Here is a 54,945-nt window from a genome sequence, read left to right on the forward strand (position 1 = left end):
CAGTTCTATCTGGCGGAAGACTACCACCAGAAGTACGAACTCCGCTCGACGCCAGTCGTCGCCGACGAACTCGAGGACACCTACGGCGACGCGTTCGTCGATTCGACGGTCGCCGCCCGGCTCAACGGCTTCGTTGCCGGCCACGGCGAAGACGACGAACGTGAGGCGCTGTTTGCCGAACTGGATATTTCACCCGCTGCGCTCTCGGAGGTCCGTCGCCGGCTCTGAACGCGGTGCCGGCGGTCCACAGTCGCCACGAGGCTCGGCCGTCCGCGCTCGCCACGGATCTCAGCCGCCCGCGCTCCCCAACGATTCGCCCACGGCTATAAGACGCTGGCAGTGCCAGATTCAACTATGACTATCTATACCGGTCGCGGCGACCAGGGCCAGACAGATCTCCGGAACATGGAGCGGGTCTCGAAGGACAGCCGTCGTATCGAGGCCTACGGGACCGTCGACGAGGTGAACGCGCTGGTCGGCGTCGTCAGGCCGACCGGTCACGACGACATCGACGAGAAGCTCCGGGTCATCCAGAACCACCTCCACATCGTCCAGGCCGACTTCGCCAACCCCAGCCCAGAGGAGGACGACCCGCGGATACAGGAATCCCACGTCGAGACGCTCGAAGACCTCATCGACGAGGCCGATTCGGAGCTGGACCCGCTCGAATCGTTCATCCTCCCCTCCGGATCCGAACCTGGGGCGAAACTCCACCACGCCCGTGCGGTCTGTCGGCGCGCCGAGCGCCGCTGTGTCTCCTTCGCCGCCGAGGAGGCCGGTGTCAACGAGACGGCTATCATCTACCTAAACCGGCTCTCGGACGCCCTGTTCACGCTCGCCCGCCTCGTCAACAAGCGCGAGGGAATCCGCGAGGAAAACCCCGATTACTGACGCTTCGGGGCTTTTTCTCGGCAGGAGACATCTGAAACTCGACGCCACGCTAGCGGCGGCGGTTCGCAATAGCAAAGTGACCGGCCCGGAAGGGTGAGGTATGAAAGCGACCGCGAAGGCACATCCGATTCAGGGGCTGGTCAAGTACCACGGGATGCGCGACGAGGAACTGCGACTGCCGTACCACGACAGCATCTCCGTCTGTACCGCACCGAGCCACTCGAAGACGACGGCCGCCTTCGACCCGGACCGCGAGGAAGACGTGTACGTCATCGACGGCGAGGAGGTCACCGGCCGAGGGGCCGAGCGTATCGACGCCGTCGTGGACCACGTACGCGATCTGGCCGGCATCGATCACGGCGTCCGCTTCGAATCGGCGAACAACTTCCCGACGAACATCGGCTTTGGCTCCTCTTCGTCAGGCTTTGCCGCTGCGGCGATGGCACTGGTCGAGGCAGCAGGTCTTGACATGACACGACCCGAAATCTCGACCGTTGCACGCCGCGGGTCCTCCTCGGCCGCACGTGCGGTGACGGGTGCGTTCTCCCACCTTCGGACCGGCATGAACGACAAGGACTGCCGGAGCGAGCGCATCGAGACGGACCTCGAAGACGACCTGCGCATCGTTACCGGGATGGTCCCATCATATAAGGAAACCGAGGAAGCGCACAAGGAGGCCGCGGAGAGCCACATGTTCGAGTCGCGGATGGCCCACATCCACGGACAGATCTCGGATATGCGCGACGCGCTGTACGACGGCGATTTCGACGCCGCCTTCGACCTCGCCGAGAAGGACTCCCTGTCGCTGGCCGCTGCGACGATGACTGGTCCTGCCGGCTGGGTGTACTGGCAACCGCGGACCCTCGAAATATTCAACGCTGTCCGGGAACTCCGCAACGCCGAAGACGTGCCGGTGTACTTCTCCGTCGACACCGGCGCGAGCGTCTACATCAATACGACCGAGGAGTACGTCGGCCGCGTCGAGGAAACGGTCGCTGACTGCGGCGTCGACACCCGCGTCTGGGATGTCGGTGGCCCCGCACAGATTCTCGGCGAGGACAAGGCGCTGTTCTGAGCCCACTGCCGAAACGCTCCGGACACATCAGGGCTGTTGCCCCCACTCCGGGTGGAAGTTGTTTTGTGCTATCACAAACAACGGTCAGCTGTGACGTCTGCACATCGGCTCATAGCCTTCCACTTCGCTATCGGTTTCGGCATGCTTCTCTTGCTGCATGATGAAGTAATGACAACGCTCGGAACGGCGTCTCTGGTGAACTGGGCGGTCATCGCTATCGCAGGACTGGCAGCGATAGGAATCCTGTATCTCTCCGAACGCCAGCGCTTCCCTGAGCCAGTGTACAGTGCGTGGTCTGCGCTGCCCGAGAGGGAGATAACCATTTTGGGGCTTTTCGGTGTTGTCATGCTTGGAGCTGTCGGGCTAGGTCTGTTGTATAGTTCGACCATTCCGTGGTTCTACGACGTAGGCGTTGGGGCATACGTCAGCCTCATCGGCTATCGAATCGTGTACGGGCTCGTGTTCCCGGTGCCCGAAGCGGCACTCGGCCGCATATAGGGCCCAGTCGCGAACACAGATAGTGTTCACAGAACCATTCAAACCGATTTACTGCGGTACAACTCGGGGTAGAAACTTTGGGGAGGGGATAGCTACAGAAAGTAGTGTAAGATACAGCAGGTATGTCCAACAGTCTGCCACCCGTAATTTCACGCTTGACAGAGCGAGTTAGGAAACAGAGACAGCGTGGGCCTATCGCGGATTATCGGAGGACTCAGCAGCGTCCCCTTCTTGTTCGAACACAAGGCAATAGCTGTGGTCGTACCCGTAGCCGTATGTGCCTTCACCGTGGTCGCGTGAGGAGTTGTCGGCCTGCCACGTTACAACAACCTCTCCTTCGAACCGGAACTGGTCAGCCACCTCGCTCGCCACGTCCCACGCGAGCGTCGTCACCGCTCCTTCGAACTTCATGTTCGAGACGTCGACGAGAACGTGGCCGCCCTTTTTCAGCAGACCGTCGACGTGGTCGAACACGCACCTAAGATCTGCAAGATACCGCTCGTAGTCCCGTCCCGTCTCGGTATAGTTCGTCAACGGGTCTGCATCCATCTCCTCGACCATGTACGGTGGCGAGGTGAAACAGCAGTCGACGGGCGGCACGTCGTCATAGCTCGTGGCGTCCAGCGCGTCGCCGTGGATGACTCGCTCGTGATGGTCAACTTGCTCACGAGCGAACGACGCGACCTCGGCGTCGTACTCGATGCCGTATGCCTCCCGTCCCAGACGTTCTGCGACCCGAAGGGTCGTCCCGAATCCGGCGAACGGGTCGAGGACAGTGTCGCCAGCGTCGGTCCACTCTGACAGAAAGTGCTCGACATAGGCGGCGGGCGTACGTGGGTCGCCGTCGAACCTGTCAGGGAGGTCAAATTCGTACTCGTGGAGGAGGTGGAGGAACGTCTGCATGGCGAGAGCGAGAGCGGGCGAAATTAAAAAGCCGGTCTTTGAACGCTCAACGCACTTTCGGCCTGTACTTGTGCGCGAGTCTTGACAAGACTCGGATAGACGGAGCTTGTGGTGGTTTCTATAACGGTCACACAGAGTTAACTCAGTCTCGCACCAAGAGTCAGATACAATGCGCGTCGCCGTTCTCGGAGCCGGATATGCCGGACTCACGCTCGCCAGAAAGCTCGAACAGACTCTCCCCAACAGCGTCTCGCTGGTCGTCGTCGACGAACAGACAGAGCACCTCGTCCAACACGAACTCCACCGGGTCGTCCGGCGGCCGTCACTGGCCAACGAGATCACTGTCGACCTCCATGAGGTACTCGACTGTGAGATTCGACAGGCGAGGGTCACGGATGTCGACCCGGATGCCGGCGTGGCGACGCTGGACGGAGCGGAGACGCTGTCCTACGACGTGGGCGCGGTGTGTCTTGGTGCGCAGACGGCGTTCTACGACCTCCCGGGCGTGCGCGATCACGCGACGCCGCTGAAGCGCCTCGACGACGCCCGCGAGATCCGCGAGCGCTTTCTCGAACTCGGCGATGGCGACCGTGTGATCGTTGGCGGCGCTGGCCTGTCAGGTGTGCAGGTGGCCGGCGAACTGGCCGAGATGCGCGAGGACAGCGATATCGAGGTCCTCCTGCTCGAACAGGAAGACGCCGTCGCGCCGGCGTTTCCGGCGTCGTTCCAGTCGGCCGTCCACGACGCGCTGGTCGACGCCGGCGTGACCGTCAGGACCGGAACCGGCGTGGCTGAGGCCAATGCCGACGCGGTTACGCTCGGAGACGGCACGGACCTGTCGATGGACCAGTTCGTCTGGACCGGCGGTATCGAGGGGTCGCCGGCGCTCGACGCCGACCGGCCGGTCGTCCGGGCAGACCTCCGACTCGGCGAGTCGACGTTCGCCGTCGGCGACGCCGCTCGGGTCGTCGACAGCGACGGCGAGGCCGTGCCATCGAGCGCAGCGGCGGCCATCCGCGAGGCCCGTGTCGCCGCGGACAACATCGGGACACTCGTTGAGCAGTCACAGGGTAGCCACGGCGAGTTCCAGCCCCGACTGACCCAGTATCAGTTCAACGTGCCAGGCTGGCTCGTCTCGGTCGGCGACGACGCCGTGGCGAAGGTCGGCCCCTCTGTCCTCACCGGGCGCGCCGCGCTGGCGCTCAAGACGACTGTCGGTGCGGGCTATCTGGGAACGGTGGGAGCCGTCCAGAACGCGGTCGATCTCGTCAGTGAGGAGCTGGACCTCAACGATGTTGAAGCTGAACACGAGTGAACACTCAGTAGACAACCCGTTGACCCCTCCAGCGGTGTCTGGTTCCCGTGACTCTGCTGAATCCAGTGCGCGTATCGACCGCTGGTCTGTCGCCGAAAGATATGGAGTGTAAATCCATCGGGATACAGGTAGCAATTCGTGTCAGCTCTTGTTGTTCGGGTCGAAGGCATAATAGACGACAGCCATCGCGACTCCCATCGCGACGGGTCCGAAGCTCCCGCTACCGGGCAACAGAAGCCGAACGGCAAACACGCCAACAGCGGAGACGAAACCGATAAGAAGAGCGTACGGGAGGCGGGACAGCCCACGGACTCGGTCATCTGCCCGTCGGTACAGACTTCGTAGGGCATCCATATATGTGCGTATCGCAGGTGGGGATATGTCTCTTGTCCTCGGGCGTCCCAACGGCCCCGTCATACCGCTGCGAGTGCGACCGGAACGGTAGCGCCCAGCGGCTACAGCTACAGATGGAACTGAGGGTGGTTCTGAATGGGTGCAACAGAGCGGCAAAACAGTAGGCGCGTCAGTCTTCGCCGTCCGCAGTCGCGTTCCCGAGCACGTCGTCGGGTTCGATCCAGATGACGAACTCGTCTTCGCCGTCGCGGTCGACAACACCGTTGATGTAATCGCCGTCGACGGGGGCGGTGTTCACTTCGGATTCGGCGACAGGCACGACCTGACGGACCTCATCGACGATCCATCCCATCGCGCCCTGTTCTTCGAACACACCTGCGTCGAAGACGACGATGAGGTTCTCTGACCCGTCGCTGTCGATGTCCATCATCTCCTTGGGGTTGAGGATCGTCGTAATCTGCCCCCGGAGGTCGACGACGCCCTCGACGTAGTCATCGGTGTTGGGGACGCGAGTGACCGTTTCGCGTTTGACGATCTCTTCGACGTAGTCGATGTCGAGACAGTAGTACTCGTCGCCGAGCGCGAATTCGAGGACCCGGACCAGTTCCTCTGTCTGGGTCGCCTCGTCGTCGATAGCCGCAGCGCGAGCGCCACCCTCGGTCGTGGCGGTGTTGTCCGACGCCATCGCCTCTTCGATGAGTTCCTGGTCCGGCAATTCGACGCCGGTCGGGCCCTGCATCGGGTTGGCCGACGCCGAAAGGTCGTCCGTCGGCTGGTCGACGGCACCAGTGTTGGTGTCGTCGGCCGTTACCTGTGCGGAGGCCTCGGCCGCTCGCTGTGCGGCGGCCATCGCATCAGTATCGCTCTGGCCAGTGGCTGTGCCGCTGGAGTCGGTGGCGCTGCCGGTGTCATTGTCGGCCTGTCCATCGGCTGCAGACGCTTCGTCAGTCGTGTCGTCGCTGGCCGCGATCGCCGATTCCGCGTCGGCGGTCTCGCCTGCCGTCTCCTCGGTTTCGCCCTCGTCGTCGGGCCGCTCACCGGACCCATCCGCGGAGGCGTTGTCTGTCTCCTCGGTGTCGTCGGTAGTTTCTGCTTTGTTCCCCTCGCGCATCTGCCGGATGCGCTCCGCCCTGTCCATACGTTCGTCGTCACTCATGCTGGTACCTCTGTGTCGGTAAAGCCGAACTGCTCGTCGAGTTCAGCGGCGATGTCTTCGAAGACAGCCGCCATGTCACACGATTCCTCGGTCGCGAAGATAGACTGGCCGGCGCTGAACGCGCGCTGCAGCGCCACCCGTTTACGGACCTCCCAGACGGGACTGTCCGGGAACGCCATGTTGAACCATTCGAGCATCGTCTCGTCCTCGGACGTCGTTTCGACCCGATTGGCGACGACGCCGAGCGTGTTGATCGACGCGTCGGTCTGGCGCTCCATCGCGGCCATCTGGTCCATCAACAGCTCGATGGCCCGTTCGGAGGTGGCCTCAGTCAGTGCGGGAATGAGGACGTTCTGTGCGGCGTACATGCCGGTGTCGGTCAGCTTCCCGTAGAACGGCGGGCAGTCGATGATAACGTAGTCGTAGTCGGCGTCGAGCGTCGACAGTGCCCGGTCGAGCGTGTCGAGCGCGTGTGACCCCGTAACCATCTCCGGCGTGATGTTGATAGCGAACGAGGCTAGCGCGGCCTGGTCGATATCCCCACCCTGTGTGTTGACCCGGGCGATGAGGTCGGCGATGGTCAGTTCGTGCTCGGCCTGAAGCATGTCGATGCTGGAGGGGATCACGTCCATCTCCTCGCCCTCGCAGATAAGCTCACCCAGCGCCGATGGATCGCCGGTCAGTGCGTCGAATAGCGTCGGCGGGTCGGCGTCGTACGCCTCGACGAGGCCGACGCCTTCCGTGGCGTTGCCCTGCGGGTCGAGGTCGATAAAGAGGACGTCCCGGCCGCGGTCGTTCAGTGCACCGGCTACGTTGATAGCAACTGTCGTCTTTCCGGTCCCGCCTTTTGCGTTGGTCACACAGAAGCGGGCTGGACCGGTTTTTGATTGCCGGTTCATCATCTAAGTATCCACAGGTCGACTCCGAGTCACTATAAAAATGTGGTCCCGATTATCAACGTCGCAACTGGGGGACGGAGCACGGACGAGACTGAAACACCCGCGAGCGTATGCATGACGGCCGTCTGACGGTGTGCAAGATTTATGATTGTGTAGATTGAAGGGTCAATATCATGACCATCAACCCGCGCGATTACGACCTCGACGAGTTACGGAAGATGGCTCGTCAGCGGGGCAACGGGATGAGCGACGAGGACGTCCCGGACCCGACGGACCTGGACATGGGGCTTGACGACGCCGATGAAGAGGTGCTTGCGGGGAGTTCGTTCCGCTCCGGGCTGTACCGTGAACTGCTGCCGTTCCTCGGTGGTGACGCCCACGAGAAGCCCTATCTCGAAGCACTGCCCGAGACCTACGCCGCGGAGTTCGTGGTCTTCGAATGGCTCGAGTTCCTCCTGATGCACTCCGGGTATAAAGGGGCCGACGAAGCGCTCGATTACTATCGCTCGATCGACTGGCTAACAGAGGACGTACAGGACGACCTCTCGGATTACCTGCTTGGCATCGACGAGTCGGCGACCAACGACGACAACGAACTGAGCGTCGACGACCACATGCTGAGCCTCGTCTACATCGCGAAGCTCACTGCGATGACGTAACCTTCGTTTTCAGCACCAATTCTGTCCGTCGAATCCCCGATACTGAGGGGGACGCAGTATCAGTCACCTGAGGGGACAGCTATCAGTCCTGAATACTAGGGAGAGGATATATATCGGGCGGTCGACAAGGACGACCGTATATGAGTGACGAGGATGCGGACGACGACACCGGGTCCGAATCGGACGCCGGTGTGTCGTCGGACGGCGCTGCCGCTGTTCCGGTCGGGGTCAAGCTCGGGAGCACCCGGACCGTCATTGCCCTGCCGGGCGAACACGGCACGGAGAACCGTATTATCAAGACACTAACGTGCATGGCGACGTACGAGGACGCCCTGACCGGCGAGGAAAAGGTCCTCTACGGCGAGGAAGCGGCCCGTGAGTATCCAGACCGCGTCGAGTACATGCTTCGGTCGGGGCTTCCCGAGGACGCCGACCGGGCCGAGATGACCAAGACGTTCTTCGAGGCCATCATCGAGGAGCACGACATCCCGGCAAACAGCGGCGTCGTGTACGCCATCCCGACCATCGACAATCCGACCGGGCTGGAGAACCTCCAGAACGTCATCGAGAACTCCTCTATCGGGCTGGACCTCGTCGAGAGCTACCCGGAGTCGCTGTGTGGCTCTATTCCGGCCTTCGGCGACGACCTCGAAGCCATCGACGAGATATTCGTCTCCGTCAACATGGGGTCGACGAACCTCGAAGCCTCCGCGTACCGACGGGGCGAGCAACTCTCTCCGTTCACGACGGGCGCGGTGACCGGAAACGAAGTCGACCGGATGATCGCCAACTACGTTGAGGAAGAAACGCAGGGCCGTGTCAACATCGACAACCAGACCGCCCGCGAATACAAGGAAGAACACGCCGACTTCGTCGACTTCGAGCCGTTCACGGACATCATCCAGCAGCCCGGCGGCGGCTCACACGAGTTCACCATCGAGCGCTCAGTGATGGACGCGGTCAACGAGTACCTCGACGACGCCGTCGACGAACTGGCCAACACGTTCCTGCCGGAACTGGCGAACGATTACATGAAAGTGTACCAGCTCGCGCTGGACCGGCCGATCGCCATCACCGGTGGCATGGCCTGCATCCCCGGTATCGTCGACGAGTTCGAAGAACGCCTCAGCGCGGAGCTGAACCGCGACATCGATGTCATCGCTGCTGAGGAACCGGACATCGCACCGACCATCGGCGCACAGCGGATCGCAGCGCGCCTCGTCGAGACCAGCTAGGGATTCCGCCAGCAGTCCAGCCACCGCTCGATTCTGGGCTCGGACTGTGCCATTTTATGACCGCGATCGGTCGAGAGCAGTTCGAATACGTCGGTGTCGATTCCGAGGCTGGTCGCGTCCGTTGCGAGGTCACCACCCTGTCGCTTCTGAGATGAACCCCCGCCGAGACTGGTACGTGGCATATGCTCGGCTACGGCAGCCTGATACCTAAAGCCAAGTCAGACACCCGTCTGCCGGCTGACGGACGGCGTGACGAGACGCGTGGAGTATCGACGGCCACGGCCCTGACGGCGACGCGACAATGCAATTCACGTTGGGTTTATATTAATTTACTACGCCAGTATCAGAATACATAAGTCAAACTCAAACCTTCAGACGCATTCTGGCCCGATAATGGGGAAAATTATCAGGTTAGATAATCTGAAGACAGAACCACCCGATGTTCTCACTAGTACCGGTTCGGGCGGGCTCTTCTCGACCGGATATCTCCACGACGAGCCGGCACTGGCAGCCGTCGACGACGACGAAACCCCACGGTTTGCTCTCACCAGCCGCAAGCACGGCGTCGAAATCGGCACCTCAGAGTCAAGTGAGACTGTGCGGCCGGGCAGCAACTACCGAATGGTCGGCGTCGTGACTGACAAGCGGGTCCTGTTGCTGGTGGGCGACGACGACGGCGACAGGCGGTTCGCCATCCCGCACGTCGATATCGACCAGGTCGCGGGCGACCACTCCCTGGGCCATGGCCAGATCACGTTCCGGCGGTGCGGTGAGACGGAGTGGCGGATTCACTGCGGCAAGCAGGGAATCGTCGACCTGACCGCGTATCTCTCACACGCGTCACAGGCGTGGGTCCGCGTCGAGAACATCTTAGACGAGGTCAAGCGGATGCTGGTGACGGCGACAGAGCAGCGCGATCAGGGAGACTACGAGCAAGCACTGGCGACGGTGCTGGAAGCCGGGGACCGTCTCGACGTGGCCGGGGAGACGGCTACCGAGTTCGGGCCGCCTGGCGATACAAACGCGCTCGAAGACCGGGTTACGACGGTACAGGAGCGGCATATTGCGACGCTTACGGAAGTCCGTCGCAGCCGCGCCCGCAGAGCAGTCGACACCGGTGAGCAACACTGGCGGGAGAACGATTTCGAGGCGGCGTACGACGCCTACGAGGCCGCAAGAGCGGAGTACAACGAGATCTTTTCGCTCCCCACAGAGGACATCCCCGAACTCACCGACATCCGTGCCGAGCAGGACCGACTCGACACTGTTATTGAGGACCTCAAGCAGTCACCGCTGCACACTGCGGCTGCAGCCGACAACGAGGCTGTCGCGGCGGAAGACTCCGCTGTCGCCGCCGACCACTGGGCCGAGGCGCTCGAAGCCTACCGAGACGTTCTCGAACTCGACTGGGGGGCGGACGAACGGCGGTTCGCTGGCGACCCCAAGCGGGTCCGGGACCGATTGGGGACCGTCGCAGAGAACCTCGTCACCGCGCGGCGGACAGTCGCGACGGACGCGATGGAGGCAGGGGACTGGTACGCCGACGCCAGCCAGCCCGACGCCGCGTTAGCGGAGTACAAGACGGCAAAGGCAGCGTTCGAAACTGCCCTGGTAGACGCCAGAGACTGTTATCCGGACGCCACCGACCACCTCGAAGCGGAACTCGATGCCGTGGAACAGCGGCTCTCACGGGCGAAAGCCAGACTCGATGAGGGACCCGTCGACGTGGACGACCGCTTCGACGGGACCGAGACAGCGCCGGACGTGGACATCACGACCGCCGACGAACGCTCGCCGTCTGCGACTGACACGACCGACCGCTCGGATACCGAGACCGGTAGCACTGACCCGAAAATCGACCCGACTGGACACGGCGGGTCGTAGTCCCCGCAAGCCACGCATTCTCGGCTCACTGTCTGTGCTCGTCCACGCTCTGGAGACCTGTGTAGTGATGTGCTATCGCCACAGAACGAAGGCTTCTGCGGGGCCCCATGCGACGAGATAGCATAATTCAGGCGTGTTAGACCTTCTCCCGGCCGAGCCGACTATGGTCAGGAGAAAATTTATATCCTTCAATAGAATATATACAATTATAATGGATTGCACCAACTGTGGCACACGGATGTCATACAACGACCAGACGACAAAGCTCACCGAGTTCGTCTGTCCCAGCTGTCACGAAACCGTCATCGACTGGAAGGCCGAGGCCCGCAACGCTCGCGTCCACTGACCGGTCCCGCTCGCTTTTTCATCGATAGTCCGCTGTCAGCCACCGCTACGGCTATTGATTTTGTCCTCGTTGTCTCTCCATCGTCGTAACAGGGTGGGGCTACACTGTAGGCAGCCACTGATTGCCGGACGGTCTGCTGGCTACAGCCACGACGATAACCACAAGAGCGTGCATATTCGTTCAGAAACGATTGCCGAATATTTTTATATTTCAGGAGGGGATAACGGGTCATGGCAGATTCGCCACGCATCGGCTGTCTCTACGCCGACACCTGTACGGACGAGCAGGCGTCGGCCTACGACTGGTGCCAGGAGGCGGTTGACGGTGCGGAGCGGTGCGCACTTTCGTCGGTCGAGCCCACCGAATACGACGTCCTCTGGTGGCATCGTGACGAACTGTTTGACGAGCGAACCCTTACCGACGCGCCGGCCCTGGCCGCATACGTCCGTGACGGCGGCTCGCTCCTGCTGACACTGAGCGCGCTCTCGGCCGTCGAACCGCTCGGGTTCGAGGAGGTCGCACCCGACGCCACCGGCTGGGAAGAGATCCCCGAGCCGACTGGCCATCTCTGGCAAGTCCTGTACGATGACCACCCGATCCACGCGGACTACGACACCCTTCGCGTTCATACCCGCGGTGCCGGTGTCACGATTCCCTACGCGAGATACGAGTCCATCGCACCACAGTCGGGAGACGTGCTCGCGAGCACGGTCCGGGGCGACACCGATGTCGTCAAGCAGATGTCGATTCTCTCCTGGGAGCCCGGCAACGGGCAGGTGCTGGGTATCGGGTCCTCGGTGGCGTTCGCCCAGCCGACCCACGACGTGTGTCGGGGCAACCGCGAGACGCTCATCGAGAACGCCTTGGCGTTCCTGGCGACAGACGAACGGCACCCGCTGACCGGCCGCCCGAAGGACGTCGACACGTTCGGGCAGTTGCGTGAGCGGCTTACCGATGACCCGAGTCGCCCGTCCTACCACGTGACGCCGCCGGCGAACTGGCTCAACGACCCGAACGGCCTCATCCACTGGAACGGGCGCTATCACCTGTTCTACCAGTACAATCCGGCCGGGCCGTTTCACAACACGATCCACTGGGGCCACGCCGTCAGCGACGACCTCGTCCACTGGGAGGACCGCCCCGTCGCGCTCACCCCCTCGCCCGACGGGCCGGACCGGGACGGCTGCTGGTCCGGCTGTGCGGTCGACAACGACGGCGTCCCGACCGTGCTGTACACGGGCGGTCGTGACAAGCGCCAGCTTCCCTGTATCGCCACCGCCGCGGACGACGACCTCACGGCCTGGGACAAGGACCCGGACAACCCTATCATCGAGGAGTTGCCGGCCGAACCGGAGGTGCTCCGCACCGAGGACTGGGAAGGGGAGTTCCGGGATCACTGCGTCTGGCGCGAAGACGGGACCTGGTACCAGCTCATCGGGGCCGGGATCGAGGGCGGCGGCGGCGCGGCGCTGCTGTACGAATCCGCCGACCTCCGGAACTGGGAGTATCAGGGCCCGATCCTTACCGGCGACCGGGACACCGCCGGGACCGTCTGGGAGTGCCCGGAGCTGCTTGATTTCGGTGACCGACAGCTCCTGCACATCTCGAACTACGAGGACGTGGTGTACTTTTTGGGCACCTATTCGGACGGGGAGTTCGAGGTCGACCGTCGTGGCAAACTCGACCACGGCGACTTCTACGCCCCGCAGTCGATGTGGACCGACGACGGCCGCATCCTGACCTGGGGATGGCTTCCTGAGGCCCGCGACGTGAGCGGCCAGTGGGACGCCGGCTGGTCCGGTGCGATGTCACTCCCCCGGGAGCTATCGCTGGCCGACGACGGCGGCCTGTGTCAGCGGCCGGCCCCCGAACTCACTGAATTACGTGGCGACAACACGAGCTACGACGTGGTGCGCCTCGACGCGGGCGACACCGAGCAGTTGCCGGTCGAGAGCCGGTCGTTTGAACTCCGTGCCGCGGTTCGGCTGGAGGACGCCGAAGCCGTCGAGCTGTCCGTCCTCGAATCGCCGGACGGCGAGAAGCGGACGCCGATTCGGTACTCCTACGAGAGCGAGATTGCCGTCGACCGGTCGGCGTCGAGCACCGATCCGCAGGCGACCGGCGATACCCAGTCGATGCGGGTCCAGCCGTACGACGCGCCGCTGTCGCTGCGTGTCTTCGTCGACGGGAGCGTCGTCGAGGTGTTCGCCAACGAGCGCCACTGCCTGACCAGCCGCGTGTATCCGACTCGCGAGGACGCGACCGGCATCTCGCTGTCGGCCGAGGGCGGTCGCGCGACAGTTGCGTCGCTGGATGTCTGGGAACTGGATTCAGTCTGGTAGACGGTCCGGCCGGATACGTGGAAAAAGGCCGCTTTGAAGTCACTACTCCCCACTCAGTCTCGGCTCAGCCGTCGTAGCCAGCGCCGCCTGCATCGTCGCTTTTGCCGCGCCGAATCAGCTCTCGGTCCGTCAGTGGGAGTTTCTCGCCGTCCAGCGGGATGTGCCAGTGCCCGAGCGTCCCGATGATTCGCGTCCGACTCCTCTCAACGTCGAGTCGGAGCGTTGGGCCGAGTGAGCCGCCGAACCGGCGCATCTGCTCGGACTCGGACAGGTGGGCGATTTCGTCCAGCGTCTCGCCGTCGAAATCGTAGTAGTTGAAGAAGCTCTGGACCAGCACCTCACTGTCGTGAGGGAAGGCCATCCACGAGTAGGACTGGAACGGCGCGTTCTCGGGGTTTGTGGCGACGAGGCCGGACTCGTTCAACGGGACGTAGTCACCGTGGAGGTTCTCCGCGACAAAGCCGTACAGCGCGTCGAAGCCCTCAAGCCCCGGCGCAAACGTGTGGAGGTGGCTGGAAATAAAGAGGTAGTAAAGCCCGTCCCGATACACGATGTGGGGCCGTTCGAGTTCCTGATTGACGCCGACGGCGTCCAGCAGCGGGTCTTCGAGTTCCCACGCAAGCGGCTCGCCCGTCGGCGAGCGAGCGATGCCCACGCTCCCGTTAAACTCCTGTAGTGCGGCGTCGCCACCGCAGGCGTCGCTCCCTTCCGGAACCGGCGCGTTCGCCTCGAACAGGAGCCACGTCTCGCCCGTTTCTGGGTCCTCGAAGAACCACGGGTCCCGGAAGGTGTATATCATCCCGCGGGACTGGTCCTCCCGCTCGTAGCGGTCGCCGTCGGGCTGGAGCAGTTCGTGGTGGGTCCACGGACCCGAGAGCTCGAACCCATTGTCCGTGTCGATGCTGCCGCCGCCCGCACCCACGATTCGCTGGGTGCAAGTCAGGTCTTCGGCTCCCTCCTCACCGGCCGCGGTATAGAACAGATAGACGCTGCCGTCGTCGTCGTACAGAGCCGACCCAGCCCACTGGCGCTGGCCCAGTGCGTCCTCGAACACCGGGCCGGCGTTGTGCCAGTTCCGCCCGTCATCGGAGTAGAAACAGCGGATGGTCGCCACGTCGTGGCGCTTGCCGGGCAGCAGATCCGACGGGGCGGTCAGCGAGAAACAGACCCGATAGCCGTCGACCGTCGCCAGCGTGCCGTCGCGGTTACGGAGAAACCAGGTGTCCCAGATGTGGACCTCGGGGATCTGATCGGTTTCCGGCGGATAGACGATAGGGGCAACGGTGTCGTCGGTCCGCTCGATCCGGCTCGCTTGCTCGCGTGTCCACCCGGCGCGTCCCCTCGTTCCGGGACGACTCTCGCCGAGCGCTCCGTTTGTCATATCTCACGTTGGGCCGACTACGGGTATAAATGTTGTCGGCTGGGTACCACGGGTGTTGTATGAAAAATTTACAATACGTATGTCCTTGCGACGTGGCTGGCTGAGAAAACTGATGGCTGGTCGTCAAGGGAGGCAGAACAGCACGTTACTCGCCCGAGTCCTCGCTTCGGCTGACACCCTCCGGACCGGTGATATCGAGCGGCCGGACCCACTCGTACCAGATGAAGACGACACCGAGGCCGTACCCCAGCGCCCAGACAGCGCTTCCGACCCAGGGATAGCCGAGCGTGCTGAATCCCCAGTTTGCGAGGCCCGGGAGGATGATCGCGGCGACGACCGTCAGCGTCAACGTCAATGCGTCCTGATTGTTCACGGTTGTGCCCTCCCGGTCGCTATGCCGTTCATACGGTAAACTAGGCTCGGACACTCCTGAGTCTGTCGGAACACCGAACCGTGACCGGGACGGAACTGACGCCGTAGCCGTCCCATTTTTATCATCGTATGCCCTACCTCGAATGTCGGGAATGTCTCAGAACCACACAGACCGGTCGTCTTCGGAAGACATCGAGTGGTGCTACGATGCCGTCCATCGTGTGTCGCGGACGTTTAGTCTCACAATTTCGGAACTCAACGAACCGATGGCCCGGGACATCTGTCTGGGCTACCTTCTATGTCGTGTGGCTGACACGATCGAGGACGCCGGTCATCTCCCTCCAGCGGTGCAGACCGAACTCCTGCAGACGTACAGCCGCTCGCTCGAACCGTCGAGCGGGACGACCGTGTCGACGTTCCACGATGCCGTCGAAGAGTGGATCCCTACGACGACGAACGCCGACTGGGAAGTCGTCGAGAACGCGGGCCGTATCGTCGACGTGTTTCACACGCTCGACGACCACTCCACGCGGACCATCCGCGGGCCGGTCCGGGAGCTCGTCGACGGGATGGCGATGTTCGTCGACCGCTACGCCGATGCCGGCGGGCTTCGGATCAAGACGCTCGACGAACTCGAAGAGTACTGCTGGTACGCCGCCGGGACCGTCGGGACGCTGGTGACCGGGCTGGTCTCCCACGAAGCCACCGACGAGCAGATCGCCCAGATGGAGGAAAACGCCCGCTCCTTTGCCCTGCTGCTCCAGCTCGTCAACGTCGCCAAGGACGCCGCGACGGACATGGAAGAGGAAAACAACGTCTATCTTCCGCTTGAACTGCTCCACGAGCAGGGCCTCGACCACAGCGACGTGAGCGACACGGACAACGTCGACTCGCTGGTCCCCGTCATCGAGCAGGTGACCGAGCGAGCGGAGGGCTACCTCGACGACGCGCAGGCGTGGCTCGAAGCCATGCCCGAAACCCGTGGGAACACCCTCTCAGCGTGGGCCATTCCGTTCCTGCTCGCGGTCGGAACGATCCGTGAGCTCCGCGAACGACCTGCCGACGTTATCGAGCAGGGCAACGTCAAAATCTCCCGTGAGGAAGTTCACTCCGTGACACAGCAGTTCGGCGGCGACGGCGACCCATCAATCGGGGAGTTGCGGGCCAAGATCCGCCAGCAGCCGCTCCACCAGTACTGACGACCACCAGAGACATTCCTATTTTTCCCATCCGCCCGGTCGGTTCTCCGGCCGCAGTGCTGTCACCTTTGGTATCCTGAGAAGAACAACTCTCTCAGACAGGACAGCACCGGGCCAGAGGTGTACTGCTCATCCCCTCTGGGACAGAACACTCATGTTCGCCCTGTGTGAACGCCGCCTATGGCCACAGCGGCGTCGGGGCTCTCCGAGCCACAGGTACTCGCCCGGACGAAAGACCGGCTCTTCGCGGACCGCGAGGACGCCTACGTCGTCGCGGACACGCAGTTCGCACAGCAGCGCTGGCTGGACGAAACGCCCATCCAGGCGTCCGTGCAGACGACACTCGCACCGTTCAACCACGTCCAGGTCGGAACTGGCTATCCCGACCTCGTCGGCGTACAGACGCTCTCGACGGACCTGTTGTCCGTCGACCGACTCGGTGACCGGCCGCCGCTCATCGCTGTCGAGGCGAAGGGCTACACGGGCAACGGTGGCGTCGACGCGGAACGCGGGGTCGTGCAGGCCCACGACCGACTCAACGAAGCGAACGTCGCCTTCCTGACCGCACCCCGGAGCGGCATCTCCACCGCCGCGCGGACGATGGCCCGCGAGCTAAACGTCGGCGTGCTGGGCGTCGACTCCGACGGCGCAGTCACGGTTCTGGAACGGCCCCGCGTGGTCGGCCACGGGTCGATGGACGCCGCCTCGGCGATCCGGTTCCAGGCAAGCGCACAGGGCGTCGCCGACCAGAACTTCGGGCTCAACCATCCGAAGAACTACATCGCGGTGCCACTGGCTGTCCACCACGACGGCGACGCACGGGACCTGCTTGCTTCCCATGTCGTCGGGGCCGTCGACGGTGCTATCGCCGGCGCGGCGTTCCTAAACCTGATCGACACCGGCCGGGGCTCGCTCACGCTGACACCACTGGGCCGGGAAGTTGTCCGGTTCGCGCTCCGGACAGTCGGCGACATCGACGCTGCACTCCGCCGGTTCGAGGACTGGCAGCGGTCCCGAAAGCGATTCATCGACGTCGCGCCCCAGTGGGGCCAGCTCGTCCGCCGTGTCGTCTCCGACTATCCGGCCACGGAACTCCTCGTTGACGGGCTCTACACCTGTCACCGGGACGGGTACGAGTCGCCGTCGCTCGTCGAGTTCGTCGAGTATCTCCATGCGCTGCACCCAGAGTTCACCGTCGAACTGTTCCTCCGTGGCAACGAGGCCGTCCGCCAGCGAGTGCTGACCGGGGACGGGGAACTCCGCCGCTCGGAACTGACCGACGGCAGCGTCTACCACTCGCCTACCGTGTTCCAGCTAAAGGCGATCTACTACCACGCCGGCATCGTGACTGATCGGGGCGCTGAACCCTCGAATCTCGACCCCGAAACGGACGAGTGGGCGCTGTGTGACCCGCTCGCGTAGCGACAGGCGTCAAGCCGCTCTACCGACACATAACCCTGAAACGTGGGTAGCCTCTACAGTGATACAATGTCCCAGACCCTGGAGCTCCCCAATGGCGATGTCGTTTCGCCGGACGACGTGTTCTGCTACAACGACTACCCCTATCGGCTCGTCTGGCTGGAAGACGACACTCACGAGTTCGCGCTCTCACCGCTGTACTGGGGCGACAGCGGCATGGACATCTCGTTCCGCGACCGGGAGGCGCTGGTCGACCAGTGGGAGGTCGATTCGCAGGGCCGAATGACGGCTGAGGAGTGGGCGAACTGGCTCGACGACGCGACGGCGGACCACCGCTACAGCGACGACGAGGTCACGTCGCTCGCGGCCGAGCTACCGACGGAGTGGGACCCTGAAGGCGAGGATTCTGACTCCAGTGGCGGCGGTCTTCGGGACCGCCTTGGGCTGTAAGCGCTGTCGCCGGAGTCTGAAAGGTATTAATCCGTTCGTCCTGCAACCCCTGTCATGGAACCACTCTGGCTCGCCGCCGGCGGGGCCGCCCTCGCCGTGGGCCTCGCGCTGGCGTTTGCGATTACCCGCCGTTCATCCAGCAGTGCATCGAAGCGTGCTCACGAAGCCGCACAGGAGCGAGAACCGCCAGTCGAACTCGGTGAGACCTACGAGTTCGGCATCACCGAATTCAGCGATCACCACTCCGGCGACCGCGTCGCCGTCGGGAAAGTCGAAGGGTTCGTCCTGTTTACCGAGGACGTGCCGTCGTCGGTGTCGGCCGGTGACGTGATTCGGGCGAAGGTGCTGTCGTTCAACCGGGATCACACCTCCGCTGACGCTCGGTTCGTCGAACGCGCGTGAGCGGTGACAGCGTTGCGGCGAGGCACGTTCCGGTCGACGACAACTCCACAGTCCCGACAGAGGGAGAAACCGATATGTGCCTACCACGATAAAACAGGCCATGAGCGAATCGGACGGGCAGAGCACGCCACAGGACACCCGAGAGGTCATTATGGAGGCCACCTTTCGGGCGCTGAGCAAGCACGGCTACAAGGACTTGCGAGTCCGGGACATCGGCGATGAGATGGATATGTCCCGGCAAGTGATTCACTATCATTTCGACGGCAAGTACGACCTGATCTCGTCGTTTCTGGAGTACATCATTGACCAGTACGAGGGTAGCGTCGAGGTTGACGACGAAACCGACCCCCGCACAGAACTCGATGTTCGCATCGACCGGTGCCTGTTCGGCCCGGAGTTCGACGACTTTTCGCACTGGGACCGGATGAAGGTGTACCACGAACTGTACGCCTATGCGCAAAACGACGAGGAACACCGGGCGCTGTTCAACGAGCACTACGACCGCCTTCGTGAAAGTATCTCCACAGTCATCGAAGACGGAATCGAACAGGGCGCGTTTCGGGATGTCGACGCCGAACTGATGGGCCAGCTCATCACGGACGTGATTCACGCGGCCCGCGGCCGGCGGATCGCGCTCGGCCACGAAGACGCACCCGACGAAGCCAAGCGTGCCGTCAACGACTTCATTCTCGACTCGCTGTACCCACCGCAGTAGATCGGGCCGACCAGCCAGCGTCAGAGGGGGCTGATACCGACGCTGAGCGCCCACGTTCCGGTTGCCGACGCCGCGACGACGAGCGCCCCGCCAGCGAGCGTCACGTTCTTCAGGAAACTGTTCAGTTCGTCCTGCCGGTCCTCGTCCGGCACGGCCCAGAAGTCGTGCATCGCAATCGCCGAGACGATGAGGAACGCAGCAAGGGCGATCGCTGCGACGACCGGGAAGACACCCACTGTCACACCGAGTCCACCGAGGATGAGAAGCCCGCCGGACGCGAGGACGGAGAATTTCGGTGCCGGGAGGCCCTTGTATTCGGCGTAGCCTGCCATCTGTTCCGTCTGTGTGAAGTGGCTCAGGCCGGTGAACGCGAGTACGCCGCCGAAGAGGACGCGGCCGACGACGAGCAACACGACGTTGAGTTCGGGTGCCATCACAAACTCACCACCGAGACTGCACGAGCGTTTCCAACAGTACGGTTCGGGATTGTAGCGGGAGTCATTGGAGTAGTAGATTTTGGCTGCATCGTTAGAGTTCCGGTACGTCTGACGGCATATCGAAGTCGTGGTAGTACTCGCCTTTCTCCTTCGAGAGAATGTCGAGGACGGCGGCAGCTCCGTCACCGGCCGCGATGACCGCTTGCCACTTCTCCGCTCGACCCATCGCCCCTGTCGCGTACACGTTCTCGACGGACGTTTCCATGTCGACAGTCACATCGACGACATCCTCATCGGTGAACGTACAGCCGAGGTCTTCGGCGAGGCTACGGTCACCACCAGTTGCGAGGACGACGTACTCCGCGGTGTACTCGTCGTCGTCCGTCGTGAGGACGAACCCATCGTCGGTCTGGTCGATGGCCGTTACTTCCGTCTCGTACAACGTCGCGCCGCGGTCACGGGCCTGCCCGCGAGCGATCGTGAGGAACTCCTCGCCGCTAATGGAGCGCACTGCGGGGTAGTTGAACAGGTGCGCCTTGTGCATCCACGACTCGTCCGTATCGAAGGTGATCGTTTCGAGGTCGTTCTTCGCCGCGTACTGTGCCGCGCTCAGGCCGGCGGGACCGCCGCCGACAACTGCTACGTCTGCCATGTCTCACAGCACGGACCGCCCACAGAAGAGTTTTACCATCTGGTAAAATATAGTCGAAGCCTCACGTCTGGCCCTGAGACATCCTATATCGCCCCTTATAGAACGTACGGGCCGCGCTGTCGGATCGGCTCGCCGTGCGGGCGGCCCGAGACGGCGACGACACGAAGCGACTCATCGCTTTGGAGTGTCACCGACCGCTCGTCAGTGACCGGTAGGAAATCACCGTCGGAGAACGACTGTCCCGCGACCGTTCCGCTACCGGTGACACCATAGAGGAATCCTGACCACTCCGCGGGGACCGACCACGTCCACGCGTCGGCCACAGATACATCCAGATATTCCATCAGCGTATGGAGGCTGATCGGTGAGCCCTCGCCGATGACTGTCGTGACCGCCGCACCGTCCTGTTCCGTTGTCGGGAGCGCGTCGGCCGTGGCGTCAACGTAGTCCGGGTCAGCGTCCTTCTTCGCCTGCGGCAGATTCACCCAGAGCTGTAGTCCGGTGCAGGCCTGCCCGTCGGCGGGGAATTCGGAGTGGCGTATCCCACTGCCGGTCGTGATACGCATCGCGTCGTTCTCGTATGCAGTGTTTGCGACGCCCAGCGAATCCTCGTGTTCCATCCCACCCTCGATCATGTACGAGACGATCTCGAACCCGCGATGCGGATGCATCGGGAACCCCTTGTCGGGGTCGATGTAGAACTGCTCGAACAGGACAAACGGGTCCAGATTGGACGGATAGCTCTCCGTCGGAAACGCACGGTTCGAATTCACGCCCGTCCCATGCCGGACCATCTCTCCGGATAGCGGCCCGTCAGCCGACGCCTGCGACTCACTTTCGGTCATATGCTGCTTTGTTTACCGAGCGGTAAAAACTGTCGGGCTGCGCGTAACCGATCGCTATCTGTACTCCCGTGGCGTTACGACGGTGGTAACAAATTCGTAGCGTGCTAACCGGGGTTGATCCTGGAGAGGTTCACGGCCTACGGTGCGATAACTTCTCATTATGAGAGTGGTCCAAACGGTCGTACGTACTCCTGTCGCGAATGTGAGAACTCCAAGGTCGTATCTACGTCCCTAAATCATATCGGTGATGAACGCAATAATGTCAATTAAGAGTGAAAATTCCCGGACGTATTCGACTTACAGTAGTCGTCGCCGTTTTCGTCGTTCTTGCGGGGTGTAGTGGAGTACCGTGGTCGCCGACCGTAACACCGTCACCGACGAGCGGCGAGAACACGACAGCACTCGCACCCGGGCTTACCGAATCGGGCGTAACTGACGCATGGGCGCTGACGAAGGCCCACCGCGACCACCTTACGAACACCACGTACACGAAGCGCTCCTATCGGTCGATTCGCGCTGATGGAACCCTTCTCCAAAACCACTCGACGACGATGAAACGCGGCCACGGTGGGCAGTACCTCTATGATTTGCACATTGGGGGTTCCGAACGGAACTCGATTCGTGCGATAACCGTGTTCCGGAACGACTCAATGCTCGTCCAACGAACGGTTTACGAGAATGGAACGGTTGCACACGTTGGCGCGGAGAAGGCAGCGACACCCGAGAAGGAACGATATGGGGACGTCTACTCAAAATTGGTTGCAAGTAATACGACGGTTGCGGAGACGATTGAACGCAACGGTACGAGGCTCTACCGGGTGGAGTCAGTCGGTGAGCCGGACACCTCTTCAGCATACGTGAACGCCTCGAACTATGAGTTTTCGGCGCTCATTAGCCCTGAGGGGTTCGTCCATGAGTACCACGTCTCCTACGCGACAAGTCGTGATGGGCGGACGGTGACCGTGACCGTCAGTCTCCAATTCACTGAACGGGGACAGACGACCGTCCATCCCCCGGTGTGGGCTTCGAAAGCCTAAGTGAGACGTTTCGTAATGAATTGTGTGACGAAGAGTCTGGCTGAAAGCCAGAAATTTTTCGCGTGCGGAATTACCTACTATGCGCTCGCACACGCCCGGTGATGGGACTCAGAAAGCAGTCCGGCAAAAGGACAAAACTTTGTACGATTTCAGGGTTCGTTCCTTGAGAAACGTGGGAAGCGAACGGATGGGTTGGGGCGGATTCGAACCGCCGACTTCCTCCGTGTGAAGGAGGTATCATAACCGAACTAGATCACCAACCCAGTGCACTCAATCCTATTCGAGCGCATCCCTTAAGAATTGCTTTCCGACTACGCTTCCGGCTCTTCCTTACCGCGATACGCACCGATCTTCTTGCGGGCGTCAGCGATCGCTTCCTCGGCTTCGCCCTCTGCTTTTCCCTGCAGGTCCTTCAGGTCGGCCTTGACGGCCTCCAGGCGGCTGGGTTTGGGCTCTTCTTCCTTCCCAGTGAGTTCTCGAAAGCGTTCCTCGACCGGTTCGAGTTCCTCTTTGACGCCCTTGGTGGCGGTTTCCCCGGCACGCTTCAGGTAGTACCGTGCGTCTTCGAAGTGCTTGTTCATATCTGTCCCTCCGCGAAGGACGAATATATCTCTTGTGCCCGGAAAACCATGAGGAACCACAGCTAACCGAGGGACAGCGAGCGGCCACGATGGTAAACGTGCCGTGCGGGTACGAACTGTTTTGCGCCACCACCTGCAACGGGGAGATATGTTCACACGGGTGTCGATCCCGACGCCGTTTCAGGTCGGGCCAGTCAATGCATACATCGCGCGGCGAACGATTGTCGATCCGGGACCCGACAGCGAGGAAGCGTGGTCGCGTCTGATCGAGGCGCTTGAAGCACGTGAACTGTCCCCAGATGATATCGAGCAGGTGCTGGTCACCCATCCGCACCCGGATCATTTCGGCATGGCGAACCGGTTCGCCGAGCGGGGAGCGCGTGTCCTCGCCAGCGAACCGGGAGCAGAAATCATGGGCGATTTCGCGGCGCAACTACACACTGAGCAGTCCTACTTCGCGGATTTCTTCGAGCGGTGTGGTGTCTCACGCGAGACCGCCGAAACGGTCACACAGCTACCGGAAGCCTTCCTGCCTTACGCCCAGAGCGTCGACACCGACCGCGCGCTCGTGGCCGGTGATACCGTCACCGTCGACGACATAGAGTTAACGATTGACGCCGTGCAGGGCCACTCCGCGGGCGAAATAATCTTTTCGTACGACTTTCAGGGCCGACGTGAAGCGGTCGTCGGCGACAACGTGCTGGGCGACATCACACCCAATCCGTTCCTGCAGGTGCCCGACGAAAGCGGGGCGCGGCCGAAGGTGTTACCGGCATTTAACGACTCGCTCCGGTGGCTCCGTGAGCAAGGTCACGACCGATTTCTCACCGGCCACCGCGAGCCAGTCGAAGCACCGCAGGAGCGTATCGACGACATCCTTGCGGAACACGACCAGCGCACCGCGGAGGTCGCCGACATCGTCTCCGGCGGAGCGACGACACCCAGTGACGTGATGACGGCGTTGTTCGGCGACCTGCCCGCCACAGAGTACTTTGCTGGGATGAGCGAGGCTGTCGGCCACTTGGACGTACTCGAAGTCACCGACCGCGTCGAGAAACGTGAGAGCGGCGGCGTGTTCGTCTACGAGTCGGCGTAAAAGAGACCGGCGAGTGTATCAACCCGCGCTTACAGCAACTGCGCGGCCTGGAACGCGATTTCGGAGACGCGGTTGAAGCCGGGCAGCAGGAGCACCGTCACGATAGCGGCGCCCACTACAGCGGTGTACAGCCCCATCGGGTACGACTCGATGGTCCGGCTGCCGGTCGGTTCCTCGATCCACATCGCCTTGACGACGCGGGAGTAGTAGAACAGGCTAAGCGCGCTGTTGATGATGAGCGCGGCGGCCAGCGACCACGCGCTGACGTTGAGCGTCGCCTGGAACAGGTAGAACTTCGAGAAGAACCCGCCGCCGATCGGCAGGCCGGCGAGGCTGAACAGGAACACCGTCATCGCCGCACAGGCGACCGGCGCTTCCTTGCCGAGGCCGTTGTAGTCCTCGAAGCGGCGGCCGACGCCCCAGTACTCGGCCAGCGCAATGAACAGGAACGCGCCCGTGTTCATGAAGCCGTAGACGAGCAGGTGGGACATCCCCGCACTCATGCTGAGACTCAAGCCCTCACCGGAGCCAGACACGGCGGCGAGCCCGATGAGGACGTAGCCGGCATGGCCGACGCTGGAGTAGGCCAGCATCCGCTTGACCGTCTCTTGGGTCGCGGCGGCGAAGTTCCCGATGAACATCGTCGCGATGGCGAGGATCTGGAACGCCATCACCCAGTTGATCGCGCCGCCAGCGGCGAGTAGGTCACCGATCGGGAAGGCGACGGCGAACGCGCGGAACGCCAGCACGAAGCCGGCGGCCTTTGACGCCGAGGAGAGGAACGCCGAGATCGGTGCCGGTGCGCCCTCGTACGCCTCGGGTGCCCAGAAGTGGAACGGCACGGAGGCGGTCTTGAACGCGACGCCGCCGATGATCATCAGGATACCGACGCCGAGAATAGCCATCGGGACGGCAGGGTCACCGGCTTGGGCCTGAACCGACCCGTCGACGATGGTCTGGACCGTGCCACTGGAGATGGCCGTCGCGACGCCGTCGAATCGAAGCACACCCGTCGCAGCGTACACGAGCGAGATACCGTAGGCCAGCACCGCTGAGGACACCGCACCGATGAGGAAGTACTTCAATCCCGCCTCGACGCTGCCCTTGTTCTCCTTGAGGAAGGCGACGAGCGCGTAGGACGGTAGGGATACCAGTTCGAGTGCGACGAAGGCCGTCGCCAGGCTGTTGGCCGCGCTCAGAAGGCTCATCCCGGTCGCGGACAGCAGGACCAGCGCGAAGAACTCGGCCTGGTAGCTGTGTTCGGCGACGTAGTCGTAGCTCGCGAGCACAACCAGCGTCGTGACACTGCCGACGATGGCCATGAAGAACAGGGCCATCTGATCGACGACGATCTGGTTGTTGAACAGCGCGACGCCAGTGCTATCGGCCATTCCGGTGCCGGCGGTGATAAACCAGCCGGCGAACCCGAAGGAAAGCAGGGAGCCGAGCACCGAGATACCGGTCAGCAGCCCCGTGTTCGTCGTGTCCGGGTCGACCGAGTCCGCCAGCAGCAACACCAGGGAGGCGAGGGCCAGCGAGAGTGCCGGGGCAAGCGCCATCCAGTCAGGGAGTGCGACCATCTATGCACCACCTCCGATTTCGAGAACCGGTGAAATCGAGTCCTGTATCATGGCAAAGGAGAGGTCCGGTGCGACACCGAGTGCGATGACCAGCAGGAGCAACACGGCCAGCGGCGCGACGTCGTGGAACGCGGCCGGGCTGACCTCGTAGTCCGTCTCCAGATTGAAGCCACCGAACAGCGTGCGCTGCATGGCCCACAGCAGGTAGCCGGCCACGATGACGATGCCGAACATCGCCAGCGAGGTCAGCACCGGTGCAGCCCCACCGAGCGTCGGCGCGTTGAACGAGCCCTGGAAGATGAAGTACTCCCCGGCGAAGCCGGCCATCAGCGGCAGGCCCATGTAGCCGAAGGCGGCGGCGACGAAGATGCCGACCGTCCAGGGCATCCGGTCCGCGAGGCCGGACATATCGCCGACCATGCGCGTGTGCGTCGTGTTGTAGATGACACCGACGCACATGAACATCAGCCCCGAGATGAGGCCGTGGGCGATCATCTGGAAGGTCGCCCCGCCCATGCCGTAGGGCGTGAACGCGACCAGACCCAGGATGACATAGCCCATCGATGAAATCGACGAGTAGGCGACGATGCGTTTGAGGTCGCGCTGTGCCAGCGCGAGCATCGCGCCGTAGATAACGCTGACAACGCCGATAATCGCCAGCGGAACCGCGAGCTGACGTGCCGTGTCAGCGAGCATCGTGAAGTTGAACCGCAGCAGTGCGTAGGTCCCCATCTTCAGGAGGACGCCGGCCAGCATGACCGACACCGGCGTCGGGGCCTCAACGTGAGCGTCTGGCAGCCACGTGTGCAGCGGGAAGACGGGCACCTTCACCGCGAACCCGAAGAACATCAGGATGAAGGAGATGGTCATCAGGTTCACGCCGGCGATGGTCGGCAGCCCGCTCGCGGTGCGGAACGCCTCGGCCATCGCAGGCAGGGACAGCGACGTGAGATCGGTGCTGAACACGAGCGCGAACAGGCCCGCGAACATGATTAGCGACGCCACGTTCGTGTAGACGAAGAACTTGATTGCGGCGTACTTCCGGCGCGGGCCACCCCAGACACCGATGAGCAAGTACATCGGGATGAGGACGCCCTCCCAGAAGACGAACCAGAGGAAGAAATCGAGCGCGGAGAACACGCCGATGAGGCTCACTTCCATGAACAGCATCAGCCCGTAGAACTGGGACTGGCGCTCGTCGATGGGCGTCCACGCCGAGACGATGGCAAGCGTCGTCAGCACCGTCGTCAGCACGAGCAGCGGCATACTGATGCCGTCGAGGCCGACGTAGTACGACACTTCCAGTTCACCCAGCGTGATCCACGGGATCTGCTGGCCGAACGCGATGTCGGCGGGCGACAGCAGCGCGTTGCCCGTGCCGCCGTACTGCGTGAGGTACACCCAGTACATATAGATGCTGCCAAGCGCCGGCACCGCACTGACGGCCGCGGCGAGCTTTCCGGCGTACCGGTCAGGCGAGAGGAACACGAGCCCGGTTCCCAGCAGGGTCACGAGCAGGAGCGCGGCGACCCACATCTAGAACCACCCTCCCATGATGCCAAAGGCAGCAAGCAAGAGCACGAGTCCAAGCGTCAGCAGCGTCGCGTAGTTGCTGACGACGCCGGACTGGATGCGTCGGATGCGGCTGCCGCCGAACAGGCTCACGCTGGAGATGCCGTTGACGACGCCGTCGACGACACCCTGGTCGAACTTGTTCATCACACGGGCGAGCGGGTAGGTGACACCCGTCGCGAGCCACACCTGATATTCGTCCTGATAGTAGTTGTGCATGAGTAGCGTCTTCAGACCGCCAAGCTTGTCGGTATGCTCGACCGGGTCGGCACCGGCATAGAGACTCCGCGCGACGAGCACGCCGGCGAGTGCGAGACCCAGCGAAACTCCCGCAGAGGCGAGCAGGGTCGTCGTCTCACCGAGCGGGTAGCCCTTCGCGACGTGAGCCACGTCCTCCAGGAGCGTCTCGTAGTGGTGCAGTCCAGTGTTGAGCGTTGCGGGCCAACCACCCTCTTCGGGGCCGTTCAGCCACACGTGCAGGAAGTCGATGTGTGCGCCGGTCAGATCCGCGACGGGCTTCATGTTGATGAATCCGATAGTCGTCGCAAGGATGCCAAGCACCGTCAGCGGGCCCTTGACGTTCCAACGGACGGGCTCGGGGTCACGAGCGGTGTCCGAGCGCGCGTCGCCGTGGAAGGTCAGGTACACCATCCGGAAGGTGTAGAAGCCGGTGAAGAACACGGCCAGTAGCCCCATCGCGTACGCGGCGAGGTAGACCGTGCCGAGGCCACCCTCAGTGCCGAAGCCGTGGATGAGCGCCTCGTACAGCACCTCGTCCTTGGACCAGAAGCCGGCGAAGGGAACGATCCCGGCCAATGCGAGCGAGCCGGCGAGGAACGTCCAGTAGGTCACTGGCATCCGGTCTTTCAGACCTCCCATGTCCCACATGTTCTCGTTGTGGTGCATGGCGATGATGACCGACCCTGCGCCGAGGAACAGCAGCGCCTTGAACACGGCGTGGGTGGTCAGGTGGAAGACAGCGGCGATGTAGCCACCCGAGCCCAGCGCGAGCATCATATACCCGTACTGGGAGATGGTGGAGTACGCGAGCACTTGCTTGATTTCCTGTTTGACCAGACCCATCGTTGCCGCAAACAGCGCGGTGAAGCCGCCGATAAGGGCGATGACGGCCAGTGCCGTCGGCGAGAGGGCGTAGAAGCCGTACATACGCGCGACGAGGTACACACCGGCTGCGACCATCGTCGCTGCGTGAATCAGGGCCGAGACCGGCGTCGGACCTTCCATCGCGTCGGGCAGCCACGTGTGCAGCGGGAACTGCGCGGACTTGCCGACAACGCCGCCAAGCACGAGGAGGCCGAGCACGGTGAACCAGGCCTGTGGCCCCATGCCGACCGTCTCAAGCATCGCGATGCCCTCAACCTCACCGTCGACGATAGCGTGCTCGGCCAGCATCGGGAAGCTCTCGGCGACCACCTCGCCGCCCTGCGTAAGCGGGGCGAACAGGCCGGTCCCGAAGGTAGCGAAGATGCCGACGACGCCGATGAGGAAGAAGTAGTCACCGAAGCGGGTGACGAGGAACGCCTTCTTCGCGGCACTCGGCGGGCCATCCTGACGGAACCAGAAGCCGATGAGCAGGTACGAACACAGGCCCACCAGCTCGAAGAACATGAACGCCATCAGGAGGTTGTTGGCGACGACGAACCCGAGCATGCTCGCCGTGAACAGGCCGAGTCCACCGTAGTAGCGCGGGAGGCCAGTCTCGCCCTCGTCGTTCATGTACCCGAGCGAGAAGATGTGGACGAGGAACGAGATGAGACAGACAATAAGCAGCATGAGCGCCGACAGCGGGTCCAGCAGGAGTCCGAAGTTGAGCTGGAGCGTCTCGACGCTCGCGGTCCACGTGTACAGTATCTCGTTGTGGACCTCACCGCCGGCCACTGTCAGCGCGACCCAGATCGACAGCAGAAGCGATCCGCCCGTCGCTGTGATCCCAGCGAGCGCGCCGCCTTTTGGCATGCGATCGCCAGCAAACAGCGCGACGAGGAACGATACGAACGGCAGCAGGACAATCGCCGGAGCGTATGTGAATGCAGCCATCTGTTACCACCTCATCGTCGTCGCCTTCGTCACGTCCACGTCTGTGAAGTTGCGGTACAGGACCAGGATGATGCCGATCCCGATGGCGACCTCTGCGGCGGCGAGTGCCATCGTGAACAGGCTGAACACCTGGCCGGTGAGGTTCCCGTGTTGCAGCGAGAACGCGACGAGGTTGATGTTCGCAGCGTTCAACATCAGCTCGACGGACATCAGGAAGATGAGCGCGTTCCGTCGGGTAAGGATGCCGAACAGACCGATACAGAATATGGCCGCCGACAGAAGGAGATACGTCTCGGCCGGAATCACGAGTCGTCACCTCCCGGACCACCGTCAGCGGCAACGGCCATATCGTCGTCGTCCGTGGTTTCGACACCGAGCGTTACTGATTCGCCAGCGACTTCGCGTCGGGCGAGCATGACGGCCCCAACGAGAGCGGCCACCAGTACGATGTCGATCACTTCGAAGGCGACGAGGAACCCTTCAGCGGGGACGGCAGTCTCACTCTCGCCCATAATCGCGCCCGGGGCGATATCGAACATCGCCGCACCGAGGCTCTTGGTTATCGCCGCTCCCTCGCCGAAGCCCGCTGGCGCGGGAAACGAGACGCCCATGAACACTGCACCGAGAACGACGAACAGGGCGATTGCGGCCAGTCCAGCGACGAAACTCCCCTCCGTCTGTAGTTCGGGTTTTGTGGTCATGGTGTCACCTCGATCACCGACTCGTCCTCGCGGGTCAGCATCACCGCGAAGGTGATGAGAACGAGGACGCCGCCGACGTACACCAGGATCTGCATCGTTGCGACGAACGCCGCCTGGTTCATTACGTAGAACACTGCGACGCTGACGAGTGACACGCCCAGTAACAGCGCCGAGTGCCAGACGTCCCGGACTAACACGACGCCCGCAGCGCTGCCCACTGTTACCATAGCGAACAGCGCGAACGCAATTGACTCTGCCAGTGCCATCTTACTTGGAGACTCTTTGCGGCGTCCCTTTGAAGATTCCTCTTTCGTCTCGCCAGTAGAGCCACTGTTTGCCGGTATGGCCCCCAGATTTCGGGGCACTTCCGTCCTGCTGGCGAAAATGTGCCACTCCAGCACCGTTTTTGACGACACACACCGTCGTTCCACCTCGGATCAACACCGGAAAACTTGCCTGAGCGGTTGCGGCCGTTCTGGAAAACCCGCGCTAATCAGAACAGGGCAGTCGCTCCGGGGGCAGTAAGCGAAACCCGCTGAAAGTCCGTCGAAGGAGTTACTGGTAATCCACTTCGCCGTCGCCCTCGCCGATCCACGCGCCCCGATCGGGTTCGCGGGACTCTAGTGGGTCGATATCCTTGTACCACGGCACGTTCTTGAGTTGTTCCTTGTCGTAGGCGAACTCGTCTTTCGTGTCCGCGGTGAACTCGAAGTTCTGTGTCAGCAGGATGGCGTCGGTCGGACAGACCTCCTCACACAGCCGGCAGTAGATACACTGGCCGATGTGGAGGTTGTACTGCTCGCCGTTGCGCTGCTCGTCCATCACAATCTGGATGGTGTTGTTCGGGCAGACGTTCTCACACTGCCGACACCAGATACACCGCTCCTGGCTCCACTTGTGGACGCCGCGGAAACGGGGGCTCACCTCGGGGGCGACGTCAGGGTACTCTACCGTGAACGTCTCCCCGTCGAGGGCGTGTTTCATCGTCGTCGCCATTGATTTCAGGATTCCAATCATGAGTGGTCACCTCCAGTCGCTCGCGGGTCGGTTCGCGTGGCCGTCATCAGACGGTCACCCCGACGATAACCGCGGTCAGCAGTAGGTTCGCCAGCGACAGCACCAGCATCCCCTTCCAGCCGATCTCGATTAGCTGGTCGATCCGGACGCGGGGCACCGCCGAGCGGGCCCACTGCGTGAACAGGAAGACGCCCCAGATCTTGATGAGGAACCAGACGATACCCGGCAGGACCGGACCGGCCGGCCCGCCGAGGAAGATCGTGGCGATGATCGCCCCGCCAAGGAAGATGTGGATGAACTCGCCGAGATAGACGAGCACGAAGTACACCGAGGAGTACTCGGTCTGGTAGCCGGCGACAATCTCGGTCGGCGCTTCCGGGATGTCGAACGGGTTCCGGCCGACCTCCGCGAGGTTCGCGATCAGGAACAGCACGAACGCGAAGGGATTCACGAACGCGTACCACGACGGCAGCGGGCCGATCAGCGACTGCTGCTGTGCGGCGACGATCTCGCTCATCTGGAGCGAGCCGGCGAAGATGACCACCGACGCGCCCGTCAGGATGAGCGGGATCTCGTAGGCGAGGTTCTGTGCGACAGCACGCAGTCCGCCGAGGAACGAATACTTGTTGTTCGATGCGTAGCCGGCCATCACCAGACCGACGGAGGCCATTGAGGCCGTCGCGAACACGTACGCCAGACCGACCTCGGGGTCGGCGAGCTGGATGCCGTTCCCCATTGGAATGACAGCGAAGCCAAGCAGTGCGGTACTGGCGATAATCAGCGGCGCGAGGTCCCACGCCGGTCGGTCAGCGCCTTCGGGAACGATAAGTTCCTTCGACAGCAGGCGGACAGCGTCGGCCACGATAATGAACAGCCCGTACGGTCCGATACGGTCGACGGCGATACGGTCGGTGAACGCGGCCGTAATCTTTCGCTTCGCCCACGGACCGGCAAGCGCCGTGTTCGTCATCATAAGCGTCCCGATGAGCCCCGCGCCGATGAGGCTCATTACGATCATCACGGCCGTGCTGTTGGGATCCAGCCCGAGCAGGTTCGCGAGCGTTTCGGGTAACGGCGCCGACTGCATTACCGGTCCACCTCCCCGAGTACGATGTCGAGGCTCCCGAGCGAGGCGATCATGTCAGGGATGTACTCGCCCTGGGACATCTCCGGCAGCGTCTGCAGGTTCGAGAAGCACGGGCTGCGGATCTTGAACCGGGCCGGCTTGTCCGTCCCGTCCGAGCGGATGTAGATACCGAGTTCGCCCTTCGCGCCCTCGACGGAGCGGTAGATCTCCTTGTCAGGGTCCGGCCGGAGTGTCCGCGGGACGTTGGCCTGAATCTCGCGGTCGTCTTCCGGCCACTGCTCCAGCAGGTCGACACACTGCTCGATGATGCGCGCAGACTCTTCGACCTCGCGAAGGCGAACGAGAACGCGACTGAAGTTGTCGCCGCCCTGCTCGGTGACGACGTTCCAGTCGAGTTCGTCGTAGTAGCCATACGGGTCGTCCCGCCGAATATCGTAGTCGACGCCCGAGCCGCGTGCCACGGGACCGGTCGCGCCGTACTGCTTGACCTGCTCCGGGGAGAGGACGCCGGTGTCGACACACCGCATCTGGAAGATCTCGTTGCCGGTGACGAGGTCGTGGATCTCTTCGAGCTTGTGCGGGAGATCGTCGAGGAAGTCCCGAATCTTTTCGAAGTACTCCTCGCGGGGTTCGGGCAGGTCCCAGGCGACCCCGCCCAGTCGGAGATAGTTGAACATCAGCCGCTGGCCGGTCAGGTCTTCCAGGAGGTTCTGGACGATCTCGCGGTCGCGGATGCCGTACTGGAAGACGGCGGTGAAGTCACCGAACACGTCCAGCGCGAACGTCGCCAGCGCAAGTTCGTGAGAGGCGATCCGGCACATCTCTGCTGCCATCGTCCGGATGACCTGTGCGTACTCCGGGACCTCGATGTCGGCGAGGTCCTCGGCCGCGCGGGCGTACGCCCACTCGTTGAGGATCCCAGCGGAAATGTAGTCCCATCGGTCCGGGTACGGCATGATCTGGTGGCGGTAGGTACCCTGCTGACACATCTGTTCCTCGCAACGGTGCAGGTAGCCGATGTCGGGTTCGAGATCGGCGATCTGCTCGCCGTCCAGCACCGTCTCGACGTGGAGCACGCCGTGGGTCGCCGGGTGGTGCGGGCCGATGTTGACGAACATCGTGTCCGGATCGTCCTCGCTACGCTTGTCGTCTTCCAGCGGGTTCGCGTGCTCGCGCAGTGAGACGATCTGTGGCTGGTCCTGATTGTAGTCCTGACTCAGGGGGTGGCCCTGCCAGGTCTCGGGCAGCAGGATGCGCCGGAGGTCCGGATGGTCGTCGTAGTCGATGCCGACAAGGTCATACGCCTCCCGCTCGTGCCAGTCTGCGGTGTCATAAACGCGAGCGGCCGACTCGTTGTGCGGATCGTCTTTCGGCGAGGGGACGACAATCGACAACTCCTGTGTCGGGTCGTTGTACTTCCGCAGGTGGTAGATGGATTCGTACCGGTCGTCGTACTCCTGTGCCGTGACACAGGCGCAGTGGTCGAACCCAGCCTCCTCTTTCAGCGTCGAGAGGACTTCCTGAACCTCGTCGGGACGGATGACGAACCCCTCGGCGTTGAGGTGTTCCTCGCGGTCGAGGACGTGGCCCCCGAGTAGGTCCGCGAGTGCGTCGTAATCGAGGCCGTCCTCCGTAACGCCGACATCGAGCGCCGTATCGCGTGATGGTTTTTCTAAACTCATGGCAAGTTAGGGGGAGTCGTTCCAGTTGTACCGCATGACGAGGTCATCCTCGTTGATCTCGCTGGCGAGTTTGTCCACGAGCTCGTCCTGTTCGAGGTCGCCGAACTGCTCCAGTTCGTAGGGTTTGACCGTCACCGGCGAGGACTCGCCTTCGGCGATGCGCTCTTGCAGTTTGGCGACGCCGTAGATGAGTGCCTCGGGGCGGGGCGGACAGCCCGGGACGTGGATGTCGACCGGGATGACCTCCTCTGCGCCCTTGATGACGTTGTACCCTTCCTGGAACGGCCCACCGGAAATGGTACACGACCCCATCGAAACGACGAACTTCGGCTCGGGCATCTGGTCGTAGACGCGCTTCATCCGCGGCGCGAACTTCGAAACAATGGTCCCCGGGACGATGATGACGTCCGCCTGGCGTGGGGACGCGCGCGGCACCCCTGAACCGAAGCGGTCGAGGTCGTGTTTGATCGCGTAAGTGTGGATCATCTCGATGCTACAGCAGGCGATCCCGAACTGCAGCATGAACATCGAGGAGCCCCGGACCCAGTTCATGAACTTGTCGAACTTGGTCAGGATGAACGGCGTCGACCCGAACGCCTCGCGTAGCGTCGAGTTGAAGCGGTCGTCGGCCCCGTCACCCATTCGGGCCTCCTGTGTCGATACGTCTCTCGCGGCCGGTGGTGTCTGGTCACTACTCATATGTGTCTGCCCCCTTCGTGGCGCGCGGACTGCGCACCCACTGAACTGCGCCGTTACGCCAGGCCCAACCGAGTCCGATGGCGAGAATCGCGATGAATACGACCATCGGTAGCAGTGCCGTGGTCATCCCGAACTCAGCGGCGGCGTCGCTGTAGATGACCGTCCACGGGAAGATGAAGACGGTCTCGATGTCGAAGACGACGAACAGCAGCGCGACCATGTAGTACTGGATATTAAACTTGATCTGTCGACTGCTGCCAGTCGGCACTTCACCGGACTCGTAGGTGGTGCGTTTGCCTTGTTCCGGCACGCTGGGCCGCAAGAGGCTCGAAACTGCCATCATCGTCAGTGGGATGGCTAGCGCCACGACCGCGAGCGCGCCGATGGCGATCCATGGATTACTCATTCCGGTATCTCCTATCGTCTGCCGGTTAGAAGTACTCGCATATAAGGGTTCATTGTTCGGTTTTTCGGCCCTGTGGGTCTTTAAGAGCCGACGCGCCTTCGGATGGAAAGAGACCTGCACCCACCGCACTTCCCGTATCGCGACGCCCCTCGCTGCTCACTCGTCCCAGTACTCGCGTTTGAATCCGGGCGTCCCGAGTTCGTGGAGGTCACGCGACGCCTCGCCGACCTCGGTTTGGAGCCCCTCGTGATACGAGACGAGTCGATCCCGAAGCTCGTCGTGTTGCCGTGCCAGAATCTGTACCGCGGAGAGCGCGGCGTTGAACGACTTGCCGGCGTCGACCGCGGTGATGGGCGCACCCTGGGGCATCCCGATGACCGAGTCGACTGATTTCTCCTGCACCGGAACCCCGATGACCGGTAGCGGGTAGGCGATGCTTGCGGTCATGTTCGGCAGGTCCGCGGACTTGCCGCCCGCACCGGCGATTATCACGTCGACGCCGCGGTCGGCGGCCGTCTCTGCGTACGCGTACATCAGGTCCGGCGTCCGATGGGCCGAGCAAACGAACGTTTCGAACGTGAAGCGATTCTCGGGCGCGTCGGTGTAGTCCGTCTGTTCCTCGAACCCGAGTTCGTCGGCGAGCGCCGCGTAGGCCCCGGGCCGTTTGCCTTGCCCGCCGGCCATCGTCGGCAGGTCCGAGTCGGAGCCCATGATGATGCCGACATCGGGCGTCAGGTCGTTCGGACGGTCCATCTCAGCTTCTTCGTGTAACTGGTCGATGAGCGACTGGACGCTGTCTGCGGGCATACGACTGACTGGAACCGGGACCGGCGTAAGTGTAGGCGGTTTCCAGTCAATCGGCCAGCGCCGCTTCCAGTTCAGTAAGGAGCGCCTGTGGCTCTGCTGGAAAGCACCTGAGTGGATCGGTACGGCCGGTTACCTGTATCCGGAGCGCGTACCGCTTGCGATACGTGAGCGCGAGGCTGACGGTACCGGCGACAGCGAAGGCCCCGCCGAGGAGGACGGACCGGTCGAATGACAGCAGGCCGAACCCGACCAGCGCGGCGCTCATCACCGCAAGAAACCAGTCGATGTCCTGTAGGCTCACCTCGACCACGTCGTCGAGGTCGATTACCACCGGACCGTCACCGCGGTCGACCACCAGTCGGTCAGCGCCGAGGACGACAGTCCCGCCGGTTCGGAGCGTGCCGGTGTACCGTTCGGTGTCGATGGGCGGGACGGTGTCCCCGGTCGTACCGTCGCTATCGCTGTCCACGGTCAGTCGTCGCTCACCGCGGGCTGGCGGTCGCCGCCGCGGCCGCGGATACGGTCAATCGACGAGACGTACTCACTGTCGTCTTCGGTGAGCGCGGCCCAGGCCGCGAGACCGCGCTCCTCACGGGTCCCAGGCACAGTGTTGTCGAGGACAAAGGCGACAATGCCGCCGACGACCATCCCGGTCCCGCCCATGACGAACAGCGTGGTCGCGACGACATCGGTCCCGAGGACGCTCCCCAGCACCGGCACAGCCGCGAGGCCCTGCTGGAGGGCTGTCGCCCCGCCGACATCCATCCCCTGTCCGACCTGGCTCATGTACTCGGGCACTGCGAGCCCGGCAAACATCGCGAAGCCGACGATGAAGACGTTTCGGTTGGCATCAAGGTCGACGTACTTGAGCTGTGAGAGCCCGACAGCGGCGATCTGGCCGAACATGACGATGTAGAGGCCGCCGATGATCGGCGACGGGATGGTCGCGAACAACTGGCCCGCTGGCCCGAAGTATCCGACCAGAATCATCACCGCGGCACCGATTTGCACCACGTAGCGGGACGCGACGCCGGTGATAGCGATGGCACCGATATTTTCGGTGTAGGAGGTGCAGCCGTTGCCGGTGCCCATGATGCCGGCGAACACGTTGCCAACCCCCTCCATCCCGATGCCGTCGTTGATCCGACTGCTGTTCGGTGCGCCGCGACCGGCGATGCGGGCGACGGAGTGGTAGTCACCGAAGCTCTCAACGACGGAGGCGAGCATCCCGGCGAACATCCCGACGATGAAGCCTGGCGTGAACTGCGGGAGCCCCCACTGGAACGGATATATGGGCTGGACCAGCGGTGCGCTCGTGACCGAGCCGAGCGAGACGTAGCTGACCGACCCCGCGGCGAAGACGCCGGTGACCGAGAGGATAGCTGCGACAGTCCATGCAAACAGAATTCCCAAGAGTACGGGAAAGAGTTTGAACGCGCGGTGGCGTCGATCGAGGTACTGTGAACACGCGATGATAGAGAGCATCGTCAGCCCGAGGAGCCACCAGTTCTGTCCGGTCCCGGGGTCGCCGAAGTTCGGGTTCGCTATCTGTGGGACGTTAAAAAGCGACAGTCCGATGAGCGCGATGACCGGCGCGATGACGACCGGACCGACGTATCGTTTCAGCTTCCCCATGAGGCCGCTGTAGCCGATCACCACTTCAACGATACCGGCGACGATGACGGCCCCCTGTAACTCGACGAGCATAGTCTGCCAGTTCGCACCCTGCTGGGCCAGCACGCCGATGATGGCCAGCCCGGGTGCAAGCATTGAGAACGTCCCGCCCTGAACGATCGGATATCTGTTCCCGAGCGTCGTCTGGGCGAGCGTCGCGATGCCCGAGACGACGAAGAACGTCCCGATGAGACGGCCGACCTGGTCCGGCGCGGCCTCGAACATCCCCATCGCGCCCGCCAGTCCGAGCGGGATTGCGACGGACGCGCCGATCATCGTCAGGTAGTGCTGGACGCCGAGCAGTATCGCTTGCTTTCGCGGCGGCTTGTCGTCGATGCCGTACTCGACGAAGCCGGCGGTTTCCGGTTCCTCCGGTGTGGTTGCACTCTGGCCGTCATCGGGCGGTGTCGCGTCAGTCATGCTCGCTACCCATGGCACTGCAACTCCCGATACATATTCTTTGCTCGTTGGCCCAGCGCCGACGGGGCACAGCCGCCTCGAAAGGAAAACGCTCTTGGCCCGCTCCGACACAGTCTTCGACATGAGCAACGGGGACGACGATGCTGACGCGTCGGACGACGCCGAGGCAACAGATGAGATCGACGTGACCGCCGAAGAACTGGAATCGCGTCTCACAGAGGCCGGCGACGCGTTAGAGGCCGCGGAGACGGAGGCCGACCTTGACGACGTCGAGTCGTCCCTCGACGACATCGAGAGCGACCTCGAAGCCGCCGACCTACCCGAACCCGACGAGGACGATGACGAAGCCGAGGACCCCCGCGAGGAGCTAGAGTCCAAGCTTTCGGACCTTCGCGACGATCTCGAGGAACAGCGCGGCCCCTACGCTGAGGATGTCGTCGCCATCGTTTCCGACGCCGCCGACACCGTCACTGACAGCGAGTGGACCGACGATGGAGAAGGCGAGGCGCAGGAAGCCGTCGAGACGTTCCTCGATGAAAGCGCCGAGTTCGTCGACCACGATGCCGACACGGGCGGCGACTTCGTCGCTGCCGGGGATGCGCTGAGTACAGTCGCCGACGCCATCGAAGCGGCAAGCCTCGACCCCGACGAGGACACGGAGACTATCGAAGGCCTCCTCGAAGCGGCCGAGACACTGGAAACGGGGCTTGAGGACGCCGAAGTCTGGGACGATCTCACGGTACAGGAGCAACTCGATGCCCGCGGGTTTTACGATATCCTGACCAACGAGAACCGGAAGGACTTCCCGCCGGAGTGGAACGCCGCGAAGCTCCACGCCGAGGAGGGGGACTTCGAGCAGGTTCTGTTCGCCTACGAAAAACTAGGATCGGAGTTCTTCGACGGCTACATCGTCGACCTCCTGTACAACCTCGGGAGCGACGCCGAGCCGGCCTTCGACGCGATGCACCAGCGCGCACAGAAACGCGACAAGGGACCGATCGAGGTACTGGGGAAGATCGGCGACGAGCGCGCGACCGAGACGCTGCACGACTACATCGACGGTGACGGCGACCCCGCGCTCCAGAAAGTAACGCTGCGCGCCCTGGGCGCTATCGGCAGTGCGGAGTCGGTCCAGCCGGTCGCCAATCGGCTCGACGCCGACAGCGAGGAGGTCCGCTCAGTCGCGGCCCGCGCCCTCGGCCTGCTCGGTGACACTCGCGCTATCGAGCCGCTCGGCGACATCCTTGAGTCCGACGACAGCGACTCCGTGCGAGCCTCCGCCGCGTGGGCGCTCCGACAGATCGGGACCGAAACGGCGCTCGAGGAAGCCGCCCGCTACGCGGACGACCGTGCGTACATCGTCCAGGCCGAAGCCGAAAAGGCCTCAAGCGCCTGAGTCAGGAAACCTTTTTATACGAACGGGGGGCCAGACGCCCCGATGCGGTCGCTCGCTCCACTCGTCTGTTGCGTGCTCGTCCTTGTCTCGATAGGGCCACATGTTGTCACCGGCCAAGCGACCCCGACCACAACAGCAGCCAGCGGTCCTGGGGAACCGTCGATTCACGCGGTGTACCCGGATCCTGTCGCTGGCGGCGACGAAGGAGAGTTCGTTGTCCTCAGCGTCCCCGACGGGATTGACATCGGACAGTATGCTGTCACCGACGGCGATGGAATCGCGGGGGATTCCGAACACCAGCGCACGCGGGCGCGTCGTTCTCTCGACGGCACCGAACCGGACACGGGAACTTACTGACTGGCCGGTCGTCGGTTTCGATGGTCATCTCGCACTGGCAAACGGCGGCGAACGAATCCGGCTGCAGCGAGGCAACCGGACTGTCGATGCCGTCCGATACACGGACTCCACCGAGGGGGAACTCGGCGTCGTTAACGGGTCAGTCGTCCGTTGGCGACCGCTGGGAGCGAGCGACCGCCCAGTCGTTAGGGCCGCCGGTGGTGAGGTGCAAGCGTTCACGCTGCCGGATACGCCCGCTGCTCCAATCCAGCCGATTCGCAATGCTACCGAACGGGTGTACCTGGCGGGCTACACGCTCTCCTCGTCCAGAGTTACCGACGCCCTCATTGCCGCTCAGCACCGCGGCGCGACGGTCCGCGTCCTGCTTGAGGGCGAACCGGTCGGCAGTCGTACCGCCACTGAGGCCAGCACCCTCGATCGGCTCACAGACGCCGGCGTCGCGGTTCGGGTGTTGACCGGTTCGCGCGCCAGATACCGCTATCACCACGCGAAGTACGCTGTCGCTGACGGGCGGGCTGTCGTGCTGACGGAGAACTGGAAGCCCGCGGGAACCGGTGGCAACAGCAGTCGGGGCTGGGGTGTCGTTACGGCACAGCCGCGGGTTGTCGACGGGCTGAACCAGACGTTCCAGTCCGACGCCGGGTGGCAGGACAGCGAGCGGTGGGGAGAGTACCGTCAGGGCCGACAGTTCGAGCAGGGCGAGCCAGCGACGGGTTCGTACCCGAGCGAGCTCCGGGCCGAATCGGTGTCCGTCCAGCGGACAGATCTTCTGGTCACCCCAGACAATGCCCAGGGTAAACTCGTCGCGACGATAGACGATGCGGACGACTCTATCGACGTCATCCAGCCGACGGTCGGGGACTGGGACAGCCCGCTTCTCCGGGCGCTCCGGCGGGCCGCGTCGCGCGGCGTCGAGGTCCGCTTACTGTTGAGTGACGCGTGGTACGTCCGCGAAGAGAACAAACAGACAGCACAGCGGTTTCGAGAGTGGGCTGACCGCAACGACGCGCCGCTGACAGCGAAAGTGGCAGACCCCGACGGTCGCTACGAGAAGATCCACGCGAAGGGTGCCGTCGTCGATGACAAGCGGGTCGTCGTCGGCAGCCTCAACTGGAACGAGGCGGCAGCAACGTCGAATCGCGAGGTCGTACTGGTGTTGCACGGCAGCGATGCGGCCGACTATTTTGGAGCTGTCTTCGACGCTGACTGGGACAGCGGCGGCTTCGACATGCCGGTCGGAGCACTCGTGGCCCTACTCGGTCTTCTGGTAGTCGCCGGGCTCGCCGCTCGTCGGGTTTCGTTCGAAGCGTAGAAAACGGATTGCGTGGCGAGCTTACACTTCTTCAGGCAACGCCGTCGAACTTCCGAGCTCCTCGTCGATCTCGGCCTCTGCCATCTTCTCGACGAGGGCGTCGATAACCGACTCGCGGCGGCCCTTGACAAACTTGATGGAGCCGACGACGAGGTGGCCGCCGCCGGAGACACCGCCGCCGTCGACCTCCTCGGTCAGCTCAGTGACCATCCGCGGGATGTCCAGGCGGACGCCGTCGGAGCGCAGGACAGCGAAGTCCGGGCCATAGCCGATGGTGATGACTGGGTCGCCCGTCTCGGCGACCTTCCGGTCGTGGATTTCGCCGGTTGTCTTCCCCGGCGCTGGGTAGGTAAAGCGGTGGGCGTGGTTCTCCACGTCGATCGTGTAGAGGTGGGCGCCGTTGTCGAGGCGCTCGTGCTCGACGTGGCTCATGGCGGCGTCGAGTTGGTCCTCGACATCGCGCTCGGCCCGCTCGGCGAGGAAGTCGACGACCTCCCCGTGGCGGTCCCGGTCGTCACAGTCGACGTTCAGCACGTCGGTGATGAGCTGTTCGCCGGAGTTGTAGCGCAGCCAGTGGGTCGCGTAGTCGAGCGCTTCGCCGATGTCGCGCAGATCGTTCTCGTCGTAGCCCTTCTCGCTTGCGAGATCGATGTAGTCCCGCATCGCCTCAGCCTCGGAGCGGTCAGACAGGCCCGCGACTGCGGGAACGTGCTGAAGGTCCGCAGTGATGTCGGGGTCGATCATCCGGGCGAGTTCGACACACAGCATCCCCGTGGTGATGCGGTAGTCCTCGTCGTGGAGGTAGGGGTTGACGTGCTGCTCGATAAGCGGCTCGACAGCTTCGGGGTCCGGGTGGTGGTGGTCGACGACGACGACCGGGATGTCGTAGTGCCGGAGGTTTCGGTAGGCCGGCGTGTCCTCCTCGGTCGAGCCGTTGTCGAGCATCAGCAGCATCGGAAGCTTCTGTCCGTGGCGGGTCCGGTCCTCCAGTGCGAAGTTGAGATCCCGGGTTACGTCCTCCATCTCGTAGTAGGGGGCCTTGCTCGGCAGGCGCTTGAGGAGGTGCTGGGGCGCGCTGGCGTCCTCGTACTGGGAGGCGATGAACGACTCCAGCGCGACCTGCAGTGGGACGCTCGCACAGAGCCCGTCGCCGTCGGCGTGGTGACGCATGCGAATCGGGCGGCCCGAAAGCACCGTCTTTCGGAGTTCTGTCGCGACTTCGCGGAGGTCGTCCCACAATTTCTCGAAGGCGGGCCACTCGACCAGCGGCTCAACGTCAGCCGGTTCAGCGGCCTCGGCCAGTGCGGCGTCGAGGTCGCTTTCGACGGCGGCGGCTTCTTCGCCGTCGAGGACGGTCAGCGATTCGGCCTCGACCTGCAGACCGTCGTCGCGCTCCTCGGCACGTCCGGAGACGCGGACGATGTCGTCGATCTCGACGTCGGGGTGCGCCCGGACGCCGGCCTCCTCGAAGGCGGCACACGGGACGATGCCGGTTTCGTCACGGACTTGGAACACGGTAGGGCCGCCGGTCTGTTTGATCTGGACGACCTGTCCCTCGATGATAACCGTCTCACCGGTAGCGGCGGCGAGGTCGGTTACGGTGGTCGCGTTGCCGTGGACAACGCGCTGTTCCTCGTAGTCGGCGACCTGCACTTCCTCGAAGCTCAGGTCGCCGTCGGGGCGGATCTCGCCGAGTTCGACGATGAGATCGTCGCCCACGTCGTACTGGCCCAGGAGATTAGAGTCGTGGACGAGCCCGGAGACAGCATCGGAGAGATCGACGAACACGCCGTATTCGACGGTGCCGTTGACAGTTGCGTGGTACAGTGCGCCTTCTTCGAGATCATCGGACGTACATTGGTCCGCAAGATCGTAGACGATGGTCCCGCCGTCGGGGACCGTCGCACCGTCACCGGTGCCAGTTGGCGAAGACATTTGTCAATCCTTCGGTGCTCCCCCGTTTGTACTCTTCGGAATCCACGGAGGGACGAACACAACGCGTAAAAAGCGTCCGACCCGACAGCGTGGTATGGGGTTGTTCCGAACGAGCGGGATACTCGGGATCGCGGAGTCCGCACTCGAGTTCGCGCTCGCAGCCTCCGAGGAGGCCCATCCAAACGAGTACATGGGTTTTCTCCGGGGCGATGACGCCAGCAAGCTTGGGCTCGACGATGACGGTACCGTTCTGACCGACGTTCTGGTTATCCCGGGGACGGAGTCGAACCCGGTCAGTGCGACCGTCAAGACGAGCATGGTGCCAAACGACATGCGAGCGGCGGGGTCGATTCACTCGCACCCGAACGGCGTCCTCAAGCCCAGTGACGCCGACCTCGCCACGTTCGGTCGCGGCGATGTCCACATTATCGTCGGCTACCCGTACGGCCGTGACGACTGGCAGGCCTTCGACAGTGACGGGACAGAAGTCGACCTCCCGGTACTCGACGTGGAACCGCCGGAGGAGTCCTTTTTCGACTTCGATCAGGCCGATATCGACGCGGAGCTCCGCGAGGAGGAGTTCGATCAGTGACCCGCGTCGTCGCACAGGGCACGTTCGACATCCTGCACCCGGGTCACGTCCACTACCTGCAGGACGCCGCCGACATGGGCGACGAACTGCACGTCATCGTCGCCCGCTCGGTCAACGTCACCCACAAGGAGCCGCCGGTTGTCCCGGACGAGCAACGCCGAGAGATGGTCAGCGCACTCAAACCGGTCGACGAGGCGCACCTGGGCCATCCGGAGGATATCTTCGTCCCCATCGAGCGCATCGAACCGGACATCATCGCGCTTGGCTATGACCAACACCACGACGATGAGCAACTCGAAGCAGCGCTGTCCGCCCGCGGCCTCGACTGTGAGATCCGCCGGGCCAGCCCGCTGGAAGCCGAGGCGGCTGACCGGCTCCTGTCGACCGGTCGTATTATCGACCAGATTCTCGACGAGCGTTGTTAACTCGGCACTGCGATTTATACGCTCGTATCAGGAGCTTAGCAAAATTATTTTACAATGCTATGTCTCTAATGTAACCAACAGTTGAGTTGAGACGATGGGCATGGTTACAGTCAACGACGTCGATTCGCTGTCGTACCGCGCTGTCGAAGTACTGCTGCTCTTGCCGACCCTCCTGTTTGGGTTTCTCGGGCTTGGGGTGATCCTCGTCGGGCTAGGGGGCGAGAGCGTGGGCGATGGTCCACTCGGAATGGCTAGCATCTTCGGGACGTTCGGCGTCTGGTATATCGGCGGCATTGTTGTCGCACTGATATCGTGGCTTGTAACCCCAATTGTCCTCTATTTCGACACCAAGAAGATACGAGATGCGGACGTGGACTGGGACCCGAATCCGGTCCTGTACGCGGTCGGCGGCTTCTTCCTTGGGTACTTGATGAAGCTTCACCACCTGTATCATCGCCATCAGTATGTCGTCGACTGGGTGGACCGGGACTGGTGGTGGACGGTTGTCGCTGTCGGAACCGTGCTGCCGCCTGTCTGTATCGCTCTCGGGGCCACGCTTGTTTCGAGCGGAAGCCTCGGCATCGGATTTGTCTTGGTTGGTGTCGGCATTCTCACAGCGGTACCGTTCTCTGTCGCCATCTACCGCGACGCGACCTACGTCCGTCTTCAGTCGGGGGCCTGGCAGCCCAATCCAGGGAACTACGTCAATCTCGGCGTCTTTTTCCTGCTTCTCGGGCCAATAGTGTACCCCATAATCGGCTGCTACTACCTGTTCCGTCGCCATCGGGCTATCGGGACGCTGTAATCGGTGCCTCGGCTATCCCTGCTTCCGATCCGGGATACGAAGCAATATGAGAGATGGTTGGCACGTGCTGCGAGTGGGTCCCGGTTCCAGTCTTTCTGCAGTTTTCATTCTACAACAATAACTCTCGCCTCCGAGACGACGCGCTCGTCCGAGGTATCCGTCCCGGCCTCGACCGCCAGCATGTACTCACCGGGTGCTGCACCGTCCGGGACGGCGACGGCCAGGCTGCCCATCACTGAATCAGCGATAGGGTCCCAGACGAGTTCTGGCGGATAGGACTCCCGTACGGCGGTCGGTTCCGGTTCGAAACCCTCGTGTGTCACCTGCCAGTTTTCGGGGATTTCGGCCAGCTGCCAAGTCAGGACGCCGACTGACGAGGCCTGCACCTCGATTCTCGCCGTCCCGCCGGTCGCGGCGGTCGCGTCTGCGGCTTCGATGGTGAGTCCGCTATCCGAACCACTGCCAGGAGCCCCACAGCCGGCCAGACAGAGCGTCCCGACCGAGAGAGCGAGCATCGTTCTCCGGGTTCGCATACCTGCTGTTCCAGCGGCCGGGAGAAAACGGTTCGCACGGAACTGCTCGAACCTGTGTTGAGTTCGGATGGCGGCGCTGTTCGCAGTGGCGTCAATCGGGGAATCGCTAGCCGGGAAAGCTGTACATCCGTGTTACTTCACCACGGATATGTCTAAATGGCGACCATGAATACCAGAGTCTGGAATGTAGCGGTCAGATGATTGTCCCGCCGCTCGGAGGATAAACTGCCATGCCAGGCACCGTAACCACGGCCATGTTACAGACGGGTGGTCCCGCGATATCCGCCGAGGCAGCCAGCTATCTCGCCGGGGGACTCGCAGCCCTCGCCGTCGGGTTAGCGGCGCTGGGCTCCGGGTTCGCCGAGCGTGGTATCGGCGCGGCGGCCGTCGAGGCCATCGCCGAGGACCCCGATATGTTCGGCCGGGGACTCATCCTCACCGTGCTGCCCGAGACGCTCGTCATCCTCACGCTGGTGACGGTGTTCGTCGTAACGTAGCAAAACAGCCAACCTAAGGGTCTACCCACTTTTTCAGTGGCTCGGGCGGTTTTGATACTGAACGCCGACGAGGGTAAGACGCGACGGGCCGCTTAGATGAGGTCCGCCTCGGCCAGTCGGTCGACAGCTTCCTGCAGTCGCTCCTTGCTGTTGGCGTAGGAGATGCGCGCGTAGCCGGGCGTCCCGAACGCGGTCCCGGGGACGGTGGCGACCTGGGCCTCCGAGATAGCCTGGTCACACCACTCGGTATCGTCGCCATCCGGCGCGATTTCGGGCATCATGTAGAACGCGCCCTGTGGTTCGGGGACGTGAACGCCGTGGTCCTCGAACAGGCCCATGAGGAACTCGCGGCGCTCCGCGAAGGCCTGGCGCATCTCTTCGACGGCGTCGTCCGTGTTCGTGATGGCCTCGACGCCAGCGTGCTGGACGAAGTTCACGGCACACGAGACCGAGTGGGAGTGGACCTTGCCGGCCTGTGAAACCAGTTCTTCCGGAGCCGCGAAGTACCCCAGCCGCCAGCCGGTCATCGAGTAGGCCTTCGAGAAGCCGTTGAGTGTGATGGTCCGGTCTTCCATGCCTTCGAGCGTGCCAAGCGAGACGGCTTCGACGCCATCGTAGGTAATCTCCTTGTAAATCTCGTCGGAGATCACCGTGATGTCGTGCTCGACGGCGAGGTCGCGGACGCCCTCCATCGCCTCGCGAGAGTACACCGCTCCGTGGGGGTTACCCGGGGAGTTGACGACGAGCAGTTCCGTCTCGTCGGAGACGGCGTCGGCGAGGTCGTCGAGCGCGCCTTCGAGCTGGAAGTCGTGGGCGGCAGTGTCGACGCGGGTCAGCGTCCCGCCGGCGAGTTTCGCCATTGCCTCGTAGGACACCCAGGCCGGGTCGAGCAGGGCGACCTCGTCGCCGTCGTCGATGATAGTCTGGAAGATCTCGTACAGAGCCTGCTTACCGCCCGGCGTGACGATGAGGTTCTCCGGGCCGTACTGGGTGAGGCCGTCGTCGTGAAGCTTGTCGGCGATGGCCTCCTTCAGTTTGGGGATCCCGTTGGAGGACGTGTAGCCGGTGTGGCCGGCGTCGAGTGCGTCCTTGGCGGCGTCTTTGATGTTTTCAGGCGTATCGAAGTCGGGTTCGCCGACGCTGAGGTCGACGACGTCTTTCCCCTCGGCTTCGAGTTCTGCGGCCTTGTTGCTGATCGCGAGGGTCGCGCTCGGTTCTACACGTTCGACGCGGGAAGCGAAGTCCATAGTCATTGTTCGAGTTCGGTGGCGAGTTCGATTGCACTCCGGACGGCCAAGGCCCCTTTGTCGGTTCGGGCCTCGGCCTCGTCTTGGCTCATGCCCGGGCCGATGATGCCCAGCGTGACGGGGGTGTCGCGGTCGAGGGACACGTCGGTCAGCCCCTGCGCGGCGGCGTTGCCGATGACCTGGTCGTGGTCAGTGTCGCCGCTGATGATCGCGCCGAGGACGGCCACAGCGTCGACATCCGACCGGCGCGCGAGCCGGTCGGCGGCCAGCGGCGTGTCGTAGGCCCCTGGGACATCGATCGACGCGACAATCTCGGCGTCGTTGTCGGCAGCAGCCTCGTAAGCCCCGTGCTCCATCTCCTCGATAACGGCCCCGTGTTTGTCGTACTGAGCGACAACCAGCCCGAGCTGCACCATACCTGACTCCCGGGGAGGGGCGACTAAAGAACTACCGTTCCGTGCCTGCGTGGCCGCAGGTCGACTGTGCCGGTATCGGCGATGGGCGGGTAGCTTAAAAACCTGTTATAGAAACCAGAAGGATTCTAATGTCCCATGTGCTTGAGCCAGATATGGCTGAGTCGTCCCTGCTGTCTACCCTCCACGATATCCGGGACCGGAGCCGGTCCTGGTTCGCGGACGACCCCCGCGCTACCGTGAAGGTCGTCGTCGCCGTGACGGTTCTCGGTCTCGTCCTCAGAATCGCGGCTCTCGGGAGCCGCGTCGCCCACTTCGACGAGGGGCGCGTGGCCTACTGGGCGCTACATCTCCGCGATTCTGGGTCGTTCGCCTACCGCTACATTATCCACGGCCCGTTCATCCAGCACGTCGACAGCTGGGTGTTCACCGTCGCCGCGCCGACCGACTTCACGATGCGGCTCCCGGTCGCGATTGTCGGCGGCCTCCTCCCGCTGACGGCGCTGCTCTTTCGCGAACACCTCCGGTCCGACGAGACGGTGTTCATGGCTGTGTTTCTCGCACTCAACCCGGTCCTGTTGTACTTCTCCCGCTTCATGCGTAGCGACGTGCTGGTCGCGGCGTTCATGTTCACCGCCTTCGGCCTGCTCGTCCGGTTCGTCGACACCCGGAAAGCACGGTATCTCTACGGCGTCGCCGCGTTCATGGCACTTGGGTTCGCTTCGAAGGAGAACGCCATCGTCTACGTGCTGACGTGGCTCGGCGCGACTGGCCTCCTGCTGGCGAAGGTGCTTGTCCTCCCGAACGGCTACCGCGACGCCGTCGGCTTCCTCCGGACCGTCCCGAGCATCGGTGCAATCTGGGGTCGGCTCCGGGGGCGCTTCTGGGCAGACGTGCATCTGGGTCGCGATATCATCCGCTCGTTCCGTGACCGCCACGATAGCGCCGCCTCCGTCCTCGCAGCATACGCGAGTCATATCGTCCTCGCCGCGCTGGTGTTCGGTCTCGTTTCGCTGTTTTTCTACGCCCCCCGCGGGGCTGGTGTCGCGGGTATCGAATATCCGCCAGCGCCGGCCGCCAGCGGCGACGTGAACTTCTGGTCCGGCGTGACGAACCCGTCGCTGTTCCCCGAACTCGTCCAGACCACCTGGGAGCGCGTCGCTGACCAGTACAGCGAGTGGTTCTCGCCGGCCTCCGAAAAGGCAACGACGACGGATACCGGCCTCGTCGAGTCCATCGGGACGTTTTACGAGAGCGTCGACGGCCACTACGAGGTGCTGTTGAAAGCACTAGGCTACACCGCGGCACCACTGCTCCTGTTCTCGCTGTTCGGGTACGCGCTCGACCGACTCGGAACGGTCAAGCCGCGCCATCTCGTCCCGTTCGCGGCCTACGGTGGCTACGTCTCGATTCTGGGGTACCCCATCGGAACCGACATCGGCGCGCCGTGGCTCGCCGTCCACGTCGTCGTCCCGCTGTCGATCCCGGCCGCCGTCGGACTCGCTGCTGTAATCCGGTGGGGCAACGAATCGCTGTCGACTGACGACGTGACCGGCGCTGCCATCGCCGCCGCCATCGTTCTGCTCGTCACTGCACTCGTCGTCAACACGACCGCAACGCGGGTGTACACGAACGAGCATCTGGAAGGGAATCCGCTGGTCCAGTACGCCCAGCCACAGGAATCGCTCCGTGCGGATCTGGCGGAAATGGACCGGATCGCGACGGCCAACGGAAACGGCACCGATGTCGTCATGTACCACGGAGAACGCGGCGACGCCTACGACGGTGACGACGCGTACGTCAAGGAAGACCGCAGTCAGTGGAACGACTCGTGGTGGAACACCAGACCGATTTGCCTGCAGTGGCACAACTCGCTGCCGCTGCCGTGGTACTACGCGGCTGACGACGTGAACGTCTCCTGTGAGACCCGCCCCGACATGCTCGCCGAGCAGGCGCAGACGGATCAGCCGCCGATAGTCATCACCCAGCAGATCGACAGCACGGTTCCTGCCGAACAGCTCGAAGCCGCCGGGTACGTGCCCAAGACCCACCGGATGCGAACGAAGTACGGCTCGAACGACATGACGGTGTGGGTCCACGAGTCCTACGGCCGAGAACCGAACCGTTAACCCTGCTGCTGTGAAAGCGCGCGGTATGACGCTCACGTCACCAGGGCCGACCGTCGGCGTGGTCGGCGGTGGCCAACTCGGCCGGATGCTGGGCGAGGCGGCTGCGCCGCTTGGCCTCGAACTACTCGTGACCGACCCGACGCCGGACTGCCCGGCCACGCCGGTCGTCCGCGACCAGATCGTTGGGGGTTTCGACGAGGAGGCGACCCTGCGGGAGCTCGCCGAGCGCGCCGACTACCTCACCTTCGAGATCGAACTGGCCGATCCGGACGTTCTCGAACGGGTCGCCGAGGAGACGGGGACGCCGGTCCATCCCGCTCCTGAGACGCTCCGGACAATTCAGGACAAGCTCGTTCAGAAGCGCCGGCTGTCCGAGGCCGGCGTTCCTGTCCCCGAGTTCCGCGCCGTTGACACCGCCGACGACCTCCGCGAGGCCTGCGAGGAACTGGGCTACCCCGCGATGCTCAAGGCCCGGACCGGCGGCTACGATGGCCGCGGGAACATCCGTGTCGAGGGGCCGGACGATGTCGAGGACGCTGTCGACGAGATTGCCGGCCCAGCGATGGTCGAGGCGATGGTCGACTTCGAGCGGGAACTGGCGGTCATGGGCTGTCGCGGTGCGGACGAGCGGGACACGTTCCCGGTCACCGAGACGATTCACCGGGAGGAGATCCTGCGGGAGTCCGTCGCGCCGGCCAGAGCGTCACGAGCTGTCCGCGAGCGCGCCCGAGAGGTCGCTCACGACGTGCTCGACGTGATGGACGGCCGCGGCGTGTTCGGCATCGAACTGTTCGAGACGACCGACGGCGAGATACTGCTCAACGAAATCGCGCCCCGACCACACAACTCCGGCCACTGGACTATCGAGGGGTGTCACACCTCGCAGTTCGAGCAACATCTGCGGGCCGTCACTGGCAAGCCGCTGGGGTCAACCGACCAGCGGTTCCCGACTGTGTCGACTAACATCCTCGGAGACGTGACCGAGCGCCAGTCGGCGGAGCTACGGGGCGAAGACGGCGTGCTGGAGACGCCACGGGCACACCTGCACTGGTACGGCAAGCGCGAGGTGTACGAACTCCGGAAGATGGGGCACGTAACAGTGACGGCCGACGACCGCGACGGCTTGCTTGACGACGCCCGCGAACTCCGTGACGGCCTGACTTTCGAGTGAGCGACACGGACTGATCACGGAGTTCTCCGCAGTCCGGAACCGAGCGGCCTTTGACTATGCGGTCCTGAGTCACGGTATGGACCGACGGGATTTCCTCCGTGCGGCCGGCCCGGCGGCAGTCGCAGGGCTCGCCGGTTGCCTCGGCGGTGGGAGCGCTGACACCGACTACGACGTTGGGATGTCCGCGAAGGCGTACCGCCCGGTTCGCATCGCCGTCGAACCGGGGACGACCGTGCGGTGGCTCAACACGAGCAAACAGGGCCACTCGGTTACGGCCTACGAGGACGAGATCCCCGACGAGGCAGATTACTTCGCCTCCGGCGGCTTCGACACCGAACAGGCGGCCCGGGACAACTGGGGGGGCTCCTCCGGCGGGACGATGTTCGAGGGTGACGATTTCACGCACACTTTCGAGGAGGTTGGCGAGTATCCCTACTTCTGCATCCCGCACGAACGAGCCGGGATGGTCGGGACTGTCGTCGTAACTGAAAATCCCGAAACGGCGACGAGCGGCGAGTAGCGGTGCTGTCGGTTTTATCGAGTCTCTTTTCGTCCGCGCTGAGTAGGACGTCTGCGCGTTGCTTTGCGGTCTCGGTCGCTAACTCCGACCATCAACAACAGCGTCACTGGATGTGGTCATGTCCGCCGCGTCGCTGTCGCGCTCGGTCTCAGTACGACGGAAAAATTCGAACGTCGATGCTAAACTGCGTTAGGCTTCGACGTCGACGTCTTCCTCGTCCACGTCGACAGCCGTTTCCTCTTCGGCGGCGACTTCTTCGGGCCGCGCTTCGAGCGTGGTCTTCTTGATCTCGACGCGTCGGAGCGGGTAGATGTCCTTGGCCTCGCCGTAGATGGCCGAGGAGAGACGCCCTTCGACGACGCTGTCGACGAGTTCCTCGAAGGTTCGGTCTTTCGCTGTCTCGCGAACGAGGTCGATCATCGTTCGGCGGATGGCCTTCTCCTGGGAGGCGTCGGCCTTCTTCGTCGTCACGGCGACGGGCTGGATCTGGACGCGGTAGTCGTCCGTCGTCAGCACGGTGATGTAGGCCTCGACCTTCGAGGAGCCCCGTCGGACGAGCGAGCGGAGGTAGTCCCGCGTGAGTTCGTGGCGGATGAACTCCGTGTACGCCGTGTCCGAGGCGACCTCGTTGATCTTGAAGGTCAGCTTCGTGTTGTTCTCGCTGGCGTCGTTGGTCAGTTCGCCGAGCGTCGTTTCGATGGTGCGTCCGAGCACCTTGTCCGGTTCGTCTGCCGGTGTCTTACCGAGAACCTCCCGGTCGAACTGCTCGGGAGCCTGCACGGTGTACCACCGTTTCTGTTCTGTGCGCTTGGAAACGCTTCGTTCACTCATGGTTGGATTGTGTGTGTTGGTCTGCGAGCTGTGCTGCAACCCGGATGTTGACGACGTAGTCGTCGACGGTCGCCTGCAGGCCGCCGGTCGAGTCGCGTTCGACGGTCGTGACAACGGCGTCGTCCTCGACGCGCGTGGTCATCTCGTCGGTGTTGTCCGGCCGCACCGCGCGTGCGACGCGTTCGGGCGAGTCGTGTGTCGTCCGAATCTCGGCCCGTTTCATACTGCCTCCCGGAACGCTTCGATGAAGTCGGCCGTCGACACGTCGAACCGGGCGCGTGCCCGGTCGCCCACCCCGACGGCGTCGCCGCCGACCGTCTCGGCGGCTGCATGCATCGTCTCGGCCACGTCCCGTCCGTCCGTAGCGCGGGCCGCGGCTCGGTCGTCGGTGACGACGAGCGTCACCGGTTCCGGCGCGCGGTAGTCCGCGAACAAACGGGCGACGGTGCCGGTCGGCATCGCGTCGCCGCGGGCGACGAACAGGCCGTCGTACCGGCCTGTGGTCGCCTCGGACACTGCTTCGTGAGCGCGAGCGGCGTGAGTCCGCCACGCGGCCAGCGCGTCCTCGTTGACAGCCTCGTGGCCGAGCGCGAGCGCGACGGCAGTGCCCGGCTGTTCGCGGGCGACGGCGTCGAGCACGTCGGCGTAGCCACCGACTGTCTCGAAGGGGCCGCCCGTCGTCGGGCGGAGCGCGCGTTGGACCGCGTCGGCGGCCCGGGGTGGTGTGTCCGCGGTGACGGCCAGCGCGACCAGCGACGCGAGGCGTCGGTGGTCATCGGCCGAGAGATCCGCAGACTGGTGTGCGTCGATGCCCAAATCGGCGAGCGCGGCCCGCGCTGCTTCGGTGTCGCCCGAGAAGGGCGCGACGAACAGCGTCGAGTGGGCCAGCCCATCTGCGAGGTCTGCCGTCGGCACGGCGACGCCGGGCCGTCGGTCGAACCCCGCCTGCTCGGCGGCTTCGGCGACGGTCCCGTCAACGTTCCCGGCGGCAATCGTGCCAGCCAGGGCGAGCGCGGGGTCGGCCGTGCCGAGTTCGCGGGCGGTCTCGAAGGCAGTCGCGGCGGCGCGGTCGGTCAGCGTCACGTCGGCGGTCGGCTGCGTGCGACCGATGGCGACAGTGATGTCGGTCTCCGTGGTCCGGTCGGGGTCCTCGAACGGGCGGACGACGCTCGCCTGAAACGGCGTGTCATCGAGCGCCCGTGCCAGCAGGCCAGTCGCAGCCAGTGCCTCGCCGGTTGCGTCGCTGACGAGGCGCACAAAGGTGGCCTCCCGTAGCGACCCGGCAAGGTCATCGGGGGACGTGGCTGGCGTCGGTTCCCGACCGGTCGCCGACATCTATTCGAGACCCAGCGCCTCGACGGCGTTGTCGTAGCTGTAGGTGAAGTCCTCGTCGACTTCGTCACCGCGGTAGTAGTCGATGAGGCGTCGGATCTTCGACTGCGTGTTCTGGAGCGCACGCTTGTTCTGGTAGTCACCGGGGTTCTCATCCATGTGATCGCGAAGGCGGACGGCCCGTTCGAGCAGGTTCCGAAGGTCCTCCGGCAGGTCCGGTTCGGCTTCGTTCTCCTCGAGGATCTCGGTGACTTTCTTGCCGGTCGCGAGCGAGACGTCAGGGATCGGCGTGCCCTGAACGCCCTCGTCGCGCAGCTTCAGGCCGATCTCGCTGGGCGAGTGGCCCTGTTCGGCCAGTTCGACGACGCGCGCTTCGATTGCGTCCTCGTCGACGTCGCTCCACTCCGGGGGTTCGTCTGCCGCCGGTTTGTCCGAGTCGGACGAACCGCGGCGGCGTGTATGCATTCGTGCCATTGTAATCTGGTTGGAACCGCACGAACCGCTCTCGTTACGAGGCGTATTGGCACTGTACAGTGCCGAACACGGCCGCAATCCCGAGCTATGAAAGTCCATAGCGAGTCAGATTTGCGGTCGTGCTGTTCCCATCTTCCTGTCTGAGAGGGCGCGACTAAACCGTTCCGCTTCCCGGCCGCGTCTCGAAGCGGCGACACCGTTCACGAACCCACACCGCAGAGAAAATTCTTCGCAGTATTACAATTGATAACGTGCCCAACTGTTTTAAATCGTTTGCCGGGGTATGTTTGGGTAGTATGGGTAGCGCTGGGTGGAGCCTCGGAAACCGTGGGCAAAGTGCTCCGCTCGGGCTAGCGCTGGTTTTTGCGGTGATGATTATATCGACGACGGCGGTTGTTGCGCTGGGTGCTGACGCAATTACGAGTACGCAGACGCAACTCGACGCGGAACGAACCGAAAAGTCGTTGACGGAACTCAACTCCAAAACCGCGCTCGTGGCACTGGGACAGACAGACGTGCAACAGGTTTCCCTTCCCGCGAGCAGTTCGAGTACCTATCGTATTGACGAGGATGCCGGGTGGATGAACGTCTCCTACCGGAATACAACGTCCGAGAATCGGACGACTGTGTTCAACGAATCGATGGGTGAGGTGGCGTATCACGGCAGTGATGAAACGCGACTCGCGTATCAGGGCGGCGGCGTCTGGCGGGCCAACGGCGATGGAACGTCGGTGATGGTATCCCCACCGGAGTTCCACTATCGGGACGCGACGCTAACGCTGCCACTCGTAACGGTGAGTGGGTCCGGCGCAATCAGAGACAGCGCGTCGATCTCCCACAACCGAACGACGTCGCACTTTCCAAACAGCACGCGCAACGCGAACTTTACGAACCCGCTCGAAGACGGGAAAGTCAGCGTTACCGTCCAGAGCGAGTACTACCGCGCGTGGGGAGGATACTTCGAGGAGCGAACGGACGGTGACGTGACGTACCATCCCGGTAGCAATCGTGTTTCGATCATTCTCAAGGTCCCCGCAGGGCCGCGAAAGGTCCGGAACGCCGTCGCCGCGACGAGCGACTCCGGTTCAATCAAACTGAGCGGGAACGACGCATTTACCGACAGCTATACT

The 54,945-nt window shown here is 63.3% G+C and carries 59 protein-coding genes, 1 tRNA gene and 1 pseudogene (2 of these 61 running past the window's edge); 27 read left to right on the forward strand and 34 right to left on the reverse strand.

Annotated elements, in window-relative coordinates; all coding sequences use genetic code 11:
- The 4 genes from msrA to IEY38_RS15090 all read left to right on the forward strand — a co-directional run.
- On the forward strand, window positions 1-228 hold the final stretch of the coding sequence (msrA, locus tag IEY38_RS15075) for a peptide-methionine (S)-S-oxide reductase MsrA (RefSeq protein WP_188979149.1). 441 nt of this gene lie to the left of the window's left edge; the window shows 228 of its 669 coding nt (coding positions 442-669); its start codon lies off the left edge, out of view; the stop codon is at window positions 226-228.
- Window positions 229-354: 126 nt separating this feature from the next.
- Window positions 355-891, forward strand: coding sequence for a cob(I)yrinic acid a,c-diamide adenosyltransferase (locus IEY38_RS15080; protein WP_005538217.1), 537 nt, complete (start codon window positions 355-357; stop codon window positions 889-891).
- Between the two features lie 100 nt (window positions 892-991).
- Entirely contained in the window at window positions 992-1,966 is a 975-nt protein-coding gene (mvaD, locus tag IEY38_RS15085; RefSeq protein ID WP_188979151.1) for a phosphomevalonate decarboxylase MvaD, read from the forward strand.
- A 90-nt stretch (window positions 1,967-2,056) separates the two neighbouring features.
- The gene (locus tag IEY38_RS15090; RefSeq protein WP_188979153.1) at window positions 2,057-2,464 is read left to right on the forward strand and encodes a hypothetical protein; all 408 of its coding nucleotides are present in this window, start codon (window positions 2,057-2,059) and stop codon (window positions 2,462-2,464) included.
- 192 nt (window positions 2,465-2,656) lie between these two features.
- Here IEY38_RS15090 and IEY38_RS21770 read toward each other — a convergent pair whose 3' ends face one another.
- Window positions 2,657-3,367 (reverse strand): TRM11 family SAM-dependent methyltransferase, encoded by a 711-nt coding sequence (locus IEY38_RS21770; protein ID WP_188979155.1) that lies wholly within the window; start codon window positions 3,365-3,367, stop codon window positions 2,657-2,659.
- A gap of 169 nt (window positions 3,368-3,536) precedes the next feature.
- On the opposite strand from IEY38_RS21770, the gene IEY38_RS15100 reads away from it, so the two are divergent.
- Complete coding sequence (locus IEY38_RS15100; protein WP_188979157.1) at window positions 3,537-4,682, forward strand: NAD(P)/FAD-dependent oxidoreductase; 1,146 nt, start codon at window positions 3,537-3,539, stop codon at window positions 4,680-4,682.
- A 141-nt stretch (window positions 4,683-4,823) separates the two neighbouring features.
- Here IEY38_RS15100 and IEY38_RS15105 read toward each other — a convergent pair whose 3' ends face one another.
- From IEY38_RS15105 to IEY38_RS15115, 3 genes are all read right to left on the reverse strand, one after another.
- Entirely contained in the window at window positions 4,824-5,036 is a 213-nt protein-coding gene (locus tag IEY38_RS15105) for a hypothetical protein (protein ID WP_188979159.1), read from the reverse strand.
- A gap of 169 nt (window positions 5,037-5,205) precedes the next feature.
- Window positions 5,206-6,192, reverse strand: coding sequence for a chemotaxis protein CheW (locus tag IEY38_RS15110; RefSeq protein WP_188979161.1), 987 nt, complete (start codon window positions 6,190-6,192; stop codon window positions 5,206-5,208).
- Complete coding sequence (locus tag IEY38_RS15115; protein WP_188979163.1) at window positions 6,189-7,094, reverse strand: ParA family protein; 906 nt, start codon at window positions 7,092-7,094, stop codon at window positions 6,189-6,191. Before IEY38_RS15115 ends, IEY38_RS15110 begins: the two co-directional genes overlap by 4 nt.
- A gap of 170 nt (window positions 7,095-7,264) precedes the next feature.
- On the opposite strand from IEY38_RS15115, the gene IEY38_RS15120 reads away from it, so the two are divergent.
- A complete protein-coding gene (locus tag IEY38_RS15120; RefSeq protein ID WP_188979165.1) occupies window positions 7,265-7,750 on the forward strand; it encodes a FlaD/FlaE family flagellar protein in 486 nt (161 codons plus the stop codon).
- A 140-nt stretch (window positions 7,751-7,890) separates the two neighbouring features.
- Complete coding sequence (locus tag IEY38_RS15125; protein ID WP_005538227.1) at window positions 7,891-8,985, forward strand: rod shape-determining protein; 1,095 nt, start codon at window positions 7,891-7,893, stop codon at window positions 8,983-8,985.
- Here IEY38_RS15125 and IEY38_RS15130 read toward each other — a convergent pair.
- The gene (locus tag IEY38_RS15130; RefSeq protein WP_170095711.1) at window positions 8,982-9,167 is read right to left on the reverse strand and encodes a hypothetical protein; all 186 of its coding nucleotides are present in this window, start codon (window positions 9,165-9,167) and stop codon (window positions 8,982-8,984) included. The genes IEY38_RS15125 and IEY38_RS15130 overlap by 4 nt on opposite strands.
- Before the next feature lie 211 nt (window positions 9,168-9,378).
- Here IEY38_RS15130 and IEY38_RS15135 point away from each other — a divergent pair, with 211 nt between their 5' ends.
- The 3 genes from IEY38_RS15135 (at window position 9,379) to IEY38_RS15140 (ending at window position 13,557) form a co-directional block, all read left to right on the forward strand.
- Window positions 9,379-10,869: a hypothetical protein gene (locus tag IEY38_RS15135; RefSeq protein WP_188979167.1), complete on the forward strand. Its 1,491-nt coding sequence runs from the start codon at window positions 9,379-9,381 to the stop codon at window positions 10,867-10,869.
- 211 nt (window positions 10,870-11,080) lie between these two features.
- Entirely contained in the window at window positions 11,081-11,215 is a 135-nt protein-coding gene (locus tag IEY38_RS21680; protein WP_023843340.1) for a hypothetical protein, read from the forward strand.
- A 230-nt stretch (window positions 11,216-11,445) separates the two neighbouring features.
- Entirely contained in the window at window positions 11,446-13,557 is a 2,112-nt protein-coding gene (locus IEY38_RS15140) for a GH32 C-terminal domain-containing protein (RefSeq protein WP_188979169.1), read from the forward strand.
- A gap of 64 nt (window positions 13,558-13,621) precedes the next feature.
- Here the strand turns inward: IEY38_RS15140 and IEY38_RS15145 are convergent, their stop codons facing one another.
- Together IEY38_RS15145 and IEY38_RS15150 are read right to left on the reverse strand one after the other, a co-directional pair.
- Window positions 13,622-14,938 carry a glycoside hydrolase family 68 protein gene (locus tag IEY38_RS15145; RefSeq protein ID WP_188979171.1) on the reverse strand — a complete coding sequence of 439 codons (1,317 nt, stop codon included), beginning with the start codon at window positions 14,936-14,938 and terminating at the stop codon, window positions 13,622-13,624.
- A 145-nt stretch (window positions 14,939-15,083) separates the two neighbouring features.
- Complete coding sequence (locus tag IEY38_RS15150; protein WP_170095715.1) at window positions 15,084-15,311, reverse strand: hypothetical protein; 228 nt, start codon at window positions 15,309-15,311, stop codon at window positions 15,084-15,086.
- Window positions 15,312-15,462: 151 nt separating this feature from the next.
- On the opposite strand from IEY38_RS15150, the gene IEY38_RS15155 reads away from it, so the two are divergent.
- The 5 genes from IEY38_RS15155 (at window position 15,463) to IEY38_RS15175 (ending at window position 19,495) form a co-directional block, all read left to right on the forward strand.
- Window positions 15,463-16,509, forward strand: coding sequence for a phytoene/squalene synthase family protein (locus IEY38_RS15155; RefSeq protein ID WP_005538233.1), 1,047 nt, complete (start codon window positions 15,463-15,465; stop codon window positions 16,507-16,509).
- Window positions 16,510-16,689: 180 nt separating this feature from the next.
- Entirely contained in the window at window positions 16,690-17,931 is a 1,242-nt protein-coding gene (locus IEY38_RS15160) for a hypothetical protein (RefSeq protein WP_188979172.1), read from the forward strand.
- A gap of 66 nt (window positions 17,932-17,997) precedes the next feature.
- Window positions 17,998-18,378 carry a hypothetical protein gene (locus IEY38_RS15165; RefSeq protein WP_188979174.1) on the forward strand — a complete coding sequence of 127 codons (381 nt, stop codon included), beginning with the start codon at window positions 17,998-18,000 and terminating at the stop codon, window positions 18,376-18,378.
- Window positions 18,379-18,432: 54 nt separating this feature from the next.
- Window positions 18,433-18,780 carry a TRAM domain-containing protein gene (locus IEY38_RS15170; RefSeq protein ID WP_005538238.1) on the forward strand — a complete coding sequence of 116 codons (348 nt, stop codon included), beginning with the start codon at window positions 18,433-18,435 and terminating at the stop codon, window positions 18,778-18,780.
- Window positions 18,781-18,880: 100 nt separating this feature from the next.
- A complete protein-coding gene (locus IEY38_RS15175) occupies window positions 18,881-19,495 on the forward strand; it encodes a TetR/AcrR family transcriptional regulator (RefSeq protein WP_170095719.1) in 615 nt (204 codons plus the stop codon).
- Between the two features lie 20 nt (window positions 19,496-19,515).
- Here the strand turns inward: IEY38_RS15175 and IEY38_RS15180 are convergent, their stop codons facing one another.
- From IEY38_RS15180 to IEY38_RS15190, 3 genes are all read right to left on the reverse strand, one after another.
- The gene (locus tag IEY38_RS15180) at window positions 19,516-19,929 is read right to left on the reverse strand and encodes a DoxX family membrane protein (protein WP_005538241.1); all 414 of its coding nucleotides are present in this window, start codon (window positions 19,927-19,929) and stop codon (window positions 19,516-19,518) included.
- A 94-nt stretch (window positions 19,930-20,023) separates the two neighbouring features.
- Window positions 20,024-20,584, reverse strand: coding sequence for an NAD(P)/FAD-dependent oxidoreductase (locus IEY38_RS15185; RefSeq protein WP_188979176.1), 561 nt, complete (start codon window positions 20,582-20,584; stop codon window positions 20,024-20,026).
- Window positions 20,585-20,679: 95 nt separating this feature from the next.
- Window positions 20,680-21,429 carry a pirin family protein gene (locus IEY38_RS15190; RefSeq protein ID WP_188979178.1) on the reverse strand — a complete coding sequence of 250 codons (750 nt, stop codon included), beginning with the start codon at window positions 21,427-21,429 and terminating at the stop codon, window positions 20,680-20,682.
- Window positions 21,430-21,701: 272 nt separating this feature from the next.
- On the opposite strand from IEY38_RS15190, the gene IEY38_RS15195 reads away from it, so the two are divergent.
- On the forward strand, window positions 21,702-22,466 hold the full coding sequence (locus tag IEY38_RS15195; RefSeq protein ID WP_188979180.1) for a hypothetical protein: 765 nt from the start codon (window positions 21,702-21,704) through the stop codon (window positions 22,464-22,466).
- Between the two features lie 188 nt (window positions 22,467-22,654).
- On the opposite strand, the gene IEY38_RS15200 is transcribed toward IEY38_RS15195, so the two are convergent.
- Window positions 22,655-22,729, reverse strand: a tRNA-Val gene (locus IEY38_RS15200).
- A gap of 48 nt (window positions 22,730-22,777) precedes the next feature.
- Window positions 22,778-23,047, reverse strand: a complete 270-nt coding sequence (locus IEY38_RS15205; protein WP_188979182.1) for a DUF7553 family protein — start codon at window positions 23,045-23,047, stop codon at window positions 22,778-22,780.
- Between the two features lie 148 nt (window positions 23,048-23,195).
- Between IEY38_RS15205 and IEY38_RS15210 the strand changes: the two genes are divergently transcribed.
- Complete coding sequence (locus IEY38_RS15210) at window positions 23,196-24,143, forward strand: MBL fold metallo-hydrolase (protein ID WP_188979184.1); 948 nt, start codon at window positions 23,196-23,198, stop codon at window positions 24,141-24,143.
- Between the two features lie 29 nt (window positions 24,144-24,172).
- On the opposite strand, the gene IEY38_RS15215 is transcribed toward IEY38_RS15210, so the two are convergent.
- From IEY38_RS15215 to IEY38_RS15280, 14 genes are all read right to left on the reverse strand, one after another.
- A complete protein-coding gene (locus IEY38_RS15215) occupies window positions 24,173-25,723 on the reverse strand; it encodes an NADH-quinone oxidoreductase subunit N (RefSeq protein ID WP_188979185.1) in 1,551 nt (516 codons plus the stop codon).
- Window positions 25,724-27,259, reverse strand: coding sequence for a complex I subunit 4 family protein (locus IEY38_RS15220; protein ID WP_170095727.1), 1,536 nt, complete (start codon window positions 27,257-27,259; stop codon window positions 25,724-25,726).
- On the reverse strand, window positions 27,260-29,353 hold the full coding sequence (gene nuoL, locus IEY38_RS15225; protein WP_188979187.1) for an NADH-quinone oxidoreductase subunit L: 2,094 nt from the start codon (window positions 29,351-29,353) through the stop codon (window positions 27,260-27,262).
- Window positions 29,354-29,356: 3 nt separating this feature from the next.
- Window positions 29,357-29,659, reverse strand: coding sequence for an NADH-quinone oxidoreductase subunit NuoK (nuoK, locus tag IEY38_RS15230; RefSeq protein WP_004518191.1), 303 nt, complete (start codon window positions 29,657-29,659; stop codon window positions 29,357-29,359).
- Window positions 29,656-30,054, reverse strand: coding sequence for an NADH dehydrogenase subunit 6 (locus IEY38_RS15235; protein WP_005538257.1), 399 nt, complete (start codon window positions 30,052-30,054; stop codon window positions 29,656-29,658). Before IEY38_RS15235 ends, nuoK begins: the two co-directional genes overlap by 4 nt.
- Window positions 30,051-30,320: an NADH-quinone oxidoreductase subunit J gene (locus IEY38_RS15240; RefSeq protein ID WP_004591678.1), complete on the reverse strand. Its 270-nt coding sequence runs from the start codon at window positions 30,318-30,320 to the stop codon at window positions 30,051-30,053. The genes IEY38_RS15235 and IEY38_RS15240 overlap by 4 nt, the downstream gene beginning before the upstream one ends.
- 289 nt (window positions 30,321-30,609) lie before the next feature.
- On the reverse strand, window positions 30,610-31,071 hold the full coding sequence (locus tag IEY38_RS15245) for a NuoI/complex I 23 kDa subunit family protein (RefSeq protein ID WP_004518194.1): 462 nt from the start codon (window positions 31,069-31,071) through the stop codon (window positions 30,610-30,612).
- A 46-nt stretch (window positions 31,072-31,117) separates the two neighbouring features.
- Window positions 31,118-32,158, reverse strand: coding sequence for a complex I subunit 1/NuoH family protein (locus IEY38_RS15250; RefSeq protein ID WP_170095729.1), 1,041 nt, complete (start codon window positions 32,156-32,158; stop codon window positions 31,118-31,120).
- The gene (locus IEY38_RS15255) at window positions 32,158-33,840 is read right to left on the reverse strand and encodes an NADH-quinone oxidoreductase subunit D (RefSeq protein WP_170095730.1); all 1,683 of its coding nucleotides are present in this window, start codon (window positions 33,838-33,840) and stop codon (window positions 32,158-32,160) included. Before IEY38_RS15255 ends, IEY38_RS15250 begins: the two co-directional genes overlap by 1 nt.
- A 6-nt stretch (window positions 33,841-33,846) precedes the next feature.
- Complete coding sequence (locus tag IEY38_RS15260) at window positions 33,847-34,539, reverse strand: NADH-quinone oxidoreductase subunit B (protein ID WP_188979189.1); 693 nt, start codon at window positions 34,537-34,539, stop codon at window positions 33,847-33,849.
- A complete protein-coding gene (locus IEY38_RS15265; RefSeq protein ID WP_005538264.1) occupies window positions 34,532-34,945 on the reverse strand; it encodes an NADH-quinone oxidoreductase subunit A in 414 nt (137 codons plus the stop codon). Before IEY38_RS15265 ends, IEY38_RS15260 begins: the two co-directional genes overlap by 8 nt.
- A gap of 156 nt (window positions 34,946-35,101) precedes the next feature.
- Window positions 35,102-35,752: an AIR carboxylase family protein gene (locus tag IEY38_RS15270; RefSeq protein ID WP_005538265.1), complete on the reverse strand. Its 651-nt coding sequence runs from the start codon at window positions 35,750-35,752 to the stop codon at window positions 35,102-35,104.
- Between the two features lie 46 nt (window positions 35,753-35,798).
- A complete protein-coding gene (locus tag IEY38_RS15275) occupies window positions 35,799-36,221 on the reverse strand; it encodes a hypothetical protein (protein WP_188979192.1) in 423 nt (140 codons plus the stop codon).
- Window positions 36,222-36,223: 2 nt separating this feature from the next.
- Window positions 36,224-37,846 (reverse strand): uracil-xanthine permease family protein, encoded by a 1,623-nt coding sequence (locus IEY38_RS15280; protein WP_188979194.1) that lies wholly within the window; start codon window positions 37,844-37,846, stop codon window positions 36,224-36,226.
- Between the two features lie 121 nt (window positions 37,847-37,967).
- On the opposite strand from IEY38_RS15280, the gene IEY38_RS15285 reads away from it, so the two are divergent.
- Together IEY38_RS15285 and IEY38_RS15290 are read left to right on the forward strand one after the other, a co-directional pair.
- Window positions 37,968-39,242, forward strand: a complete 1,275-nt coding sequence (locus tag IEY38_RS15285; RefSeq protein ID WP_188979196.1) for a HEAT repeat domain-containing protein — start codon at window positions 37,968-37,970, stop codon at window positions 39,240-39,242.
- Between the two features lie 42 nt (window positions 39,243-39,284).
- Window positions 39,285-40,911: pseudogene (locus tag IEY38_RS15290) on the forward strand (phospholipase D-like domain-containing protein).
- A 21-nt stretch (window positions 40,912-40,932) separates the two neighbouring features.
- Here IEY38_RS15290 and IEY38_RS15295 read toward each other — a convergent pair.
- Window positions 40,933-42,846 (reverse strand): DHH family phosphoesterase, encoded by a 1,914-nt coding sequence (locus IEY38_RS15295; protein ID WP_188979198.1) that lies wholly within the window; start codon window positions 42,844-42,846, stop codon window positions 40,933-40,935.
- A gap of 94 nt (window positions 42,847-42,940) precedes the next feature.
- On the opposite strand from IEY38_RS15295, the gene IEY38_RS15300 reads away from it, so the two are divergent.
- From IEY38_RS15300 to IEY38_RS15310, 3 genes are all read left to right on the forward strand, one after another.
- Window positions 42,941-43,438: a Mov34/MPN/PAD-1 family protein gene (locus tag IEY38_RS15300; protein ID WP_188979207.1), complete on the forward strand. Its 498-nt coding sequence runs from the start codon at window positions 42,941-42,943 to the stop codon at window positions 43,436-43,438.
- Window positions 43,435-43,863, forward strand: a complete 429-nt coding sequence (locus tag IEY38_RS15305; protein WP_188979208.1) for an adenylyltransferase/cytidyltransferase family protein — start codon at window positions 43,435-43,437, stop codon at window positions 43,861-43,863. Before IEY38_RS15300 ends, IEY38_RS15305 begins: the two co-directional genes overlap by 4 nt.
- Window positions 43,864-43,957: 94 nt before the next feature.
- Complete coding sequence (locus IEY38_RS15310) at window positions 43,958-44,668, forward strand: hypothetical protein (protein ID WP_229727318.1); 711 nt, start codon at window positions 43,958-43,960, stop codon at window positions 44,666-44,668.
- Between the two features lie 104 nt (window positions 44,669-44,772).
- On the opposite strand, the gene IEY38_RS15315 is transcribed toward IEY38_RS15310, so the two are convergent.
- On the reverse strand, window positions 44,773-45,201 hold the full coding sequence (locus tag IEY38_RS15315; RefSeq protein WP_229775331.1) for a hypothetical protein: 429 nt from the start codon (window positions 45,199-45,201) through the stop codon (window positions 44,773-44,775).
- A gap of 230 nt (window positions 45,202-45,431) precedes the next feature.
- Between IEY38_RS15315 and IEY38_RS15320 the strand changes: the two genes are divergently transcribed.
- Window positions 45,432-45,698, forward strand: coding sequence for an ATP synthase subunit C (locus IEY38_RS15320; RefSeq protein WP_188979209.1), 267 nt, complete (start codon window positions 45,432-45,434; stop codon window positions 45,696-45,698).
- Between the two features lie 92 nt (window positions 45,699-45,790).
- Here the strand turns inward: IEY38_RS15320 and IEY38_RS15325 are convergent, their stop codons facing one another.
- On the reverse strand, window positions 45,791-46,951 hold the full coding sequence (locus IEY38_RS15325; RefSeq protein WP_188979210.1) for a pyridoxal phosphate-dependent aminotransferase: 1,161 nt from the start codon (window positions 46,949-46,951) through the stop codon (window positions 45,791-45,793).
- Window positions 46,948-47,361, reverse strand: a complete 414-nt coding sequence (gene ribH, locus IEY38_RS15330; RefSeq protein WP_188979211.1) for a 6,7-dimethyl-8-ribityllumazine synthase — start codon at window positions 47,359-47,361, stop codon at window positions 46,948-46,950. Before ribH ends, IEY38_RS15325 begins: the two co-directional genes overlap by 4 nt.
- A gap of 152 nt (window positions 47,362-47,513) precedes the next feature.
- On the opposite strand from ribH, the gene IEY38_RS15335 reads away from it, so the two are divergent.
- From IEY38_RS15335 to IEY38_RS15345, 3 genes are all read left to right on the forward strand, one after another.
- The gene (locus IEY38_RS15335) at window positions 47,514-49,487 is read left to right on the forward strand and encodes a flippase activity-associated protein Agl23 (protein WP_188979212.1); all 1,974 of its coding nucleotides are present in this window, start codon (window positions 47,514-47,516) and stop codon (window positions 49,485-49,487) included.
- A gap of 25 nt (window positions 49,488-49,512) precedes the next feature.
- Window positions 49,513-50,658, forward strand: a complete 1,146-nt coding sequence (locus IEY38_RS15340; protein ID WP_188979214.1) for a 5-(carboxyamino)imidazole ribonucleotide synthase — start codon at window positions 49,513-49,515, stop codon at window positions 50,656-50,658.
- 76 nt (window positions 50,659-50,734) lie between these two features.
- Window positions 50,735-51,178, forward strand: a complete 444-nt coding sequence (locus IEY38_RS15345) for a plastocyanin/azurin family copper-binding protein (RefSeq protein WP_188979216.1) — start codon at window positions 50,735-50,737, stop codon at window positions 51,176-51,178.
- Between the two features lie 189 nt (window positions 51,179-51,367).
- On the opposite strand, the gene IEY38_RS15350 is transcribed toward IEY38_RS15345, so the two are convergent.
- From IEY38_RS15350 to IEY38_RS15365, 4 genes are read right to left on the reverse strand one after another with little or no spacing between them, the layout of a single operon-like run.
- Window positions 51,368-52,009: a 30S ribosomal protein S3ae gene (locus IEY38_RS15350; protein ID WP_004591699.1), complete on the reverse strand. Its 642-nt coding sequence runs from the start codon at window positions 52,007-52,009 to the stop codon at window positions 51,368-51,370.
- Complete coding sequence (locus IEY38_RS15355) at window positions 52,002-52,232, reverse strand: KEOPS complex subunit Pcc1 (protein WP_188979218.1); 231 nt, start codon at window positions 52,230-52,232, stop codon at window positions 52,002-52,004. Before IEY38_RS15355 ends, IEY38_RS15350 begins: the two co-directional genes overlap by 8 nt.
- Complete coding sequence (locus IEY38_RS15360) at window positions 52,229-53,344, reverse strand: hypothetical protein (protein WP_188979220.1); 1,116 nt, start codon at window positions 53,342-53,344, stop codon at window positions 52,229-52,231. Before IEY38_RS15360 ends, IEY38_RS15355 begins: the two co-directional genes overlap by 4 nt.
- A complete protein-coding gene (locus IEY38_RS15365; RefSeq protein WP_004957060.1) occupies window positions 53,345-53,815 on the reverse strand; it encodes a 30S ribosomal protein S15 in 471 nt (156 codons plus the stop codon).
- Between the two features lie 296 nt (window positions 53,816-54,111).
- Here IEY38_RS15365 and IEY38_RS15370 point away from each other — a divergent pair, with 296 nt between their 5' ends.
- On the forward strand, window positions 54,112-54,945 hold the 5' portion of the coding sequence (locus tag IEY38_RS15370) for a DUF7289 family protein (protein WP_446685125.1). It continues 933 nt past the right edge of the window; only the first 834 of its 1,767 coding nucleotides appear in the window; it begins with the start codon at window positions 54,112-54,114; the stop codon falls past the right edge of the window.

Source organism: Haloarcula sebkhae (assembly GCF_014647415.1).
Classification (GTDB): Archaea; Halobacteriota; Halobacteria; order Halobacteriales; family Haloarculaceae; genus Haloarcula; species Haloarcula sebkhae.

Excerpts from the sequence above, each read along its gene's own strand:
- IEY38_RS15140 (WP_188979169.1), top strand. The coding sequence starts at position 11,446 with ATGGCAGATTCGCCACGCATCGGCTGTCTCTACGCCGACACCTGTACG.
- nuoL (WP_188979187.1), bottom strand. The coding sequence starts at position 29,353 with ATGGCTGCATTCACATACGCTCCGGCGATTGTCCTGCTGCCGTTCGTA.
- IEY38_RS21680 (WP_023843340.1), top strand. The coding sequence starts at position 11,081 with ATGGATTGCACCAACTGTGGCACACGGATGTCATACAACGACCAGACG.
- IEY38_RS15100 (WP_188979157.1), top strand. The coding sequence starts at position 3,537 with ATGCGCGTCGCCGTTCTCGGAGCCGGATATGCCGGACTCACGCTCGCC.
- IEY38_RS15260 (WP_188979189.1), bottom strand. The coding sequence starts at position 34,539 with ATGAGTAGTGACCAGACACCACCGGCCGCGAGAGACGTATCGACACAG.
- IEY38_RS15215 (WP_188979185.1), bottom strand. The coding sequence starts at position 25,723 with ATGGTCGCACTCCCTGACTGGATGGCGCTTGCCCCGGCACTCTCGCTG.
- IEY38_RS15240 (WP_004591678.1), bottom strand. The coding sequence starts at position 30,320 with ATGGCACTGGCAGAGTCAATTGCGTTCGCGCTGTTCGCTATGGTAACA.
- IEY38_RS15300 (WP_188979207.1), top strand. The coding sequence starts at position 42,941 with ATGGGGTTGTTCCGAACGAGCGGGATACTCGGGATCGCGGAGTCCGCA.
- IEY38_RS15125 (WP_005538227.1), top strand. The coding sequence starts at position 7,891 with ATGAGTGACGAGGATGCGGACGACGACACCGGGTCCGAATCGGACGCC.
- IEY38_RS15325 (WP_188979210.1), bottom strand. The coding sequence starts at position 46,951 with ATGACTATGGACTTCGCTTCCCGCGTCGAACGTGTAGAACCGAGCGCG.
- ribH (WP_188979211.1), bottom strand. The coding sequence starts at position 47,361 with ATGGTGCAGCTCGGGCTGGTTGTCGCTCAGTACGACAAACACGGGGCC.
- IEY38_RS15135 (WP_188979167.1), top strand. The coding sequence starts at position 9,379 with ATGGGGAAAATTATCAGGTTAGATAATCTGAAGACAGAACCACCCGAT.
- IEY38_RS15220 (WP_170095727.1), bottom strand. The coding sequence starts at position 27,259 with ATGTGGGTCGCCGCGCTCCTGCTCGTGACCCTGCTGGGAACCGGGCTC.
- IEY38_RS15080 (WP_005538217.1), top strand. The coding sequence starts at position 355 with ATGACTATCTATACCGGTCGCGGCGACCAGGGCCAGACAGATCTCCGG.
- mvaD (WP_188979151.1), top strand. The coding sequence starts at position 992 with ATGAAAGCGACCGCGAAGGCACATCCGATTCAGGGGCTGGTCAAGTAC.
- IEY38_RS15335 (WP_188979212.1), top strand. The coding sequence starts at position 47,514 with ATGGCTGAGTCGTCCCTGCTGTCTACCCTCCACGATATCCGGGACCGG.
- IEY38_RS15110 (WP_188979161.1), bottom strand. The coding sequence starts at position 6,192 with ATGAGTGACGACGAACGTATGGACAGGGCGGAGCGCATCCGGCAGATG.
- IEY38_RS15355 (WP_188979218.1), bottom strand. The coding sequence starts at position 52,232 with ATGAAACGGGCCGAGATTCGGACGACACACGACTCGCCCGAACGCGTC.
- IEY38_RS15310 (WP_229727318.1), top strand. The coding sequence starts at position 43,958 with ATGGGCATGGTTACAGTCAACGACGTCGATTCGCTGTCGTACCGCGCT.
- IEY38_RS15360 (WP_188979220.1), bottom strand. The coding sequence starts at position 53,344 with ATGTCGGCGACCGGTCGGGAACCGACGCCAGCCACGTCCCCCGATGAC.
- IEY38_RS15180 (WP_005538241.1), bottom strand. The coding sequence starts at position 19,929 with ATGGCACCCGAACTCAACGTCGTGTTGCTCGTCGTCGGCCGCGTCCTC.
- IEY38_RS15270 (WP_005538265.1), bottom strand. The coding sequence starts at position 35,752 with ATGCCCGCAGACAGCGTCCAGTCGCTCATCGACCAGTTACACGAAGAA.
- IEY38_RS15345 (WP_188979216.1), top strand. The coding sequence starts at position 50,735 with ATGGACCGACGGGATTTCCTCCGTGCGGCCGGCCCGGCGGCAGTCGCA.
- IEY38_RS15255 (WP_170095730.1), bottom strand. The coding sequence starts at position 33,840 with ATGAGTTTAGAAAAACCATCACGCGATACGGCGCTCGATGTCGGCGTT.
- IEY38_RS15245 (WP_004518194.1), bottom strand. The coding sequence starts at position 31,071 with ATGATTGGAATCCTGAAATCAATGGCGACGACGATGAAACACGCCCTC.
- IEY38_RS15175 (WP_170095719.1), top strand. The coding sequence starts at position 18,881 with ATGAGCGAATCGGACGGGCAGAGCACGCCACAGGACACCCGAGAGGTC.
- IEY38_RS15265 (WP_005538264.1), bottom strand. The coding sequence starts at position 34,945 with ATGAGTAATCCATGGATCGCCATCGGCGCGCTCGCGGTCGTGGCGCTA.
- IEY38_RS15285 (WP_188979196.1), top strand. The coding sequence starts at position 37,968 with ATGAGCAACGGGGACGACGATGCTGACGCGTCGGACGACGCCGAGGCA.
- IEY38_RS15280 (WP_188979194.1), bottom strand. The coding sequence starts at position 37,846 with ATGACTGACGCGACACCGCCCGATGACGGCCAGAGTGCAACCACACCG.
- IEY38_RS15165 (WP_188979174.1), top strand. The coding sequence starts at position 17,998 with ATGTCCCAGACCCTGGAGCTCCCCAATGGCGATGTCGTTTCGCCGGAC.
- IEY38_RS15105 (WP_188979159.1), bottom strand. The coding sequence starts at position 5,036 with ATGGATGCCCTACGAAGTCTGTACCGACGGGCAGATGACCGAGTCCGT.
- IEY38_RS21770 (WP_188979155.1), bottom strand. The coding sequence starts at position 3,367 with ATGCAGACGTTCCTCCACCTCCTCCACGAGTACGAATTTGACCTCCCT.
- IEY38_RS15340 (WP_188979214.1), top strand. The coding sequence starts at position 49,513 with ATGACGCTCACGTCACCAGGGCCGACCGTCGGCGTGGTCGGCGGTGGC.
- IEY38_RS15170 (WP_005538238.1), top strand. The coding sequence starts at position 18,433 with ATGGAACCACTCTGGCTCGCCGCCGGCGGGGCCGCCCTCGCCGTGGGC.
- IEY38_RS15205 (WP_188979182.1), bottom strand. The coding sequence starts at position 23,047 with ATGAACAAGCACTTCGAAGACGCACGGTACTACCTGAAGCGTGCCGGG.
- IEY38_RS15235 (WP_005538257.1), bottom strand. The coding sequence starts at position 30,054 with ATGACCACAAAACCCGAACTACAGACGGAGGGGAGTTTCGTCGCTGGA.
- IEY38_RS15295 (WP_188979198.1), bottom strand. The coding sequence starts at position 42,846 with ATGTCTTCGCCAACTGGCACCGGTGACGGTGCGACGGTCCCCGACGGC.
- IEY38_RS15155 (WP_005538233.1), top strand. The coding sequence starts at position 15,463 with ATGTCTCAGAACCACACAGACCGGTCGTCTTCGGAAGACATCGAGTGG.
- IEY38_RS15130 (WP_170095711.1), bottom strand. The coding sequence starts at position 9,167 with ATGCCACGTACCAGTCTCGGCGGGGGTTCATCTCAGAAGCGACAGGGT.
- IEY38_RS15185 (WP_188979176.1), bottom strand. The coding sequence starts at position 20,584 with ATGGCAGACGTAGCAGTTGTCGGCGGCGGTCCCGCCGGCCTGAGCGCG.
- IEY38_RS15315 (WP_229775331.1), bottom strand. The coding sequence starts at position 45,201 with ATGCGAACCCGGAGAACGATGCTCGCTCTCTCGGTCGGGACGCTCTGT.
- IEY38_RS15160 (WP_188979172.1), top strand. The coding sequence starts at position 16,690 with ATGGCCACAGCGGCGTCGGGGCTCTCCGAGCCACAGGTACTCGCCCGG.
- IEY38_RS15320 (WP_188979209.1), top strand. The coding sequence starts at position 45,432 with ATGCCAGGCACCGTAACCACGGCCATGTTACAGACGGGTGGTCCCGCG.
- IEY38_RS15120 (WP_188979165.1), top strand. The coding sequence starts at position 7,265 with ATGACCATCAACCCGCGCGATTACGACCTCGACGAGTTACGGAAGATG.
- IEY38_RS15145 (WP_188979171.1), bottom strand. The coding sequence starts at position 14,938 with ATGACAAACGGAGCGCTCGGCGAGAGTCGTCCCGGAACGAGGGGACGC.
- IEY38_RS15365 (WP_004957060.1), bottom strand. The coding sequence starts at position 53,815 with ATGGCACGAATGCATACACGCCGCCGCGGTTCGTCCGACTCGGACAAA.
- IEY38_RS15210 (WP_188979184.1), top strand. The coding sequence starts at position 23,196 with ATGTTCACACGGGTGTCGATCCCGACGCCGTTTCAGGTCGGGCCAGTC.
- IEY38_RS15250 (WP_170095729.1), bottom strand. The coding sequence starts at position 32,158 with ATGCAGTCGGCGCCGTTACCCGAAACGCTCGCGAACCTGCTCGGGCTG.
- IEY38_RS15115 (WP_188979163.1), bottom strand. The coding sequence starts at position 7,094 with ATGATGAACCGGCAATCAAAAACCGGTCCAGCCCGCTTCTGTGTGACC.
- IEY38_RS15350 (WP_004591699.1), bottom strand. The coding sequence starts at position 52,009 with ATGAGTGAACGAAGCGTTTCCAAGCGCACAGAACAGAAACGGTGGTAC.
- IEY38_RS15190 (WP_188979178.1), bottom strand. The coding sequence starts at position 21,429 with ATGACCGAAAGTGAGTCGCAGGCGTCGGCTGACGGGCCGCTATCCGGA.